The 57,671-nt window shown below is 71.0% G+C and carries 43 protein-coding genes (2 of these 43 cut by a window edge); 28 read left to right on the top strand and 15 right to left on the bottom strand.

Annotation, left to right across the window (positions count from 1 at the left end; genetic code table 11):
- From ACFT9I_RS17290 to ACFT9I_RS17300, 3 genes are all read left to right on the top strand, one after another.
- Positions 1-571, top strand: the end of a protein-coding gene (locus ACFT9I_RS17290; protein ID WP_382565029.1) for an NAD(P)/FAD-dependent oxidoreductase. Its footprint begins 845 nt before the window's first position; only the last 571 of its 1,416 coding nucleotides appear in the window; its start codon lies off the left edge, out of view; its stop codon occupies positions 569-571.
- Between the two features lie 189 nt (positions 572-760).
- On the top strand, positions 761-1,285 hold the full coding sequence (locus ACFT9I_RS17295) for a hypothetical protein (RefSeq protein ID WP_382565030.1): 525 nt from the start codon (positions 761-763) through the stop codon (positions 1,283-1,285).
- A gap of 86 nt (positions 1,286-1,371) precedes the next feature.
- Positions 1,372-3,198, top strand: coding sequence for a chitinase (locus ACFT9I_RS17300; protein ID WP_382565031.1), 1,827 nt, complete (start codon positions 1,372-1,374; stop codon positions 3,196-3,198).
- A gap of 51 nt (positions 3,199-3,249) precedes the next feature.
- Here the strand turns inward: ACFT9I_RS17300 and ACFT9I_RS17305 are convergent, their stop codons facing one another.
- Positions 3,250-3,699 carry a phosphatase PAP2 family protein gene (locus tag ACFT9I_RS17305; protein ID WP_382565032.1) on the bottom strand — a complete coding sequence of 150 codons (450 nt, stop codon included), beginning with the start codon at positions 3,697-3,699 and terminating at the stop codon, positions 3,250-3,252.
- 545 nt (positions 3,700-4,244) lie between these two features.
- A complete protein-coding gene (gabT, locus tag ACFT9I_RS17310) occupies positions 4,245-5,579 on the bottom strand; it encodes a 4-aminobutyrate--2-oxoglutarate transaminase (protein WP_382565034.1) in 1,335 nt (444 codons plus the stop codon).
- Between the two features lie 302 nt (positions 5,580-5,881).
- Here gabT and ACFT9I_RS17315 point away from each other — a divergent pair, with 302 nt between their 5' ends.
- From ACFT9I_RS17315 to ACFT9I_RS17330, 4 genes are all read left to right on the top strand, one after another.
- Positions 5,882-8,299: an ATP/GTP-binding protein gene (locus tag ACFT9I_RS17315; protein ID WP_382565036.1), complete on the top strand. Its 2,418-nt coding sequence runs from the start codon at positions 5,882-5,884 to the stop codon at positions 8,297-8,299.
- 194 nt (positions 8,300-8,493) lie between these two features.
- On the top strand, positions 8,494-10,071 hold the full coding sequence (locus ACFT9I_RS17320; RefSeq protein WP_382565127.1) for a PucR family transcriptional regulator: 1,578 nt from the start codon (positions 8,494-8,496) through the stop codon (positions 10,069-10,071).
- Between the two features lie 273 nt (positions 10,072-10,344).
- Positions 10,345-11,790: an aldehyde dehydrogenase family protein gene (locus ACFT9I_RS17325; RefSeq protein ID WP_382565129.1), complete on the top strand. Its 1,446-nt coding sequence runs from the start codon at positions 10,345-10,347 to the stop codon at positions 11,788-11,790.
- A 272-nt stretch (positions 11,791-12,062) separates the two neighbouring features.
- Positions 12,063-14,024, top strand: coding sequence for an acyl-CoA dehydrogenase family protein (locus ACFT9I_RS17330; protein WP_382565038.1), 1,962 nt, complete (start codon positions 12,063-12,065; stop codon positions 14,022-14,024).
- 119 nt (positions 14,025-14,143) lie between these two features.
- Here the strand turns inward: ACFT9I_RS17330 and ACFT9I_RS17335 are convergent, their stop codons facing one another.
- Positions 14,144-15,340 carry a glycoside hydrolase family 64 protein gene (locus tag ACFT9I_RS17335; RefSeq protein ID WP_382565039.1) on the bottom strand — a complete coding sequence of 399 codons (1,197 nt, stop codon included), beginning with the start codon at positions 15,338-15,340 and terminating at the stop codon, positions 14,144-14,146.
- A 430-nt stretch (positions 15,341-15,770) separates the two neighbouring features.
- Between ACFT9I_RS17335 and ACFT9I_RS17340 the strand changes: the two genes are divergently transcribed.
- From ACFT9I_RS17340 to ACFT9I_RS17370, 7 genes are all read left to right on the top strand, one after another.
- Positions 15,771-16,622: a hypothetical protein gene (locus tag ACFT9I_RS17340; RefSeq protein ID WP_382565040.1), complete on the top strand. Its 852-nt coding sequence runs from the start codon at positions 15,771-15,773 to the stop codon at positions 16,620-16,622.
- 96 nt (positions 16,623-16,718) lie between these two features.
- Positions 16,719-17,981: a 1-deoxy-D-xylulose-5-phosphate reductoisomerase gene (gene dxr, locus ACFT9I_RS17345; RefSeq protein ID WP_382565042.1), complete on the top strand. Its 1,263-nt coding sequence runs from the start codon at positions 16,719-16,721 to the stop codon at positions 17,979-17,981.
- Complete coding sequence (locus ACFT9I_RS17350; protein ID WP_382565043.1) at positions 17,978-19,279, top strand: M50 family metallopeptidase; 1,302 nt, start codon at positions 17,978-17,980, stop codon at positions 19,277-19,279. Before dxr ends, ACFT9I_RS17350 begins: the two co-directional genes overlap by 4 nt.
- A gap of 222 nt (positions 19,280-19,501) precedes the next feature.
- Positions 19,502-20,656 (top strand): flavodoxin-dependent (E)-4-hydroxy-3-methylbut-2-enyl-diphosphate synthase, encoded by a 1,155-nt coding sequence (ispG, locus tag ACFT9I_RS17355; protein WP_382565131.1) that lies wholly within the window; start codon positions 19,502-19,504, stop codon positions 20,654-20,656.
- Between the two features lie 263 nt (positions 20,657-20,919).
- Positions 20,920-21,762, top strand: a complete 843-nt coding sequence (locus ACFT9I_RS17360; RefSeq protein WP_354605895.1) for a GNAT family N-acetyltransferase — start codon at positions 20,920-20,922, stop codon at positions 21,760-21,762.
- A 15-nt stretch (positions 21,763-21,777) separates the two neighbouring features.
- Positions 21,778-22,353, top strand: coding sequence for a GNAT family N-acetyltransferase (locus ACFT9I_RS17365; protein WP_382565045.1), 576 nt, complete (start codon positions 21,778-21,780; stop codon positions 22,351-22,353).
- 94 nt (positions 22,354-22,447) lie between these two features.
- A complete protein-coding gene (locus ACFT9I_RS17370) occupies positions 22,448-24,145 on the top strand; it encodes a proline--tRNA ligase (RefSeq protein WP_382565046.1) in 1,698 nt (565 codons plus the stop codon).
- A 146-nt stretch (positions 24,146-24,291) separates the two neighbouring features.
- On the opposite strand, the gene ACFT9I_RS17375 is transcribed toward ACFT9I_RS17370, so the two are convergent.
- Genes ACFT9I_RS17375 through ACFT9I_RS17385 form a run of 3 tightly spaced genes read right to left on the bottom strand, consistent with a single transcriptional unit; the run spans position 24,292 to position 26,221 of the window.
- Positions 24,292-25,188 (bottom strand): aminoglycoside phosphotransferase family protein, encoded by an 897-nt coding sequence (locus ACFT9I_RS17375; RefSeq protein ID WP_382565048.1) that lies wholly within the window; start codon positions 25,186-25,188, stop codon positions 24,292-24,294.
- Between the two features lie 32 nt (positions 25,189-25,220).
- On the bottom strand, positions 25,221-25,646 hold the full coding sequence (locus tag ACFT9I_RS17380) for a ferritin-like domain-containing protein (protein WP_382565049.1): 426 nt from the start codon (positions 25,644-25,646) through the stop codon (positions 25,221-25,223).
- Positions 25,643-26,221 carry a hypothetical protein gene (locus tag ACFT9I_RS17385; RefSeq protein WP_382565051.1) on the bottom strand — a complete coding sequence of 193 codons (579 nt, stop codon included), beginning with the start codon at positions 26,219-26,221 and terminating at the stop codon, positions 25,643-25,645. Before ACFT9I_RS17385 ends, ACFT9I_RS17380 begins: the two co-directional genes overlap by 4 nt.
- Before the next feature lie 153 nt (positions 26,222-26,374).
- Here ACFT9I_RS17385 and rimP point away from each other — a divergent pair, with 153 nt between their 5' ends.
- The 9 genes from rimP (at position 26,375) to ACFT9I_RS17430 (ending at position 38,793) form a co-directional block, all read left to right on the top strand.
- Positions 26,375-26,872, top strand: coding sequence for a ribosome maturation factor RimP (gene rimP, locus ACFT9I_RS17390; RefSeq protein WP_382565053.1), 498 nt, complete (start codon positions 26,375-26,377; stop codon positions 26,870-26,872).
- A gap of 2 nt (positions 26,873-26,874) precedes the next feature.
- Positions 26,875-27,927 (top strand): transcription termination factor NusA, encoded by a 1,053-nt coding sequence (nusA, locus tag ACFT9I_RS17395; protein ID WP_382565054.1) that lies wholly within the window; start codon positions 26,875-26,877, stop codon positions 27,925-27,927.
- 416 nt (positions 27,928-28,343) lie between these two features.
- Positions 28,344-28,694, top strand: a complete 351-nt coding sequence (locus ACFT9I_RS17400) for a YlxR family protein (protein WP_382565056.1) — start codon at positions 28,344-28,346, stop codon at positions 28,692-28,694.
- 77 nt (positions 28,695-28,771) lie between these two features.
- The gene (gene infB / locus ACFT9I_RS17405) at positions 28,772-31,909 is read left to right on the top strand and encodes a translation initiation factor IF-2 (RefSeq protein WP_382565058.1); all 3,138 of its coding nucleotides are present in this window, start codon (positions 28,772-28,774) and stop codon (positions 31,907-31,909) included.
- Between the two features lie 205 nt (positions 31,910-32,114).
- On the top strand, positions 32,115-32,408 hold the full coding sequence (locus ACFT9I_RS17410) for a DUF503 domain-containing protein (protein WP_147878832.1): 294 nt from the start codon (positions 32,115-32,117) through the stop codon (positions 32,406-32,408).
- A gap of 79 nt (positions 32,409-32,487) precedes the next feature.
- Complete coding sequence (rbfA, locus tag ACFT9I_RS17415; RefSeq protein ID WP_382565061.1) at positions 32,488-33,060, top strand: 30S ribosome-binding factor RbfA; 573 nt, start codon at positions 32,488-32,490, stop codon at positions 33,058-33,060.
- On the top strand, positions 33,057-33,968 hold the full coding sequence (truB, locus tag ACFT9I_RS17420) for a tRNA pseudouridine(55) synthase TruB (RefSeq protein WP_382565062.1): 912 nt from the start codon (positions 33,057-33,059) through the stop codon (positions 33,966-33,968). Before rbfA ends, truB begins: the two co-directional genes overlap by 4 nt.
- 192 nt (positions 33,969-34,160) lie before the next feature.
- The gene (locus ACFT9I_RS17425) at positions 34,161-37,796 is read left to right on the top strand and encodes a trypsin-like peptidase domain-containing protein (RefSeq protein WP_382565063.1); all 3,636 of its coding nucleotides are present in this window, start codon (positions 34,161-34,163) and stop codon (positions 37,794-37,796) included.
- A gap of 43 nt (positions 37,797-37,839) precedes the next feature.
- A complete protein-coding gene (locus ACFT9I_RS17430; RefSeq protein WP_382565064.1) occupies positions 37,840-38,793 on the top strand; it encodes a bifunctional riboflavin kinase/FAD synthetase in 954 nt (317 codons plus the stop codon).
- A gap of 66 nt (positions 38,794-38,859) precedes the next feature.
- Here ACFT9I_RS17430 and ACFT9I_RS17435 read toward each other — a convergent pair whose 3' ends face one another.
- The 9 genes from ACFT9I_RS17435 to eccE form a co-directional block, all read right to left on the bottom strand.
- Positions 38,860-39,876 (bottom strand): ABC transporter ATP-binding protein, encoded by a 1,017-nt coding sequence (locus tag ACFT9I_RS17435; protein WP_382565065.1) that lies wholly within the window; start codon positions 39,874-39,876, stop codon positions 38,860-38,862.
- Between the two features lie 142 nt (positions 39,877-40,018).
- Entirely contained in the window at positions 40,019-41,041 is a 1,023-nt protein-coding gene (locus ACFT9I_RS17440; protein WP_382565132.1) for an ABC transporter ATP-binding protein, read from the bottom strand.
- A 47-nt stretch (positions 41,042-41,088) separates the two neighbouring features.
- Positions 41,089-42,063 (bottom strand): ABC transporter permease, encoded by a 975-nt coding sequence (locus ACFT9I_RS17445; RefSeq protein ID WP_382565066.1) that lies wholly within the window; start codon positions 42,061-42,063, stop codon positions 41,089-41,091.
- The gene (locus ACFT9I_RS17450) at positions 42,060-43,136 is read right to left on the bottom strand and encodes an ABC transporter permease (protein ID WP_382565068.1); all 1,077 of its coding nucleotides are present in this window, start codon (positions 43,134-43,136) and stop codon (positions 42,060-42,062) included. The genes ACFT9I_RS17445 and ACFT9I_RS17450 overlap by 4 nt, the downstream gene beginning before the upstream one ends.
- Positions 43,137-43,205: 69 nt before the next feature.
- Entirely contained in the window at positions 43,206-45,137 is a 1,932-nt protein-coding gene (locus ACFT9I_RS17455; RefSeq protein WP_382565070.1) for an ABC transporter substrate-binding protein, read from the bottom strand.
- Positions 45,138-45,546: 409 nt separating this feature from the next.
- On the bottom strand, positions 45,547-48,933 hold the full coding sequence (locus tag ACFT9I_RS17460) for an SCO5717 family growth-regulating ATPase (RefSeq protein WP_382565072.1): 3,387 nt from the start codon (positions 48,931-48,933) through the stop codon (positions 45,547-45,549).
- 486 nt (positions 48,934-49,419) lie between these two features.
- Positions 49,420-49,653, bottom strand: coding sequence for a DUF397 domain-containing protein (locus ACFT9I_RS17465; RefSeq protein WP_382565074.1), 234 nt, complete (start codon positions 49,651-49,653; stop codon positions 49,420-49,422).
- Between the two features lie 171 nt (positions 49,654-49,824).
- Complete coding sequence (locus ACFT9I_RS17470) at positions 49,825-50,523, bottom strand: hypothetical protein (RefSeq protein ID WP_382565075.1); 699 nt, start codon at positions 50,521-50,523, stop codon at positions 49,825-49,827.
- Complete coding sequence (eccE, locus tag ACFT9I_RS17475; RefSeq protein ID WP_382565076.1) at positions 50,520-51,884, bottom strand: type VII secretion protein EccE; 1,365 nt, start codon at positions 51,882-51,884, stop codon at positions 50,520-50,522. The genes ACFT9I_RS17470 and eccE overlap by 4 nt, the downstream gene beginning before the upstream one ends.
- A gap of 181 nt (positions 51,885-52,065) precedes the next feature.
- Here eccE and eccB point away from each other — a divergent pair, with 181 nt between their 5' ends.
- From eccB to ACFT9I_RS17500, 5 genes are all read left to right on the top strand, one after another.
- Positions 52,066-53,595, top strand: a complete 1,530-nt coding sequence (gene eccB / locus ACFT9I_RS17480; protein ID WP_382565078.1) for a type VII secretion protein EccB — start codon at positions 52,066-52,068, stop codon at positions 53,593-53,595.
- Positions 53,596-53,609: 14 nt separating this feature from the next.
- The gene (gene mycP, locus ACFT9I_RS17485; protein ID WP_382565080.1) at positions 53,610-54,896 is read left to right on the top strand and encodes a type VII secretion-associated serine protease mycosin; all 1,287 of its coding nucleotides are present in this window, start codon (positions 53,610-53,612) and stop codon (positions 54,894-54,896) included.
- Between the two features lie 226 nt (positions 54,897-55,122).
- Positions 55,123-55,563, top strand: a complete 441-nt coding sequence (locus tag ACFT9I_RS17490; RefSeq protein WP_382565081.1) for a hypothetical protein — start codon at positions 55,123-55,125, stop codon at positions 55,561-55,563.
- Between the two features lie 6 nt (positions 55,564-55,569).
- Positions 55,570-57,339: a hypothetical protein gene (locus tag ACFT9I_RS17495; protein ID WP_382565082.1), complete on the top strand. Its 1,770-nt coding sequence runs from the start codon at positions 55,570-55,572 to the stop codon at positions 57,337-57,339.
- A gap of 26 nt (positions 57,340-57,365) precedes the next feature.
- A protein-coding gene (locus ACFT9I_RS17500) for a S8 family serine peptidase (RefSeq protein WP_382565084.1) crosses the window boundary here: on the top strand, positions 57,366-57,671 show its 5' portion. Its footprint extends 987 nt past the window's final position; only the first 306 of its 1,293 coding nucleotides appear in the window; its start codon is at positions 57,366-57,368; its stop codon lies off the right edge, out of view.

A 57,671-nucleotide genomic window follows, 5' to 3' on the forward strand; every position in this document is an offset into this window, starting at 1 on the left:
ACTCGGGGCGATCGGCTGGAAGAAGCGGCAGGGACTCAGCGACGGCGCCAACCAGTTCCACTACTTCCGGATCACCGCGGACAACCGCATCCTGTGGGGCGGCTACGACGCGATCTATCCGTACGGAGGTCGGCTCGACGCCGACCTCGACCACCGTCCCGAGACCTATCTCAAGCTCGCCTCGCACTTCTTCGAGTGCTTCCCTCAGTTGGAGGGCCTGAGGTTCAGCCACGCGTGGGGCGGGGCCATCGACACCTGCTCGCGGTTCTCCGCCTTCTTCGGTACGGCGCACGGCGGGCGGGTCGCGTACGCCGCCGGGTACACCGGCCTCGGCGTCGGCGCGACTCGCTTCGGCGCCGATGTGATGCTCGACCTGCTCGCGGGGGAGCGGACGGAGCGTACGGCGCTGGAGATGGTCAGGACGAAGCCCGTGCCCTTCCCGCCGGAGCCGGCCGCCTGGGCCGGTATCGGGCTCACCAAGTGGTCGCTGGCCCGCGCGGACGCCAGGGGCGGGCGGCGCAATCTGTGGCTGAGGGCCATGGACCGGGTGGGGCTGGGCTTCGACAGCTGACCTCCGTCGACGTCCGTCGGCCTCCGTAGGAGGGCGTCTTTCCCGGCTCGTGGCCGGGGCCGTCGCCCAGGCCGGTGGTGATGTGATCCACATCACCACCGACTGGCGACCCGAACTCGCGTAATGAACCGGCGCGACCTCCCTCTCCCCCTGTGGACGCACTGTCCAACAACGTGGAGCGGAGGCCGCATGATGACTGACTCGAGGGCCTATTCGGGGGCGAGGGCCGCGCTGGAGTGGCTGGCGTCGGTGGCGCCCGATCCCGACGCCTGTCGGTGGGAATGGGAGCGGAACCCGCACGGGGTCGCTCTTCTTCCCGCCGGGAAGCGCTGGGACGTCCTGATCCTCCCTGGTGAACTGGGGTATCCGACGCTCGAAGTGCTGAACCGGCTCGTCGATCGGCCGGGCCCCGTCCTGGCCGATTTCGGCGACGCGCGCCTCGGATTCTTCGTACCGCCGGGCACCGTCGCCCGCTGGATCGGTACGGGGGTGCGAGGGGCCGGCAGCGGCACCTGGATCGTCGTCCCGTACCCGGGCCGCACCGGCGGCGGCGTCCGCTGGCTGGTCCCGCCCGACGGCTCGGGCACGCTCACCGACCCGCCGTTGCTGGAACTGGCGATGCACGAGGCGGCGGCCGGGATCGCGGGGGGTGTCCTCGGCGACGGCGCCGTCGATGGGGACGGCGGGGGCGGTGGAGGGCAGTCGGAGCCGTAAGGCGCCAGAGGTCTTGACAACAGGATTGGTCTGGACCATGTTGTGCCCGGCTCGGTCACTCAATTCCGCCATGCCCGGAGGCAGTTGTGGAACGCAACAGACGACCTTCTCGGTACGCCAGACTCGTGGCCGCTCTCGCGGCTGCCGTACTCACCGCAGGCGGCCTCGTCGTGTCCGCCGAGACGGCGCGCGCGGCCGACGCGGACATCGCCACCAACGGCGGCTTCGAATCCGGCCTCGCCGGCTGGAGCTGTACGGGCGGCAGTGGCGTGACCGTCAGCACCCCCGTGCACGGCGGCACGGCCGCACTGAAGGCCACCCCGGCGGGCAGCGACAACGCGAAGTGCGCCCAGACCGTCGCGGTCCGACCCGACTCGGCCTACACGCTGAGCGCCTGGGTCCAGGGAAGCTACGTCTACCTCGGCGCCTCCGGCACCGGCACCACCGACGTCTCAACGTGGACCCCGTCCGCGCCCAGTTGGCAGAAACTGACCACCTCCTTCCGCACCGGTCCCGCCACCACGTCCGTGACGCTCTACACCAACGGCTGGTACGGAACACCCGCCTACCACGTCGACGACCTCAGCCTCGTCGGGCCGGGCGGTGAGACGGGGCAGCCGCCCGCCGCCCCGGCAGGGCTCAGATCCTCGACGGTCACCGCGTCATCGGTCGGCCTCGCCTGGTCGCCCGTGGCGGGCGCCACCGGCTACACGGTGCACCGTGACGGCGCCCCGGACGTGAACGTCACCGGCACCTCGACCACCGTCACCGGGCTGAGCCCCGCGACCGCCTACCGTTTCCAGGTCTCCGCCACCAACGCCGCGGGCCGCTCCCCGCGCTCCACCGCCGTCACCGCCACCACCCAGGCCGGCGGCGGGGGCGGCAGCGGGGCGGACCTCCCCGCCAACGCCCTCGTCGGCTACCTCCACTCCAGCTTCGCCAACGGCTCGGGCTACACGCGCATGGCCGACGTGCCCGCCTCGTGGGACGTCATCAACCTCGCCTTCGGCGAGCCGACATCGGTCACCTCGGGCGACATCCGCTTCAGCCTGTGCCCCGTCGCCGAATGCCCGAACGTCGAATCGCCCGCCGAGTTCAAGGCCGCCATCGAGGCCAAGCAGGCGGCGGGCAAGAAGGTCCTGATCTCCATCGGCGGCCAGAACGGTCAGGTCCAACTCGCCTCGACCGCCGCGCGCGACGCCTTCGTGAGCTCCGTATCCAAGATCATCGATGAGTACGGCCTCGACGGCCTCGACATCGACTTCGAGGGCCACTCGCTCTCCCTCAACACCGGAGACACCGACTTCCGCAACCCCACGAGCCCCGTCATCGTCAACCTGATCTCCGCCGTGAAGAGCCTCAAGGCCAAGTACGGGGCGGACTTCGTGCTCACGATGGCCCCGGAGACGTTCTTCGTGCAGCTCGGCTACCAGTTCTACGGATCCGGCCCCTGGGGCGGCCAGGACCCGCGCGCCGGGGCGTATCTCCCCGTCATCCACGCCCTGCGCGACGACCTCACCCTGCTGCACGTCCAGGACTACAACTCGGGGCCGATCATGGGGCTCGACAACCAGTACCACACGATGGGCGGCGCCGATTTCCACATCGCGATGACCGACATGCTGCTCACCGGCTTCCCGGTGGCCGGCGACACCACCAAGGTCTTCCCGGCGCTGGACCCGGGCCAGGTGGCGATCGGACTCCCGGCGTCGTCGCAGGCCGGCAACGGCCACACCGCCCCGTCGGAGGTGAACAAGGCCCTGGACTGTCTGACGAAGAAGACCAACTGCGGGTCGTACCAGACGCACGGTACGTGGCCCACGCTGCGCGGGCTGATGACCTGGTCGATCAACTGGGACCGCTTCAACCAGTGGGAATTCTCCCGCAACTTCGACGGGTACTTCGGAAGCTGAGTTGAGCTGAGCTGAATCGAGCTGAGCCGAGCCGACCAGGCCCGCCTCGCGCTACGGGGCGTCCGTTCCCGAGCCGGCGGCCCTGCGGTTGTCGATCCACCGCAGGGCCGCCACCAACAGGGCCAGCAGCATGCCGCAGAGCAGCCAGCTGCCGAGAACGTCCAGCGGCCAGTGATAGCCCCGTAGTACCAGTCCGATGCCCGTCGCCGCACTGAGCACCACGGCGACGGGCATCGCCCATCCGCGCCCGGCGCGCCCCGTACAGGGCCGCAGCAGCAGCGCGGCGCCGCAGTACGCGACCATCGCCGTCGCCGTGTGGCCGGACGGGTAGTAACCGGACTCGGCCGTGAGCGGCCCGGGGCGGTCGATCCACAGCTTGAGCGGCATCACGAGCACCGGAACGGCGGCCATGGCCAGCACGACCGCCACCGCCCGCGCCCGGTACCCCCGCCACGCCGCGTAGACGACCGCGACGGCCAGGACCGGCAGGGCGACCGCCATGCCGCCGAGATCGGCCAGGAACTCCGTCAGTCCGACGGGGCCACGTCCGAAGGCCGTACGCCCCAGGCGCTCGTCGGCGTCACGGAGCGGGCCACCGGCGACGACCTGCCAGGTGACGAGCGCGAAGAGAACCGCGCAGAGAGCGAACGCCCCGAGCGGGGAGAGAGGAGCGACGGGGCCGAGGAGGCCGCCTGAGCCGAAGCGCCCGGAGAGGAATGTCGGCCGCCCCGGAACAGGGGGGGTAGTTCCGAGACGGCCGCCGGGACCGGGTCGCCGCGCGCCCCGGGGGGTTTGGGGCGGGCGGCCGTCCGATCGGTGAGGAATTCCGGAGCTGGATGCTCCAGCGCGTCCGAAGACGCGTCCAGGACGGTGCTGGGGGCGCCCCGCCGTGGGTTCGCCCGCAGTCTCCTGCGAGCGGGGTGTTTCTTTCATCTGCCGAAACCGTACGTCAGGGCCGTGAGGTCCGACAGCGGGAAGGTGAACCCGCCATCGGCCCCGCACAGCTTCTTCACAGGCCCCGCCCCGGGGACCGGCGGACCGCCCGGTCAGAGTCCGGCCAGCGCCTGCTCCAGGATGTCGAGGCCCTCTGTAAGGAGGTCCTCACCGATCACCAGCGGCGGCAGGAAACGCAGGACGTTGCTGTACGTGCCGGTGGTGAGGACCAACAGCCCTTCCACGTGGCACGCCTTGGCGAGAGCGGCCGTCGCCTCCGGGTTCGGTTCCTTGGTGTCCCGGTCCTTGACGAGTTCGAGCGCGAGCATCGCGCCACGGCCCCGTACGTCGCCGATGACGTCGAACTTCTCGGCCATCTCCTTGAGACGAGGCTTCATGATCTCCTCGATGCGCCTGGCCTTCGAGACGAGGTCCAGCTCGCGCATCGTCTCGATGGCACCGAGCGCCGCGGCGCAGGCCACCGGGTTTCCGCCGTACGTACCGCCGAGGCCGCCCGAGTGCGGGGCGTCCATGATCTCCGCGCGGCCCGTGACGGCGGCGAGCGGCAGGCCGCCCGCGATGCCCTTCGCCGTGGTGATCAGGTCGGGGACGATGCCCTCGTCCTCGCACGCGAACCACTGCCCCGTCCGGCAGAAACCGGACTGGATCTCGTCCGCCACGAAGACGATGCCGTTGTCCTTGGCGAACTTCGCGATGGCGGGCAGGAAGCCCTTCGCCGGCTCGATGAATCCGCCCTCGCCCAGCAGCGGCTCGATCACGATCGCCGCGACGTTCTCCGCGCCGACCTGCTTGCTGATCTCGTCGATGGCCTGTGCGGAGGCCTCGGCGCCCGCGTTCTCCGGGCCGGTCGGCCAGCGGTAGCCGTACGCCACGGGGACGCGGTAGATCTCCGGGGCGAACGGACCGAAGCCGTTCTTGTACGGCATGTTCTTCGAGGTCAGCGCCATCGTGAGGTTCGTACGGCCGTGATAACCGTGGTCGAACACCACGACCGCCTGCCGCTTGGTGTACGAGCGGGCGATCTTCACGGCGTTCTCGACGGCCTCGGCGCCCGAGTTGAACAGGGCGGACTTCTTGGCGTGGTCCCCCGGCGTCAGCTCGGCGAGCTGCTCACAGACCTCCACGTAACCCTCGTACGGCGTGACCATGAAGCAGGTGTGGGTGAAGTCGGCGAGCTGGGCGGTGGCGCGGCGTACGACGGCCTCGGCGGAGGAGCCGACGGACGTCACCGCGATGCCGGACCCGAAGTCGATGAAGCTGTTGCCGTCCACGTCCTCGACGACGCCGCCGCTCGCGCGGGCGGCGAAGACGGGCATCACGGACCCCACGCCGGCGGCGACCGTGGCGGTACGGCGGTTCTGCAGCTCCAGCGACTTGGGACCGGGGATGGCGGTGACGACGCGCCGCTCCTGCGGGATTGCGGTCATGAGGGGCTCCTGGGGGTGGTTCCGGACGCTACGTGTCTCGTGATGTCTCGACGTGTCTCGCGTTCTCGCATCTGTCTTCACTTCGCAGGCTAGGGGCGGAGGCGGGCGGCGGGCATGCGCCGTTCGGGAGTGTCCGCGGCGTGTCGTTGTCCGCCACGGACATAGGACCCGGCGGACCTCTCCGCGCACGCCGGGGGCGCGCGATCAACACTCCGTACGGCCGGAACGGTGAACTCCCCCTACGTGGGCACTAGATTGAGGCGTGTACAGAGCGGACCTGGCTGGTCAGGGGACAGGGGTTCATGAACACCGACGGCACGCACGACCCACGCGGCACACGAGCCAATCCCGTGCCACGTCCGGCAGGGCCACCACCCCAGCCACCCACGCCGCCGTCGGTACCACCGCCCTCCGGCCCCGCAGGATCGCCGGACGTTCCGTCCGCGGTCTCCGCCCCGTCGGGGCACCCCGCCCCGCCCGCCTCGCCGGCGCTGCCACCCTCGCCGACGCACGCGCCGGTCCCGGGCATCGGCGCGTCCGTGGCCGACTGGCTGCGGATCCCCCGCCCCCAGGCCGAACCGGGCATCTGGCGCCTCGGCCACCGCCCGCGCCCGCCGGAGGAGCCCGAGCAGGTACCCGCACGTCAGCTGTTCAGCGGCGCCCTCGTCGCGTACCTGTGCGGCTGGCTCGTCTGGTCACTGCTCTGGAACGGCTACCTCGGGGGATGGTGGATCTTCGGCGACAGGTGGTGGCTGCTGCCGATCCAGTGGCTGACCCCGGAGAGCTGGCGGTCGAAGGACAGCCCGAACGTCGAGCTGTACGTCGCGGCGAGCTATCTCTACTACGCCCTCGTCGTCGGCCTGCTCGCGGTCGGCTTCGGTCGTATCGGCAACTGGAACGAGGTCTGGCGGCGCTACGGGGTGCCACTGTGGCCGCTCTTCGTACTGCTGCCAGGTTTCTGGCGCGAGATGCCGCGCACCGTCGACTGGCTGACCTGGGTGTCGAACGTCTACTACGTGCTTCTCGTCGCCGCCGTCCTGGCGGTCGTCGGGCGCGCCGGCACCTGGCCTCCCGTACGACGGCGCCTCGGGATGACCACCCCGGACGAGCCGCCCCCGCCGCCTTCCGCCGATGCCGACCCGGCGGACTGGCCCGAACTGCGCGCCGCAGGACTGACCGAAGCCGCCGCCAAGCTCGCCGAAGCCGTACACCGCGGCACCCTCGGCGACGTCGACTACGCGCGGATCCGCCGTGCCTGGCAGGGCGTCCGCACCCGGCCCGAACGGCTGCCCGCCTTCACCGACACCGTCCGAACCCACGGGGCCGGCGCCTGCGCCCACCCTTCGGGTGTGCGCGACCTGCCGCTGCGCACCGCGAACCACGACCTCGCCACCGGCCAGGTCAGGATCGGCACCGCGGCGGACCACCCGCGCAATCCGTACGCACGGCGCACCACCGGCGTCGCCCTGGAACCGGGGCTGCTCGGCACGTCGCTGCTCGCCGTCGGCCCTGCGGGCTCCGGCAAGACGGTGAGGCTGGTCCGCCCCGTCGTCGAGTCGCTCTGCCTCCAGGCCCTCGCCAACCGCGCCGCCGTCGTCGCCGTCACCGCCTACGGGGCGGCGCTCGCCCCCGACGACTCCTTCGACCTCGTGATCGCCGTCGGCCGCCCTGGCGCGACCCACGACCTTGACCTCTACGGCAGCGCCGACGACCCCGACGAGGCCGCCAGGACGTTGTCGGAGGGCCTCGTAGGGGATCTGGCGGCCGGTCTCCCCGGCGGAGACCGGCGCAGGGCCGCGACCGCGCTCGCCCAGCTCATCGGCCCGTACCGCAGCGTCCACGGGCACTTCCCCGCCGTCCCGGAACTGCGGGAACTGATCGGCGGTTCCCCTGTGGCCGTCCAGGCACTGCGGACCGCGTTGGAGACGTCCGGCGACCCCGGTGCGGCAGCCCAGCTGCGCGAGCTCGACGCACGCGAACGGCAGTCGACACGCGGCGACGACATCGGCGTGCTCCTGGCCGAACGCCTCGCCTTCCTCGACCGGCCCGCCTTCGCCGACTTCTTCCGTACGGACGGCAGCGGGCGATCCTTCTCGCTGCGCGCCATCGAGCATCCGTTGCGGGTCAGGATCGACCTGCCCGAACGGGGCCACGCCGAGGCGTCGCGGATCATCGCCCGGCTCCTCCTCGCCCAGTTCACCGACGCCGCGCTCGCCCGGGTGGACCGCTCGCTGTTCGCCTGCCTCGTCCTGGACGACGCGACGTACACCGTGACAGGCGACTCGGTCCGCGCCATTCAGCGGCTGCGCTCGGCGAACGCCGGAGTGGTCCTCCCGCTGCGCACCTTGGAAGACGTCCCCGACCCGCTGCGGGGCCCGCTCCTCGGCGCCGTGGGCTGCCGTATGGCATTCTCCGGGCTCGGCCCGTGGGACGGCGGGCGCTTCGCGGAGAGCTGGGGCACCGAGTGGGTCCAGACCCGCGACGTCACCAACCGGCAGATCATCTCCGACGAGCCCCTCACCAAGGCCCTGCATTTCATGCGGCGGCTGGTGACCGGCAAGGCCGCCACCGCCGAGGCGGTCACGGTGCGGGAGGTCGAGCGTGAACGCTGGTCGGCGTCCGAACTGGCCCACTCCGTGCCGGCGGGCCACGCCGTGCTCTCGCTGACCACCGTCGGCGGGGAGCACGCGCCGCCCATGCTGGTGGACCTCCGTACCTGAGCGATTCGAGCACGGGACGATCTCCGTACGTAGGCGGCGTCGGCGGAGACGGCCACGGCGACGTGCGGCGTACGGCCCGCGTCGCCCGGCTCGTACCCCTGTTCTCGTACACCCTGGCAGAATTGGGGTGAGCCGTTTCTACGAGACGGCGAAAACGTCCGCCCGTCCTCTTCATGAAGGTCCTACGGTCCGCCATGCCGCCCACGCTCGCCTCGCTCATCCAGCATTCGGCGCTCAAGCTCACCGTGCGCGCTGGGGAGGACCGGCTCGATACGCCGGTGCGCTGGGCACACGTCAGTGAACTCGAGGACCCGGTGCCGTACATGGACGGCGGCGAACTGCTGCTCGTCACCGCGGTCACCCTGCACGCCGAGGACCCCGCGGCCATGCGGCGCTACGTACGGCGCCTCGTCGGCGCCGGCGTCGTCGGACTCGGCTTCGCGGTCGGCGTCAACTACGAGGACATCCCGGACGCCCTCGTCGACGCCGCACACGCGGAGGGACTGCCGCTCCTGGCGGTCCCGCGCCGTACCCCCTTCCTCGCCATCAGCAAGGCCGTCTCGGCGGCGATCGCGGCCGATCAGTACCGGGCGGTCACGGCGGGCTTCGAGGCGCAACGGGAGCTGACCCGCGCGGCGCTCTCCGAGGGCCCCGCCGCGCTGCTGGCCCGCCTCGCCGCGCACATCGACGGCTGGGCCGCGTTGTACGACGCGACGGGCGCCGTGATCGCCGCAGCGCCCGACTGGGCCGCACGCCGCGCCGCCCGCCTCACAACCGAGGTGGAACGGCTGCGGGAGCGCCCCGCGCCCGCCAGCGCCGTGGTCGGCGATCCGGACGACCGGGTCGAGCTCCAGTCGCTGGGCAGCGGCCGTCGCGTACGGGGCGCACTCGCCGTCGGCACTGGGGCGGCGTTGGGCACGGCGGAGCGGTACGCCGTGCACTCGGCCGTAGCCCTGCTGACGCTCACCACGGAGCGCTCACGCGCGCTCCAGGAGGCCGAGCAGCGGCTCGGCTCCGCGGTGCTGCGGATGCTGCTCTCGGGACAGCCCGACCACGCGCGGGCGGTGGCGGGAGATCTGTACGGAGGGCTGCTGGACGCCCCGTTCCGGTTGCTCATCGCCGAACCGGCCGAGACGGGGGCCGATCCCCGTGACCCCGCAGCCGACCATCCGCTCCAGTCGCTGACCGACTCGCTGGAGGCGTCGGCGGCGCACGGAGGGGAAGCGGTGCTGGCCGTGCCCGACGGCGAGGAACGGCTCATCGTGCTCGCGGCGGACGCCGGCGCGGTCGCCGCCGCCTGTGAGACGTACAAGGAGCAGGAGGCGGACGACGCCGGGGTCGTCATCGGCCTCTCCGCCCCGACGGGGCCGATCGCGGCCGCAGGCGCCTACAAACAGGCCGAACAGTCGCTGTCCGTCGCGCGTCGACGGGGCCGCGCGCTGGTGGAGCACGAGGAACTCGCAGCCGGCTCGCTCCTGCCGCTCCTCGCCGACGACGCCGTGCGGGCCTTCGCCGACGGAATGCTGCGCGCGCTGTACGAACACGACGCCAAGGGGCGCGGCGACCTGGTGGACTCCCTCAGAGCCTGGCTCTCGCGCCACGGCCAGTGGGACGCCGCGGCGGCCGATCTGGGCGTCCACCGGCATACGCTGCGTTACCGCATGCGCCGCGTGGAAGAGATCCTGGGTCGCACGCTGGACGACCCGGACGTCCGGATGGAACTCTGGCTGGCCCTGAAGACCACCTCGGCGACGCTGCTGCCGGGGCCCTGACGAACGCCCGCCGTCACAGCGCTGTCCGCCTCAACTGCCGCGACGTGTTCGGCATTTACCGTGCGCGCCCGCCGCGGGCCCACGCACGGGCGGTCGACACCGTCCGATGGGCCCCGGCGGCGGTGTACAGGCGTCGCGTATGCCAAAGCGTCACAGCCCGTGCCTGCCACCACTCCACCCCGGACAAATCCCGTGGACGTCCCGCGCCCCTACGGTGGGGGAGACAACTCCACCACTTCGGAAGGGCCGGGACTCGCAATGCCGAACGAAACTGTGGCAGCCACCCATGCCTTCTGGCTCGCCGGACGCCAGGCCACCGGTGAGGAGACCTTCGACGTCACGTCCCCGTGGGACGGCCGCCTCGTCGGCAAGGTCGCCGTCCCGACAGACGCTCAGGTCGAGGAGGCCGTCGCCGCCGCCCACGCCGTGCGCGACGAGTTCGCCGCGACGCCCGCGCATGTCAGGGCCGCCGCGCTCGACCATGTGTCGCGGCGTCTCGTCGAGCGCACCGAGGAGATCGCCCGCCTGATCTCCGCGGAGAACGGCAAGCCCATGAAGTGGGCACGCGGCGAGGTGGGCCGCGCCGTCTCGGTCTTCCGGTTCGCGGCCGAGGAGTCCCGCCGGTTCAACGGCGGCGAGTCCCAGCGACTCGACACCGACGCCGGCGGCACCGGCCGCCTCGCGCTGACCCGCCGCTTCCCGCGCGGCGTCGTCCTCGGCATCGCGCCGTTCAACTTCCCGCTGAACCTCTGCGCCCACAAGATCGCCCCGGCCATCGCCGTCGGGGCCCCGATCATCCTCAAGCCCGCCCCGGCGACCCCGCTCTCCGGCCTGCTCATCGGCGAACTGCTCGCCGAGACGGAGCTGCCGACCGGTGCCTGGTCGGTGCTGCCCGTCGCCAACGACCGGATGCCCACCCTCGTACAGGACGAGCGGCTGCCGGTGATCTCCTTCACCGGCTCCGACAAGGTCGGCTTCGCCATCATGGACTCGGTGCCGCGCAAGCACTGCACCCTCGAACTCGGCGGCAACGGTGCGGCAGTTGTCCTCGCCGACTACGCGAGCGAGAAGGATCTCGACTGGGCGGCGACCCGGATCGGTACCTTCTCCAACTACCAGGGCGGCCAGTCCTGCATCTCGGTGCAGCGCGTCGTCGCGGACGCGTCCCTGTACGAGCGCCTCGTACCGAAGATCGTCGCCGCCGTCGAGGCGCAGGTCACCGGAGACCCGTCCGACGACGCCACCGACGTCGGCCCCCTCGTCAGCGAGGACGCCGCCAAGCGCGTCGAGGCATGGGTGGACGAGGCCGTACGGGCGGGCGCCCGGCTCCTGGCAGGCGGAAAGCGCGACGGTGCCTCGTACGCGCCCACCGTCCTCGCCGACGTCCCGCCGGACGTCACGATCTCCTGCGAGGAGGTCTTCGGCCCCGTCCTCACCCTCAGCCAGGTCGACGGTGAGGACGCGGCGTTCGAAACGGTGAACGACTCCAAGTACGGCCTCCAGGCGGGCGTGTTCACCCACGACGTGCAGGCCGCGTTCCGCGCCCACCGGGCGCTCGAGGTCGGTGGCGTGATCGTGGGCGACGTCCCGTCGTACCGCGCCGACCAGATGCCGTACGGCGGTGCCAAGCAGTCCGGCGTCGGCCGCGAGGGCGTGAGGTACGCGATGGACGACTACACGTACGAGCGCGTGATGGTCTTCACGGGCCTCGCCCTCTGACGGAGCGGACGACGCGCCACGCGCATTCGTACCGAGGAGACACCGAGGAGACACGGCCGGGACCGCCGCGCGGCGGTCCCGGCCTTTTCCGTGTACGCCTACGGGCCCCGTCCCGCGGCCCCGACGGCGCGCGTCAGGACTGGCTACCCCCTCGGTATTCGGGTAGATACGGACGAGTAGTACCGGCCGGTACCTTTCCCACCAGGGCGACAGGACAGCGCCTTGGCCGGTCGGGCCCATCGACCCGACGTTCGCGGCGAGGTGAGTTCCCGATGTCCGCTCCATCCGATTCATTCGACACGGCCCAGGTCCCGGAGCCCAAGGTCTCCGAGCGCGAAGCACGACAGGTGGCCGAAGCCGCCCGTGAGCAGGGCTGGCGCAAGCCGAGCTTCGCCAAGGAACTGTTCCTCGGCCGTTTCCGGCTCGATCTCATCCACCCCCACCCCGCACCCCCGGCGGAGGACGTACGGCGCGGAGAGGCCTTCCTGGCCACGTTGCGCGAGTTCTGTGAGACGAGGATCGACGGGGCGCAGATCGAGCGCGAGGCGCGTATCCCCGACGAGGTGGTCAACGGCCTCAAGGAACTCGGCGCCTTCGGCATGAAGATCGACCGGAAGTACGGCGGCCTCGGCCTCACCCAGGTGTACTACAACAAGGCCCTCGCCCTGGTCGGCATGGCGAACGCGTCGATCGGCGCGCTGCTCTCCGCGCATCAGTCGATCGGCGTACCGCAGCCGCTCAAAATGTTCGGCACCCAGGAGCAGAAGGACACGTTCCTGCCGCGCCTCGCCCGCACCGACATCTCCGCCTTCCTGCTGACGGAGCCCGACGTCGGCTCCGACCCCGCGCGGCTCGCCACCACGGCGGTGCGCGACGGCGACGACTACGTCCTGGACGGCGTCAAGCTGTGGACGACCAACGGCGTCGTCGCCGACCTCCTCGTCGTGATGGCCCGCGTACCGAAGTCGGAGGGGCGCAAGGGCGGCATCACCGCGTTCGTCGTCGAGGCGGACTCGCCCGGCATCACGGTGGAGAACCGCAACGCCTTCATGGGCCTGCGCGGCCTGGAGAACGGGGTCACGCGCTTCCACCAGGTGCGCGTCCCGGCGGCGAACCGCATCGGCCCCGAGGGCGCCGGCCTCAAGATCGCCCTCACCACCCTCAACACCGGCCGTCTGTCGCTGCCCGCGATGTGCGTCGGCGCCGGCAAGTGGTGCCTCAAGATCGCTCGCGAGTGGACGGCGGCGCGCGAGCAGTGGGGCAAGCCCGTCGCGTACCACGAGGCGGTGGGGGAGAAGATCTCGTTCATCGCGGCGACGACATTCGCGCTGGAGGCCGTGGTCGACCTGTCGTCCCAGATGGCCGACGAGGACCGCAACGACATCCGTATCGAGGCGGCGTTGGCCAAGCTGTACGGCTCCGAGATGGGCTGGCTGATGGCGGACGAACTCGTCCAGATCCGCGGTGGACGGGGCTTCGAGACGGCGGACTCACTGGCGGCCCGCGGTGAACGCGCCGTCCCCGCCGAGCAGGTGCTGCGCGACATGCGGATCAACCGGATCTTCGAGGGCTCCACGGAGATCATGCATCTGCTGATCGCCCGCGAGGCGGTCGACGCGCACCTGGCGGTGGCCGGCGACATCATCGACCCCGACAAGACGCTGTCCGACAAGGCGAAGGCCGGGGCGCAGGCGGGCGTCTTCTACGCGCGCTGGCTGCCGAAGCTGGTCGCGGGCGCCGGTCAACTCCCCAACTCCTACGCGGAGTTTCACCCCAAGGGGCATCTGGATCTCTCCGCGCACCTGCGCTACGTGGAGCGGACGTCGCGCAAGCTCGCCCGTTCGACCTTCTACGCCATGTCGCGCTGGCAGGGCGGGATGGAGACCAAGCAGGGCTTCCTGGGCCGGATCGTGGACATCGGCGCCGAACTGTTCGCGATGAGCGCGGCGTGCGTACGGGCCGAGATGCTGCGCGCCGGGGGAGAGCACGGCCGTGAGGCGTACCAGCTCGCGGACGTCTTCTGCCGGCAGTCCCGGATCCGCGTCGAGGAGCTGTTCACGCGGCTGTGGTCCAACACGGACGACATCGACCGCAAGGTCGTGAACGGCGTGCTGTCCGGCACCTACACCTGGCTGGAGGAGGGCATCATCGACCCGAGCGGCGACGGCCCCTGGATCGCCGACGCCACGCCGGGCCCCTCCGAACGGGACAACGTCCACCGGCCTATCCGCTGAGCGACCGCGGGACGGGGCCGGGCCGAGTGCTTTCCGGCCGCCCCGACGCGGCGGAAGAACCACCGGGCCGCGTCCTCCTTCCGGAGGGCGCGGCCCGGTCATGTCGCGGGGGCGCTGCCTCAGTTGAACGGGTCGAGCGTGAGGTACGCCTGCCGCGGGTCGCCGTCGTGCACCAGCGACTCGTGGGCGCCGACGTCGTCGAAGGCGAAGCCGTACGCCTTGCCGTCGACCATCTGCGCGTGGATCTTCCGGGAGTAGTGGTTGGTGACGGAGTCCTTGTAGAAGTCCGCCGAACCGGCGTCGGGCTGGTTGGGGTTGGTCAGGAGCGTGGAGCGGTTGAACCCCGCGCACAGCGTGCGTGAAATCGGGCCCCGTACTTGGTCGTTGGGGGCGTCGAGCAGCTTGTAGCAGCCGAAGATGCTGTCGGCGTCGGGCTTCTGGAACGAGGTGACCACCGCGCCCGAGGTGTTGGTGAAGTTCATGACGTTGCCCGAGACCCTGCCGACGTACTTGACCGCCGGCTGATTCGCGAACGGGGTCACCGTGAGTGGGGAGTTGGCGTACTTCGCCCACACACGGTTGATGTAGTCGTCCATGACACCGGCGGGCAGGGCGCCGGACGCGATGCCGTGACCGGGCGCGAGAGCCCGCAGGACGGTGCCGTCCGACCGGGTCTGGATCAGACCGGCCCAACCGCCCGGCTGTCCCCTCAGGGCGTCGAAGAAGCCGTTGTAGCCACCCGGCTTCAGATGGCCCGTGGTCTTGGTGCTGCCGTCGGGGCCCTTGACGCCGACCGCGTACGGCGCCGAGAACATGTCGACCTGGGTGCTGTTGATCCACAGACCGGAGTCGTTGAGCGTGTACTCCGACCAGTTGAAGAGGATGTTCCTGTTCGGGTCGTTCGGATTCTGCACTGCGGGCTGCACCAGGCCGCCGGTGGCCAGCCTGAAGTCGAGCTTCTGGCCGTACGAGAAGTAGACCCGTCCGGAGAACTTCGGCAGCTGGATCGTCTTGCTCTGCCCCGGGGCCGGCCCGGCGATCGAGGCGTCGGGCGCCGGGGTCGGCGGATTGCCGCCGCCGGGCCAGGCGTGGAAGGTGCCGTTGGAGTCGGCCCAGCCCTGCCGGCCGGACGAGAGCTCCGTACCGAGGTTGTAGATGTAGACCTGTTCGCCGCGGGCGGAGTTGTTCGTGATGGTGAACGGAATGGTGTTGGGAACGGCGGCCTCGGCCGGGGCCGCGGCGGTCAAGGCCGTGAATCCGGTGGTGAAGACCACCGCGGCGGCCAGAGAAGCCAGCAGCTTGCGTATCGCAGGCACTCGCTCTTCCTCCTCGTCAGGTAGATCCCAGTGGGGACAGTGGGGGGCGGAATCTGACGTACGGACGCCGCCGGTGAGGCGGGGTGCGACTGAAGGGCCGGTGGCCGGAACCGGAAGCCGGGAGCGTGGAACCGGAAGGGATCGACTCTTCAGGTACAGACCTTTCTGAGAGCGCTCTCAGAATTACGCCGCGCGTGAGGCGTGTCAATGCGGATGCCGCAACTCGCCGAAGATGTCTCAACTCGGCGTGGCGTCGCCGCCGGGCCGGTGTGTGACCCGGGCGGCTCGCATGCAGCACAATCGAGCCTCGACGCGACCACACGGGGCGCGAGCCACGCGCCCGGCCGAGGACGCGGCCGGGCACGCGGGGACGCGCGGCCGAGGGCGCCGTCGACCGACGAGGCGCCGTCAACCGACGATTGGGGCAGGCATGTTCGGGGCGGGGAACCAAGGACGGCCCGGCGGCAGGCGCGCGCGGCTGCGCCGCGCGGCGGCACTCGGGCTCGTCGGCGCCGTACTGACCGGTGCGGCCGCCTGCGGCGCCGACGCGGAGAGCGACGGCGCCAAGGAGCCGGGAGCGGACGGCAAGGCGCCCGCGTCCACCCCCGCCGGAGACGCCGCCGACTCGGCCGGCTCGGGCGAGTCCGCCGAATCCGGTGGCTCCGCCGGCTCCGGGACCGGCGGAACCGGGGCCCTCAGCCGGCGCGACCTCACGGGTCTCGCCTTCACCGACGGCGAGAAGATCGGCAAGTACACGGCAGGAGAGTTCTCCCTCGGCGCGCCCGGCGGCGAGGACTACACCGCCGCCCCCGCCACCTGCCAGCCGCTCGTCAGCCTCGCCAAGGGCGCCACCGCCTTCGACCCGGCGTCCGAGGTGCACCGCAACGTGGACGTCGCCGAGGAGATGGTGGGCACGACCGTCGCCGTACAGCTCCGCTCCTACAACGGAGACGGGGCGGCCGGCGTCATGAAGGCCCTCGGCGCGGCAGGCAAGGCGTGCGCGGGCGGCTTCATCGAGAACCGGGCCGTCGCCAAGGCGCGGTACCTCAAGGTCGAGCCGGTCAAGACACCCGATTACGGCGACGAGGCGCAGGCGTACCGCTTCACGATCCTCGACGTGAAGGGCACGCTCAAGCTGTACGAGTACCTCACCGTCGTACGCTCCGGCACCACCACCCTCTCCTTCCGGGCCGACATCCTGGACACGAAGGACATCGGCAAGGTGCCGGAAGAGGTCATCACGGCGCAGTGGAAGAAGTTCGAGGCGGGCGCGACGGGCTGACAGCCGGGACCGGACGGGGCCGACCGGGGCCCGTCCCGCGCCCCGGTTTCGGCCCTCACTGCCCGCCCCGTGGCCGGATGCGGCAAGAATGGGGCCATGAGCGACAGTCCAGCCCCTCTCGCCGACCCCCATATCGCCTTCGACGCGTCCGAAGGCCGCCGGGACATCGTCGTCCTCGGCTCCACCGGGTCCATCGGCACCCAGGCGATCGACCTGGTCCTGCGCAACCCCGACCGCTTCCGTGTCACCGCGCTGTCCGCCGCAGGCGGGCGGGTCGGACTGCTCGCCGAGCAGGCGCGACAGCTCCGGGTCCGCACCGTCGCGGTCGCCCGCGAGGACGCCGTGCCCGCGCTGCGCGAGGCGCTGGGCGCGGAGTACGGCGCCGAGCCGCTCCCCGAGATCCTGGCCGGGACGGACGCCGCCACCGACCTCGCGACGTCCACGTGCCACACCGTCCTCAACGGCATCACCGGATCCATCGGCCTCGCGCCGACCCTCGCCGCCCTCGAAGCCGGCCGCACGCTCGCCCTGGCCAACAAGGAGTCGCTGATCGTCGGCGGCCCGCTGGTCAAGGCGCTCGCCAAGCCGGGGCAGATCATCCCGGTCGACTCCGAGCACGCCGCGCTCTTCCAGGCCCTCGCGGCGGGCACCCGCGCCGATGTGCGCAAGCTGGTCGTCACGGCCTCCGGAGGCCCCTTCCGCGGCCGTACGAGGGCCGAGCTGGCCCACGTCACCCCGGACGCCGCCCTCGCGCACCCCACGTGGGCGATGGGCCCCGTCATCACGATCAACTCGGCGACCCTCGTCAACAAGGGACTGGAGGTGATCGAGGCGCATCTCCTGTACGACATCCCGTTCGAGCGCATCGAGGTCGTCGTCCACCCCCAGTCGTATGTTCACTCCATGGTGGAATTCACGGACGGCTCGACCCTCGCGCAGGCCACGCCGCCCGACATGAGCGGTCCGATCGCCGTCGGCATCGGCTGGCCGGTACGGGTGCCGGACGCCGCGCCCGCCTTCGACTGGTCCGCGGCGTCGACCTGGGAGTTCTTCCCGCTCGACAACGAGGCCTTCCCGTCGGTCGGACTCGCCCGGCATGTCGGATCGCTGGGTGGTACCGCCCCGGCGGTGTTCAATGCCGCCAACGAGGAGTGCGTGGACGCGTTTCTGGCGGGCCGGCTGCCGTTCAACGGCATCATGGATACCGTCACCGAAGTCGTCGCCGAGCACGGACAGCCCGCCAAGGGAACCTCGCTCACCGTGGCGGACGTCCTCGAAGCGGAGACCTGGGCACGCGCCCGGGCCCGCGAAACGGCAGAGAAATTCGGCGAAGAACAGCCAGCGGAGGCTCGCGCATGACGATCCTGTTGACAGTCCTCGGCATAGTGATCTTCGCCGCCGGGCTGCTCTTCTCCATCGCGTTCCACGAGCTGGGCCACCTGTCGACGGCCAAGCTCTTCGGCATCCGCGTGCCGCAGTACATGGTCGGATTCGGCCCCACCATCTGGTCGCGCAAGAGAGGCGACACGGAGTACGGGCTCAAGGCGATTCCGCTCGGTGGCTACATCCGCATGATCGGGATGTTCCCGCCGGGCGCCGACGGACGCATCGAGGCGCGGTCCACCTCGCCCTGGCGCGGCATGATCGAGGACGCCCGCTCGGCCGCCTTCGAGGAGCTGAAGGAGGGCGACGAGACCCGGCTCTTCTACACGCGTAAGCCCTGGAAACGCGTGATCGTGATGTTCGCGGGACCGTTCATGAACCTGGTCCTCGCCGTCGTGATCTTCATGGGCGTCGCGATGAGCTTCGGATTCCAGACCCAGACCACCGAGGTCGCCGGCGTTCAGAAGTGCGTCATCTCTCAGGACGTGGCCCGCGAGAAGTGCACGGCGGACGACCCCGTGTCGCCCGCCCGCGCCGCCGGTCTCAAGGAGGGCGACAAGATCGTCGCCTTCAACGGGCAGCGGGTCGAGGACTGGTCCACGCTGTCCAACCTCATCCGCGAGACGATCGGCCCCGCCACCATCACGGTCGAACGTGACGGCAAGCAGCAGGAGCTCCGGGCGACGCTCGCGAAGAACATGGTGGCGCAGAAGAACTCGGACGGGGAGGTCGTCCCGGACAAGTTCGTTCCCGCCGGCTACCTGGGCTTCGCCGCCGCCACCGAGATCGTGCCGCTCTCCTTCGGTGACTCCGTCGACCGCATGGGCGACATGATCGTGACCGGTGTCGAGTCGATCATCGCGCTGCCCTCCAAGATCCCCGATCTGTGGAACGCCGCGTTCTCCGACGGAGACCGCAAGGACGACTCGCCGGTGGGCGTCGTCGGTGCCGCGCGGATCGGCGGCGAGGTGATGACTCTGGACGTGCCGGCGCAGAACCAGATGGCGATGATGCTGTTCCTGCTGGCCGGATTCAATCTCTCGCTGTTCCTCTTCAACATGCTGCCGCTGCTGCCGCTCGACGGCGGGCACATGGCCGGGGCGCTGTGGGAGTCCGCGCGCAGGAAACTCGCCCGCGTCTTCAAGAGGCCGGACCCGGGGCCGTTCGATGTCGCGAAGCTCATGCCCGTCGCGTACGTCGTGGCAGGGATCTTCATCTGCTTCACGCTGCTGGTGCTGATCGCCGACGTGGTGAATCCGGTCAAGATCTCGTAGTCGGCCGGGAGCCGGGCGCGCGGAGCGCTCCGCGCGATGGAAACAGTTCAGGCCGTCGAAGCGGCTTCAGGTTTACGGCCGGGTGTCTCGCTGCTCCCGGCCGTAGGCCTTTGGCGGTTTTGGCGGAGAGATGTGCTCGTTCGGTGGGCCGGTGCCGTAATCTCGATGGTCGGAGCCCGCCGAACTCGGGACCACGATCCACACCTTGGGGTTGTACAGCAGATGACTGCGATTTCTCTCGGAATGCCGGATGTTCCGACGAAGCTCGCCGACCGGAGGGTCAGTCGTAAGATCCAGGTCGGTTCGGTGGCTGTCGGTGGGGATGCGCCGGTGTCGGTGCAGTCGATGACGACGACGCGTACGTCGGACATCGGGGCGACGTTGCAGCAGATCGCTGAGCTGACGGCGTCGGGGTGCCAGATCGTGCGGGTGGCGTGTCCGACGCAGGATGATGCGGACGCGTTGGCGACGATCGCGCGGAAGTCGCAGATCCCGGTGATCGCGGATATTCATTTCCAGCCGAAGTATGTGTTCGCGGCGATCGACGCGGGGTGTGCGGCGGTGCGGGTGAATCCGGGGAACATCAAGCAGTTCGACGACAAGGTGAAGGAGATCGCGAGGGCGGCCTCGGCGTCGGGGACGCCGATCCGTATCGGGGTGAACGCGGGTTCGCTCGATGCGCGGCTGCTGAAGAAGTACGGCAGGGCGACTCCGGAGGCGTTGGTGGAGTCGGCGTTGTGGGAGGCGTCGCTGTTCGAGGAGCACGGGTTCCGGGACATCAAGATCTCGGTGAAGCACAACGATCCGGTGGTGATGGTCAACGCCTACCGGCAGCTCGCCGCGCAGAGCGATTATCCCCTCCACCTGGGTGTGACGGAGGCGGGTCCGGCGTTCCAGGGGACGATCAAGTCCGCCGTCGCGTTCGGTGCGCTGCTGAGTGAGGGGATCGGGGACACGATCCGGGTGTCGTTGTCGGCGCCTCCGGCGGAGGAGGTCAAGGTCGGTATCCAGATTCTGGAGTCGTTGAATCTGAAGCAGCGGCGGCTGGAGATCGTGTCGTGTCCGTCGTGCGGGCGGGCGCAGGTGGATGTGTACAAGCTGGCGGACCAGGTGAGTGCGGGGCTGGACGGTCTGGAGGTGCCGTTGCGGGTGGCGGTGATGGGCTGTGTGGTGAACGGTCCGGGTGAGGCCCGTGAGGCGGATCTGGGTGTGGCGTCGGGCAACGGCAAGGGTCAGATCTTCGTGAAGGGCGAGGTCATCAAGACGGTGCCCGAATCGAAGATCGTCGAGACCCTCATCGAAGAAGCCATGAAGATCGCCGAACAGATGGAACGCGACGGCATCGCCTCGGGCGAGCCCGAGGTCTCCATCAGCTGAGGATCGGCCGGCTGAGGATCGGTTGCCCGGTGACCGGCCGTCCGGTGGTCGGTCGTCCCGTGGTCGGTCCGTGGTCGGCCCGTGGCTCCTCGGAGCCGTACGCCGACCGCCCTCCGCGCCGTCCGTGCCTTGTCGCCGTACGGGCCCCGTACCCCACGCCTCCGGGCGTCCGGGGAACGGGGCCTTACGTGTGCGCGGCGGGCCACAGAAGTGGCGGGTACAGTGCGGAGAATCAGCAGACGTATGGTGAGGCCCCTCTCGTGTTGACGCAGACCACCACTCGGGTCCTCGACCCAGGCGAACTCGGCGCCGCGCTCGCCATTCTTGAGAGTGAGCCCGTCGCCAACGCGTTCGTGGCTTCGCGGGTCCAGGCGGCGGGACTCGACCCCTGGCGCCTCGGCGGCGAGATGTGGGGCTGGTACGCGGACGGGCGACTGCGCTCGCTCTGCTACTCCGGCGCCAACCTGGTGCCGATCTGCGCTTCCCCCGAGGCCGTACGCGCCTTCGCGGACCGCGCCCGCCGGACGGGGCGCCGCTGCTCGTCGATCGTCGGCCCCGCCGAGCCCACGGCCCTCCTCTGGCGGCTCCTGGAGCCCAACTGGGGCCCCGCCCGCGAGGTACGCGCGAACCAGCCCCTCATGGTCACCGAGCAGGTGCCCGAGACGGTGCGGCCCGACCCCCTCGTACGCCGCATCCGTAAGGAGGAGCTGGAGACGATCATGCCGGCGTGCGTGGCGATGTTCACCGAGGAGGTCGGTGTCTCGCCGCTGGCCGGCGACGGCGGGCTGCTCTACCAGGCGCGGGTGGCCGAACTCGTAGGAGCGGGGCGGTCGTTCGCCCGTATCGACGACGGCAAGGTGATCTTCAAGGCGGAGATCGGCGCGGCCACGTCGCACGCCTGTCAGATCCAGGGCGTCTGGGTCGCCCCCGAGTTCCGCGGCCAGGGCCTCTCGGAGAGCGGCATGGCAGCCGTCGTACGGTACGCGCTCGCCGACGTCGCCCCCGTCGTCAGCCTCTACGTGAACGACTACAACACCCCGGCCAGGGCCTCCTACCGACGGGTCGGCTTCCGCGAGGTGGGCGCCTTCATGAGCGTCCTCTTCTGAAAGTAGGGTTCGGCCATGTCGAGCGTGCCGAGCTTCCCCGGGAGCGACTCCCGGATCCCCGACGTACGCGTCGGGCCGATCGACCTCGCCGCGCGCGTGGACGAGGCGCTGGCCGTACAGGCGCTCGCCTTCGGGCTGAGCGAGGGCGAGATCGGCGTACGGCGCCAGATCGTGCTGCGGCACCTCCTCGCGCCGGACGCGCGCGCGTACGGGGCGGTCACGGCGGAGGGGCGGCTGGCGGGGTTCGTCTACGGCATGCCGAACGACCGCGCCCACTGGTGGTCCACGGTGGTCGAGCCGTATCTGCGCTCCGCCGGTTCCGACAACTGGCTCGACGACTCCTTCGTGATCACCGAACTCCACGTCCACCCCGCGTTCCAGGGCCGTGGCATCGGGCGCACCCTGATCACCACCATCACGGACCTCGCGCGGCAGCCCCGCTCGATCCTTTCCGCGATCGACACCGAGAGCCCCGCCCGCGGTCTCTACCGCACGCTCGGATACCAGGACCTGGCGCGCCAGGTCCTCTTCCCCAGCGCCGCCAAGCCGTACGCCGTGATGGGCGCCCCGCTCCCGCTGCGGCGGCGCTGAGCGCCGTACGGCGCGGGATTACTGATTTCCGCCTGCCGGTGTGCCCCGGCTAACCTCCTGCCAACACCCGAGAAGAAACGCAGGAGTGCTCCCCATGTCCCAGGTCCAGCGCATGTCCCGTTTGATGGCCAAGACACTGCGCGACGACCCGGCGGACGCGGAGACCCTCAGCCACAAGCTTCTGGTCCGCGCCGGGTACGTACGCCGCACCTCCGCCGGCCTCTGGAGCTGGCTGCCCCTCGGTAAGAAGGTCCTCGACAACATCTCGCGCGTCGTGCGCGAGGAGATGGACGCCATCGGGGCACAGGAAGTACTGCTGCCGGCGCTGCTTCCCAAGGAGCCCTACGAGGCGAGCGGCCGCTGGGACGAGTACGGCGACCTCCTCTTCCGTCTCAAGGACCGCAAGGGCGGCGACTACCTGCTCGGCCCGACGCACGAGGAGATCTTCACCCTGGTCGTCAAGGACCAGTGCACGTCCTACAAGGACCTGCCGGTGATGCTCTACCAGATCCAGACGAAGTACCGGGACGAGGCCCGCCCCCGCTCCGGTGTGCTGCGCGGCCGTGAGTTCCAGATGAAGGACTCGTACTCCTTCGACACCACGGACGAGGGACTCGCCGAGTCGTACGCGCTCCACCGCGCGGCGTACCAGAAGATCTTCGCGCGCCTCGGGCTCGACTACCGCATCGTCTCCGCCATCTCCGGCGCCATGGGCGGCTCCGCGTCCGAGGAGTTCCTGGCCCCGGCCGCCGCGGGCGAGGACACCTTCGTCGACTGCCCCAACGGCGACTACGCCGCCAACACCGAGGCCGTCACCTTCACCACCGACCCCGTCGACGGATCGGCGCACGGGGCGCTGGAGGAGCTGGACACCCCCGACACCCCGACCATCGAGACGCTGGCCATGTTCCTGGGCGTACCGGCCTCGGCGACGCTGAAGAACCTGCTGGTGAAGGTCGACGGCGAGATCACCGCCGTCGGCGTCCCCGGCGACCGCGAGGTGGACCTCGGCAAGCTCGGTGAGCACCTGGCGCCCGCCGTGGTGGAACTGGTGACGGCCGAGGACTTCGAGGGCCGGCCCGAGCTGGTACGCGGCTACGTCGGCCCGCAGGGACTGAAGGTCCGCTACATCGCCGACCCCCGCGTGGCGCCCGGCACGGCCTGGGTCACCGGCGCGAACAAGGCCGACACCCACGCGCGCAACGTCGTCTGCGGGCGCGACTTCGAGGTGGACGACTACCTCGACGTCGTGGTCGTCGAGGAGGGCGACCCCTGCCCCGTGTGCGGCGCCGGTTTGAAGCTGGGGCGCGCCATCGAGATCGGTCACATCTTCCAGCTGGGCCGCAAGTACGCCGACACCTTCCAGCTCGACGTGCTCGGGCAGCAGGGCAAGCCGGTCCGGGTGACCATGGGCTCGTACGGCATCGGCGTCTCCCGCGCCGTCGCCGCGCTCGCGGAGCAGACCGCCGACGAGAAGGGCCTGTGCTGGCCCCGTGAGATCGCTCCGGCGGACGTGCACGTCGTCGCGGCGGGCAAGGCCCTCCAGACGGAGCTGGCGGTCGACGTGGCGGAGCAGCTGGGCGCGGCGGGGCTGCGCGTGCTGGTCGACGAGCGTCCCGGCGTCTCGCCGGGTGTGAAGTTCACGGACTCGGAGCTGATCGGCGTTCCGAAGATCCTGGTCGCGGGGCGCCGTTCGGCCGAAGGCGTGCTGGAGCTGAAGGACCGCCGTACCGGGGAGCGCGAGGAACTCACCGTCGCCGAGGCGATCGCGCGTCTGACGGCGACGGTCTGACGGCCACCGTCTTGACGGCCGGCGCCGCCCTTCGGGGACGCGGCGTCGGACCGAGTACGGCGGGGTGCGGGGGAGTACGACACGGTACGGGGCGGGTGGGCCGGTCCAGGTGACGGGCCCGGCCGCCCCGTGGCCGCTCCCGCCCGCTACAGCCAGTCCGCGAACTCCAGCAACAGTTCCGCGTCTTGGCGGCGTCCGGCCTCCAGCGCGCGGACGCCCGACTCCACCGCGCGGAAGAGTGTCCAGCCACGCAGTCGCTCGCGGTCGATGTCCAGCGAGTCCGCCAGCTTGTTCACGCGCCGCCGCGTCGCCGACGCGCCGGACGCCGCCGCGACGAGGTCCTCCACCCGGTCGCGTACCAGCCGCGCCAGGTCGTACGCGCGCTCACCCACCACGGGCACGGGGCCGACCGCGAGCCACGGCGCCCGCTCGCCGGACAGCACCTTGCCCTGGCGGAACGCACCGTGGAGCAGCATCAGCTCCGCCGGCCCGGCCGCGAGCAGTTCCTCACGCGCGTCCAGCGCCGCCGCGACGAGCGGAACGACCTGCGGGTCCGTCGCGGCCCGCATCGCTTCCGCCTGCCCCGCCGTCCGTTCGGCGACCGTTTCGAAGCCATGGTCGGCGACCGGCTCGACCCACAACTTCCGCACCGTTCCGGCCGCTTCGAGCAGTGCCTTGGCCTCGGGCAGGGACCGCAGCGACGTCTCGGTATGGAGCCGTTCCAGAAGCAGCGCACCGTCGGAGCCCGAGATGAGCTCCACCGAGCCCCAGCCCTTCCAGTGCGTCAGCGCCGCCCGCTCCGGCCCCGGGGCCGCGAACGGCGGCACCACCTTGAGCGCGGCCGGGGCGCCGTCGGGGCGCCGTACGAGCACCACGAGACTGCTCCCGCCGCCCGGCGCCACCACCCGCTCGACCGTCAACTCCCGCCGCTCCACCGCCTCCTGGGCGATCCCGGGCAGCTGCCCGAGCCACTCTCCGGCCACGGACTCCCCGTACGTCTCGCTCAGGGTGCGCACCAGCCGCTGCGGCGGTTCGAAAGCCATACGTGCCTAGATCCCTTTCGGAGCGAGCGGGCTCACAGCCTCTCGGCGAGCCCAGGAAAGGCTACGCCGCTGCCTCGCCAGCGCACCGCCCGCACCGCCGCCTCGCGCAGCGCCCCCGCGGCGTCCTGGCGCAGCGGCCCCTCGGCGGCCCGTACGAGGTCCGAGTAGACCCCCGCGATCCGGTCCTCCAGGTCGGCGGCGAGCCGTACGGCGGCGGCCGAGTCGGGCACCTCGAAGGGCAGGGTGTACGCGGCGGCCGCCGCGACCGGCTTCCCGCCGAGATCGCGCACCGTACGCGCGAGACTGTCGCGCCGCGCACGGTGCGCGTCGTAGGCGTTCGTCGCCTCCGGGCGGCGTTCGTCGCCCACGCGGCCGCCGACGACTCCGTACCCGTACACCGCGGCGTGCTCAGCGGCGAGGGCGGCCTGGGCGGCGTCCAGCGCACGGTCGCTGCTCACGAGGGGGATCCTTCCGTCAGCAGGAACGCGTGGGCGGCGCCGGCCGCCGCGAGGGAGGCCAGCAGCCGGGCGAGCTCCGGCGGGGCGTGGACCAGCGCCTCGGCGTGCGCGTCGGCGGCACGGCGCTCGGCGGCGGCCAACTCCCTGACAGCGGTGCCGGCATCGGCGGGGACCGACGGCGTGGGACCGGTGTCGCCGACGGCCGTCCCGGGGGACGCGGACGCCGATGAGGACGCCGATGCTGATACGGATGGCGACGGCTTCGCCGACTCGCCCTTCTTAGGAGGAGGCGGCGACAGAGCGGTCACATGCCGCGCGACGGCGCCCCGCAGCGGCGTCAGCCGCGTCGCCTGATCCGGATGCCGGTCGAGCACCGCGTCGTACTGCCGCAGGAGTTCACGGCTCGTGCGGGTGGACTTCGCCCGTAGCGCCTTCGCGGCCCTGACGGCCGCCGCGCTCGCCGAGCCCTCTGATTCGTCGCCGTCGTCCCCACCTGAGCAGGCGGTCAGCAGACCCCCCGCCGCGGCCCCCGCCGCCAAGAGCGCACCCCTGCGTGTCGTCCCCGTGCGCCCCACGCGTGTCTCCCTCGGGCCTCGCAGTGATCACCGCAGGCGAGCGTACCTGCGGGTCAGCCCCGGGTGGACGGCAACACCCCCCGCGACCGGATACCCTTTGCCTGACACGCGACGATCCCACAACAGCACACACGCGGCCGAGGAGTCACCCGGATGAGCACCACCCACAGCGAGAGGCTGCGCGGACTGCTGGAGCCGCTCGTCGGCGCGAAGGGCCTGGATCTCGAAGAGATCGAGGTGTCCCGGGCGGGCAGGCGTCGTGTGCTGAGGATCGTGGTCGACTCCGACGACGGCGTGGACCTGGACGCGTGTGCCGAGCTGAGCCGCACCATCTCCACGACTCTCGACGAGACGGACGCGATGGGCGAGGACGAGTACCAGCTCGAAGTGACCTCCCCAGGAGCCGACCGCCCGCTGACCGAGCGCCGTCACTACGTACGCGCCGTCGGCCGTCTGGCGAAGATCCAGCTTCACGAGGGCGACGAATTCGTGGCCCGCGTTCTCGCGGTGGACGAGGAAGGGCTCGACCTCGAAGTACCGGGCGTGAAGGGGCGTAAGCCGACCGCCCGCCGTGTCGAGTTCGCGTCGATCGCCAAGGCGCGCGTGGAGCTCGAGTTCAACCGCAAGGACAAGAAGGAAGAGGAGGCGTAGCCATGGACATCGACGTAAAGCTCCTGAAGGGCTTGGCACAAGAGAAGGAGATCCCCTTCGACCTGTTGGTCGAGGCGATCGAATCCGCCCTCCTCATCGCCTACCACCGCACCGAGGGAAGCCGCCGTCTCGCCCGCGTCGTCCTCAGCCGTGACAACGGTCATGTAACGGTGTGGGCCAAGGAGGACCCGTCGGAGCTGGAGGAGGGGCAGGAGCCGAAGGAGTTCGACGACACCCCGTCGGACTTCGGCCGTATCGCCGCCACCACGGCGCGGCAGGTCATCCAGCAGCGGCTGCGGGACGCCGAGAACGACGTCACCTTCGGTGAGTACGCGCGCCGTGAGGGCGATGTCGTCGCCGGCCAGGTCCAGCAGGGCAAGGACCCCAGGAACGTCCTCGTACGGCTGGACGACAAGCTGGAGGCCATCCTCCCGGTGCAGGAGCAGGTGCCGGGCGAGGAGTACACGCACGGTCTGCGACTGCGTACGTTCGTGGTCCGCGTCGCCAAGGGCGTACGGGGCCCGTCGGTGACCCTGTCGCGCACCCACCCCAACCTCGTGAAGAAGCTCTTCGAGCTGGAGGTCCCGGAGATCGCGGACGGCTCCGTGGAGATCTGCGCGATCGCCCGTGAGGCGGGGCACCGTACGAAGATCGCCGTACGGTCCACCCGCTCCGGCCTCAACCCCAAGGGCGCCTGCATCGGCCCCATGGGGTCGCGGGTGCGCAACGTGATGGCGGAGCTGCACGGCGAGAAGATCGACATCGTCGACTGGTCGGACGACCCGGCCGAGATGGTCGCCAACGCACTGTCGCCGGCCCGGGTCAGCAAGGTCGAGGTCGTCGACCTCGGCGCCCGTTCCGCGCGGGTGACGGTGCCGGACTACCAGCTGTCGCTGGCGATCGGCAAGGAAGGGCAGAACGCCCGTCTCGCCGCCCGCCTCACCGGCTGGCGCATCGACATCCGGCCCGACACGGAGCAGACCGACGGGGCGGACGAGGCGGAGGACAACGGGGCCGCCGCGGGAGGCCGGTCGTCCCGCGGCGACCGGGGCTGATCCGGCGGCGCGGTACGGGGCCACGGTCCGGCGGCACCGTACGGGGCGAGCCCGGCGGCGTACGGCACGGTGCGGCGGCACGAGCCCGTTCACGTACGGCGCGGCGGCGACCCTCACGACCCTCAGGATTGCCACGGTCGCCCGCCGCAGCCGACCCGCCACCGACCCGCCACCGGTCCGCGGCCGACCCGGCACCGTCACCGTCACCGTCGGCGAACCGTATCCGGCCATCGACCGTCACCCGTCGGCCACCGCCGGTCGCGGCCGACCGCCGTCGATCAACTCCGCCCGGGGCCCGCGACGTGCGGCGACGTGGGACGACGGACGGTACGGAGATCAACCGAATCTTTTTGGCCAGCAAGCGTTCGACCATTGCCCCAAAGGGGTGAGGGCAGCGCGGGGAGGTAGACTTAGACATGTCTGGCCGGACGCACGCCCGCGCCTGCCCTGAGCGAACCTGCGTGGGATGCCGGGAGCGAGCGGCCAAGAGCGATCTGCTGCGCATCGTGGTGGTCGAGGGTGCTTGCCTCCCTGATCCACGCGGTACGCTGCCCGGCCGGGGCGCGTATGTACACCCCGCCTCGTTCTGTCTCGATCAGGCGGTCCGCCGCCGGGCGTTTCCCCGGGCCTTCAAGGTCAAGGGACCGCTCGACAGCACGGAACTGCTGCTCCATGTCGAGCAGGCAGCAATGCACGAAGACGTACGGCACGGAACCCCGTGCGGTTCAGGTACCTCGCGAGTTGGAAGTAGGTCGAGATTGCGATGAGCACTCGATGAGTACGCGATGAGTACGCCCATGAAGTAGCGACGGTCCGGCGGTAACCCGGACCTAAAAGGAGCGAAGTGGCTAAGGTCCGGGTATACGAACTCGCCAAGGAGTTCGGCGTGGAGAGCAAGGTCGTCATGGCCAAGCTCCAAGAACTCGGTGAATTCGTCCGTTCGGCGTCGTCGACGATCGAGGCGCCGGTTGTACGCAAATTGACTGATGCTTTGCAGGGCCCCGGCGGCAACGCCGCGAAGCCCGCAGCGAAGCCCGGGGCGCCCCGTAAGGCGAGCCCCGCCAAGCCCGCCGCGCCCTCCCCGGCGCAGGCGGCACGTCCGGCTGCTCCCAAGCCCGGTGTCACGGCTCCCAAGCCGGCCGCCGCCGAGGCCCCGCCGAGCAGCACCCCTTCCTCTCCGGCTCCGGCCGCGACGTCCGCCTCCGGCCCGCGTCCCGGTCCGAAGCCCGCAGTGTCGAAGCCCGCCCCGGCTCCGGTGCCCGCGGTCGAGTTCTCGGCCCCGGCTCCGGCCCAGCCGGCGCCTCCGCAGGCGCCCCAGGCCCCGCAGTCCCCGGCGGCCCCGCGCTCCGGTTCGGCCACCCCGGGGCCCCGCCCCGCCGGTGGTCCCGCCGCCCGTCCGGCTCCGGCCGGCGGTCAGCGCGACGGCGGCCGTGACGGTGGCCGCGGCGGCGAGCGCCCCGCGCGTCCCGCGGGTCAGGGCGCCCGTCCGGGTGCTCGTCCGGCGGGTCCCCGTCCGGGCAACAACCCCTTCACCTCAGGTGGTTCCACCGGAATGGCGCGCCCGCAGGCGCCCCGTCCGGGTGGCGCCCCGCGTCCCGGCGGTGCCGGTGCGCCCGGTGGTCCGCGTCCGCAGGGCGCCGGTCAGGGCGGTCCCCGTCCGCAGGCCGGTGCCGGTGGCCAGGGCGGTCGCCCGAGCCCCGGTGGTATGCCGCGTCCGCAGTCCCCGCGTCCCGGCGGCGCTCCCGCCGGTAACCGTCCGAACCCGGGCATGATGCCGCAGCGTCCCGCCGCGGGTCCGCGTCCCGGCGGTGGCCCCGGCGGAGGCCGTGGTCCCGGTGGGGCCGGTCGGCCCGCCGGTGGTGGCGGTGGCGGCGGTCGTCCCGGTGGCGGCGGCGGTTTCGCCGGTCGTCCCGGTGGCGGTGGCGGCGGTGGCTTCGCAGGTCGCCCGGGTGGCGGCGGCGGTGCCCCGGGTCGTCCCGGTGGTGGCGGTTTCGGTGGCGGCGGTGGCCGTCCCGGTTTCGGCGGACGTCCGGGTGGTCCCGGCGGCCGTGGTGGAACACAGGGCGCGTTCGGCCGCCCCGGTGGACCGGCCCGTCGTGGCCGTAAGTCGAAGCGGCAGAGGCGCCAGGAGTACGAGGCCATGCAGGCCCCGTCGGTAGGCGGCGTGATGCTGCCGCGTGGCCAGGGACAGGTTGTCCGGCTGTCGCGCGGTGCGTCGCTCACCGACTTCGCGGAGAAGATCAACGCCAACCCGGCGTCGCTCGTCGCCGTGATGATGAACCTCGGCGAGATGGTCACTGCCACGCAGTCCGTCTCCGACGAGACCCTGCACGTGCTCGCCGGCGAGATGAACTACGTCGTCGAGATCGTCAGCCCGGAGGAGGAGGACCGCGAGCTTCTCGAGTCCTTCGACATCGAGTTCGGCGAGGACGAGGGCGGCGAGGAGTTCCTCGTCGCGCGTCCGCCGGTCGTGACCGTCATGGGTCACGTCGACCACGGTAAGACCCGGCTGCTCGACGCCATCCGTAAGACGAATGTCGTCGCGGGCGAGGCCGGCGGTATCACGCAGCACATCGGCGCGTACCAGGTCGCCACCGAGGTCAACGACGAAGAGCGCAGGATCACCTTCATCGACACCCCGGGCCACGAGGCGTTCACCGCCATGCGTGCCCGTGGTGCCAAGTCCACCGACATCGCGATCCTCGTGGTGGCGGCGAACGACGGTGTGATGCCCCAGACGATCGAGGCGCTGAACCACGCCAAGGCGGCCGACGTGCCGATCGTGGTCGCGGTCAACAAGATCGACGTCGAGGGCGCGGACCCGACCAAGGTGCGCGGTCAGCTGACCGAGTACGGCCTCGTGGCCGAGGAGTACGGCGGCGACACCATGTTCGTCGACATCTCCGCCAAGCAGGGTCTGAACATCGACAGCCTGCTGGAGGCCGTGGTCCTCACGGCGGACGCCTCGCTCGACCTCCGGGCCAACCCGGAACAGGACGCGCAGGGTATCGCCATCGAGGCGCACCTCGACCGCGGTCGCGGCGCCGTCGCCACCGTGCTCGTCCAGCGCGGCACGCTGCGCGTCGGCGACACGATGGTCGCCGGTGACGCGTACGGCCGTGTCCGGGCGATGCTCGACGACAACGGCAACAACGTCGAGGAAGCGGGTCCCGCGACCCCCGTCCTGGTCCTGGGACTCACCAACGTCCCCGGCGCCGGCGACAACTTCCTCGTCGTCGACGAGGACCGCACCGCGCGGCAGATCGCCGAGAAGCGTGCCGCTCGTGAGCGGAACGCGGCGTTCGCCCGCAAGGGCGTCCGGTTCTCCCTGGAGAACCTGGACGAGGCCCTCAAGGCCGGCCTGGTGCAGGAACTCAACCTCATCATCAAGGGCGACGCGTCCGGTTCGGTGGAGGCTCTCGAGTCCTCGCTGCTCCAGCTCGACGTCGGTGAAGAGGTCGACATCCGGGTTCTGCACCGCGGCGTCGGTGCGGTCACGGAGTCCGACATCGACCTGGCGATGGGCTCCGACGCCATCGTCATCGGCTTCAACGTGCGCGCCGCCGGGCGTGCCTCGCAGATGGCCGACCGCGAGGGTGTCGACGTCCGCTACTACTCGGTGATCTACCAGGCCATCGAGGAGATCGAAGCGGCCCTCAAGGGCATGCTCAAGCCGGAGTACGAGGAGATCGAGCTCGGTACGGCGGAGATCCGCGAGGTCTTCCGCTCGTCCAAGCTCGGCAACATCGCGGGTGTTCTCATCCGGTCCGGCGAGGTCAAGCGCAACACCAAGGCCCGGCTCGTCCGCGACGGCAAGGTCATCGCGGAGGACCTCAACATCCAGGGTCTGCGCCGCTTCAAGGACGATGTCACCGAGATCCGCGAAGGCTTCGAGGGCGGTATCAACCTCGGAAACTTCAACGACATCAAGATCGACGACGTCATCGCGACGTACGAGATGCGCGAGAAGCCGCGCGGCTGACGTACGCCGGTGGTGTCCACCACCGCGTGACTGACGTGACGCGGTGCCGATGCCGCCCGGGTCCTGCTCGGGCGGCGTCGGCGGTCCGGGGCCGGTCGACGGTGCTTAATCCGTCGATCGGCCCCGGCCGTTCCGTGTACGGTTTGTGTGCCCCTGCCAAGCGCTGGCGGGCCCGAACCCGTACCGGCGGGACATCCGGATACACATGTATGTGGGGACACTGTCCTTCGACCTGCTCCTTGGCGACGTACGGTCGCTGAAGGAGAAACGCTCCATCGTCCGGCCGATCGTCGCCGAACTCCAGCGGAAGTTCGCGGTGAGTGTGGCGGAGACCGGCGACCAGGATCTTCATCGCAGGGCCGAGATCGGTCTGGCGGTGGTGTCCGGGGACACGGTGCATCTGAGGGACGTTCTGGACCGGTGCGAGCGCATGGTCGCCGGCCGTCCGGAGGTGGAGCTGCTGTCGGTACGACGGCGGCTGCACGGAGACGACGACTGAGCCGCCCGGACCCGGGCAGGCGACGGTCGCGGCAGCAAGAGCAGCAGACAAGAAACCCAGAAGGAAGAGTGACGGACCGGTGACCGACAACGCGCGGGCCCGCAAGCTGGCCGACCGCATCCAGGTCGTGGTCGCGGAGACCCTGGACCGGCGTATCAAGGATCCGCGGCTGGGCTTCGTGACCATCACGGACGCCCGGGTCACCGGCGACCTGCGGGAGGCCACGGTCTTCTACACGGTCTACGGCGACGACGAGGAGCGCGCGGCGTCCGCCGCCGCCCTGGAGAGCGCCAAGGGCGTGCTCCGCTCCGAGGTGGGACGTCAGACCGGCGTCCGGTTCACGCCGACGCTGGCGTTCGTCCCGGACGCCCTGCCCGACAACGCCCGCACCATAGAGGATCTTCTCGACAAGGCTCGCGCCAAGGACGCCGAGGTGCGTGAGGTGTCGACCGGTAAGACCTACGCGGGCGAGGCCGACCCTTACCGCAAGCCCGGTGACGAGGGCTACGAGGAGGACGCCGAGCCGGACACGGAGTCGGACGTCGAGGGTGAGGCGGGGGCGGAGGCTTCGGCCGACGGGCCTGCGGCGGCCGCATCCGGTGAGGCCGACCGCGGCGACGACGACGACACGGACGGCGCCGCCGCTAAATGACACAGCAACTCCCCACGCCCGACGGCCTTGTCATCGTGGACAAGCCGTCGGGCTTCACTTCGCACGACGTCGTGGCCAAGATGCGCGGCATCGCCAAGACCCGCCGTGTCGGCCACGCCGGCACGCTCGACCCCATGGCGACGGGTGTGCTCGTCCTCGGCGTGGAGCGGGCCACCAAGCTGCTGGGGCACCTCGCTCTGACCGAGAAGGAGTATCTCGGCACCATCCGGCTGGGGCAGGACACCGTCACCGACGACGCGGAGGGCGAGACCACCTCGTCCACCGACGCGTCCGGCGTCACCCGCGAGGGCATCGACGCCGGGGTGGCCGCCCTCAGCGGCGCGATCATGCAGGTGCCGTCCAAGGTCAGCGCCATCAAGATCGACGGGAAGCGGTCGTACGCGCGCGTACGGGGCGGTGAGGAATTCGAGATCCCGGCCCGGCCGGTGACCGTCTCGTCGTTCCAGGTGTACGACGTCCGCGCCGACGTCGCCGAGGACGGTACGCCCGTGGTCGACCTGGTCGTGTCGGTCGTCTGCTCCTCCGGTACGTACATCCGCGCCCTCGCACGCGACCTCGGCGCGGGACTCGGTGTCGGGGGGCATCTCACGGCGCTGCGCAGGACGAGGGTCGGTCCGTACGGTCTCGACGAGGCCAGGACGCTCGACCAGCACCAGGAGCGGCTGACGGTCATGCCGGTCGCCGACGCCGCCGCGACGGCGTTTCCGCGCTGGGACGTGGACGAGAAGCGGGCGAAGCTGCTGCTCAACGGCGTACGGCTGGACATGCCCGCGCGCCGGGACGGGGCGGTGGCCGGCCCCGTGGCCGCGTTCGGGCCCGACGGGCGGTTCCTGGCACTGGTGGAGGAGCAGGGCGGCAAGGCTAAGAGTCTGGCCGTCTTCGGCTGATCGGATACTGATCGGTCAGCTGTCCGGTGGTTCCCGATGGTCGCTGTGCGGCCCGAGGCTTGAGTACGGGCCGCCCTCGCGCCGTGGATTCACCCCATCGGGCGGGCGCTCGGCGTGAACAGAGGGTGCACTGGGGGCGCCTTCGGCTCGCGTCCTTCTCCGGCTGATCAACATCCGCCTACGGTCTGAGCCATGGGTAGCGGGGACCGGGCGACGCTGGTGCGGATCTGTGATCTGGCGGGCAGGCCCCGCGGGACCGGCTTCGTCGCCGACGCCGTGGGGACGGTCGTCACCAGCCACGAGGCCGTGGACGGCCTCGTACGGCTGGTCCTGCACGCGCCGGGGGAGCGGACCTGTCTGGCCGACGCCGACGCGATCGTTCCGCTGCCGGAGGTGGGGCTGGCGCTCGTGCGCACCGAGGGTCTCGACGTGCGACCGCTGCCGATCTCGCGCAGGGACAGCCCGGAGGCCGGGACATACGTACGGATCGCCGCCCACGGGTGGCGTCAGGCGCGCGTGCTGGGGGCCGTTCCGGCGACGTACACGGCGACCGATCGCTTCCATCTCCTGGACACGGTGCTGGAGTTGGCGATCGGCACGGGTGGCAGCGACGCCTTGCGGCTGGGCGGCGGGGCCGCGGGCGGGCCGGTGCTGGACGCCGCGACGGGCGCCGTACTGGGCGTCATCGGTACGGCGCTGCACACGGAGCACCGTGCCGCCGGACTCGCACTCCCACTGGGGGCGGCCGCCGCGGCGGATCCGGCGGGACCGCTGGCGGCGCTGCTCCGTCTGAACGACGCCACCGTCCCCGGCTACGGACACGACCTCAACCTCGCCGGCGTGCTGCGACTCACGGCGTCGGCCGGGGGCAGGGAAGGGGGCGGGGACGGTGGGGCGGCCGGCGGGCCGGGGGTCGTTCAACGGGCGGACACGTCGCGCGAGTTGAGCCCCTTCACCGAAGCGCCGGCCGACCGTGCCACAGCTTCCGGCGCGCTCGTCCTGGGCCTGGTCGGCGACCCGGGCACCGGCCGTACGACGGAACTCGCCGCCCTCGCCGACCGCCGCGCCCACGGGGCGGCGCCCGCCCCCACCGTCCGGCTGCGCGGCGCCGATCTGCGCGCCGACGACACGTCCCTCGCCGATGCCCTGGGGCGCGTGCTGCGCGCGGCAGGCCGCACCGCCATCGCCTCCGGGGCGCCGGGGGACGCGGCGTCGGCGACGCCCGAACAGGCGGCGAGGCTCGCACGGGGCGCGGGGCGACCGCTGCTCGTCCTGCTCGACGGACCGGAGGAGATGCCGCTCCAGTTGGCCCACGCGCTGCCCGACTGGACGGCGCGCACCGTCGGCTGGCTCCGTGACGAGGGCGTCAAGCTGGTCGTCGCCTGCCGCCCCGAGTTCTGGGAGCGGGCGGGGGCGCTCTGCCCGCCGGACGTACTGCACCGTCCGGCCCGCGCCGCGCGCCGGTTGCCGCCCGCCATACGCCTCGGCGACCTGCGGCCGGCGGAGGCGGAACGTGCTCGCGAGCTGTACGGGATCCCCGACGGGGCCCTCGCCGGCACCGAGGCCGTCCACCCCCTGTCGCTCCGACTGATGGGGGAGCTGCGAGAGGCGCTGGGTGGTGACGTACCGGGGCGGCCCGACCGGGCGGACATCTTCAGCGCGCATCTGGACCTGACGTGTCTGCGGATCGCGGAACGGCTCGCCGCGGCGACCGCGACCGGGCGCAACGGCGCGGCCGTCGGGAGGCTGGCCGCGAGAGTGGCGCGGCAGGCGCACGAGGCGGCGCGGCACTGTCTCGGCCCCGGACGGGGCGAGTTGGATCGCGACGCGTTCGACGCGATCTTCCCGCAGAGCACGGGCTGGGCCGCTGCCGTGCTCGCCGAGGGCCTGCTGGTCCCGGCCGGCCACGGATACCGCTTCGCCCACGAGGAACTCGGTGACTGGCTCCAGGGCACACACCTCGATGTCGACGGCGCCTTGCACGTCCTGGTCCACCAAGCCTGCCCGGCGGACGGTCCGACCGTCCCCGCACAGCGCACCCCGGCGTCGGCGGCGCGTCACAACGGCACACGGCAGGACGGACCACGCGGCCCCGTACGGCGCGCCGCCCCGTCGGTCCCGACACACCGCATCGGCCCCGTCGTGCACGCTCTGCTGCTCCTCGGCCGCGATTCCGGCCCCGTCGCGCTGGGACTCCGACTGGACGGCCTGATCGACGCCTTGGACCGCCTCGGCGACGGACGGGCCGACGGACCCGGCGGCGCACGGGCGGTCGACGCCCGTTGGTGGGGCGCGCACCTTCTCGGGGAGGTGCTGCTGAGGGTGCCCGACACGGAGCCGTATCTCCCGGTGCTGAGGCGCCTCGCCGTACAGATCACGCGGCGCTCCGTGCGGGAGGGAGGGCCGCACCGTCTCGGTGGGCTCGCCGAGTTCGGCCCCTGGTTCTGGACACAACTGCGCGTGGACGAGGCCGCGCGTACCGATCTCCTGAGGCTCCTGCTGCCCGCCGACGGGGCGCCCGAGGCGCCGGGTGCACGCCCGCGTTACCTGGACGCCGCGGCCGACCTGCTGGACGCCGACCCCAGGGCCGTACAGCCACTGCTGTGCCGCTGGTTCACCGACGAACGCCCGCTGCCCACGGGGCCCGACGCGGCCGTACGCCCCACCGTCGCCACCGCGGCGCAGGCTCTGCTGCACTCGCGGCGGTACCTCGCCGTCGACGACCTCACCGAGGCGCTCGCCGCCGCAGTCCATCCCCGCGCCGACGAATTGCTCACCGCCCTCGCCGAGGACGAGCCGTCGGCGCTTAGCCGCGCCGTCGACCGCTGGGCGCACGACGGGCGCCCCGAGCGCCGCGCGGCAGCCGCCGTCCACGCACCGGTGACCGCCCGCCACGCCACCGGCACCGCCGACCGCGAACTGCTGCGCCGTACCGCCTTGGCCCTGCTCGCCGACCCCCTTACGCACGGTGCGGCGCTCGGCCTTCTCGTACGGGACCCGGCGACCCGCCCACGCCATCTGGACCAGGCCGTCGCCGCCTTCGTACGGGGCGACGCCGGGCCGCCGGCGAGCGCACTCGCCGCAGCGCTCGGCACGCACCCCGAGCCCGTCCTCGCGGCCTTCCGTACGCGACTGCACAACCCCGCGGCCGACCCCACCGGCCCGCTGACCGCCCTCGCCGAACTCCGGGAGCCCCAACTCACCCACCACGCCGCGGCACTTGTGAGCGAATACGTCGCCCGAAGGCCGGGAGCGGCCGAACACGCCGCCCGGTTCGTCGACCGTCGACTGGAGCACGGACCGGCCGCCAGGGCGGCGCTCCTGCCGCTGGTGACGGGGCTGATCCTGCACCGCTCCGTCGAGGTGCGTGCGGCGCTGGCACCGGTGCTCGCGGCGTCCGACACCGGTGCCTCGTGCCTGCTGCGGGCCGAGCTGCTCGACGTACTCCTGGCGTACGAACGCCGCCACGGCCCCGACCCGCGCGGCCACGGGGCGCGGCAGGAGACGCCGGTGCTGGACGCCTTGCTACGGGCTGCCGCCGCCGGGGCGGCCGACCGCGCCGAGGCCGCCACCCGCGACCTCGTCCACCGCACCGGACTCCTGTCCGTCCGGACCCCCGACGGGGCCACGCGCTTCGACCGGCGCTTGGTGGGTCTCGCCCGTGAGATGCCGGGATTCGCGGCACTCGTCGCCGCATGGCTGACCGAGGACCCGCGACAGTGGGCGACGGTCGTCGGGCCGAGCGCCCGCAAGTCCGTCATGTCGCTCGGTACCCCGATGCCGATGCGGGTCAAAAGCCACGGGCATGGCAGTCTTAGACCTGCGTAAGAGGCATTCACGTACACGGGTTCGGGCGAGGAGAGCGGTCACAGTGCAGCGCTGGCGCGGCTTGGAGGACATCCCCCAGGACTGGGGACGCAGCGTCGTCACCATCGGCTCCTACGACGGCGTGCACCGCGGACACCAGCTGATCATCGGGCGCACCGTGGAGCGGGCGCGGGAGCTGGGAGTTCCCTCGGTGGTCGTGACGTTCGACCCGCACCCGAGCGAGGTCGTCAGGCCGGGCACCCACCCGCCGCTGCTCGCGCCGCACCACCGTCGGGGCGAGCTGATGGAGGGGCTGGGTGTGGACGCGGTGCTCGTCCTGCCGTTCACGGCGGAGTTCTCGAAGCTGTCGCCCGCCGACTTCATCGTGAAGGTGCTGGTCGACAAGTTGCACGCGAGCGCCGTCATCGAGGGGCCGAACTTCCGCTTCGGCCATCGGGCGGCCGGCAACGTCGGCTTCCTGGCCGAACTGGGCGCGACGTACGACTACGAGGTCGAGGTCATCGACCTGTATGTGACCGGTGCGGCGGGCGGCGGCGAGCCCTTCTCGTCGACCCTGACCCGGCGGCTGATCGCCGAGGGCGACGTCGCGGGCGCGGCCGAGATCCTGGGCAGGCCGCACCGGGTCGAGGGAGTGGTGGTGCGCGGCGCGCAGCGCGGGCGTGAGCTCGGTTATCCGACGGCCAACGTGGAGACCCTGCCGCACACGGCGATCCCGGCGGACGGTGTGTACGCGGGCTGGCTGACCGCCGACGGCGAGCGGATGCCGGCGGCGATCTCGGTCGGTACGAACCCACAGTTCAACGGGACCGAGCAGACCGTCGAGGCGTACGCCATCGACCGTGTGGGGCTCGACCTGTACGGGCTCCACGTCGCCGTGGACTTCCTGTCCTACGTACGGCCCCAGCGGACGTTCGACTCCATCGAGTCCCTGCTCGAAGCCATCGCCGACGACGTGAAGCGGTCGAGCGACCTCATCGCCGCGTACGACGCGCGCTGACAAGACCGGCCGAAGCCCCAACTACGGGCACCTTATGCCCGAGTTGGGGACTCGAACCGCGCGGCTTCAGAGCACCTTTTCGCCCTCCGTGCCGGCCGTGGCGGCAGCCGCGGCCCAGTGGCAGGCGACCTGGGTGGTGTCGCCGCCCGTCAGTATCGGCAGGGCCTCCGTGCGGCACTTGGTGGCGACACCGGAGCGTTCCGCCTCGCCCGAGGCGAGGATCTGGCACCTTGCGTGGAAGCGGCAGCCGCCCGGGACGCGCGACGGGTCCGGCGGCTCGCCCGCCAGGACGACCGGTTCGGCTCCCGACTCCGGCAGGACGGACAACAGCGCCTGCGTATATGGGTGTTGAGGGGACGTCAGCACCCGCTCGACCGGCCCCGTCTCGACGATCCGGCCCAGATACATCACGGCCACCCGGTCGGCGATGTTCCAGGCGAGCCCGAGGTCGTGCGTCACGACCAGGGCGGACAGGCCGAGTTCGTCGCGGAGCGACAGCAGAAGCGCCAGGATCTCGCCCCGTACGGAGGCGTCCAGCGACGCCACGGGCTCGTCGGCGACGATGAGTTCGGGCTTCAGGACCAGTGCCCCCGCGATGACGACGCGCTGACGCTGGCCGCCCGACAGCTCGTGCGGATAGCGCAGGAAGAACCGCTCCGGAGGCCGCAGCCCGGCACGGGACAGCGCCTCGGCGACGGCTTCACGTTCGTTGCCCTTGTACCGGTGGATGCGCAGGCCCTCGGCCACCGCGTCGTACACCGTGTGCCGTGGATTCAGCGAACCGCTCGGGTCCTGGAGCACCAACTGGACGCGCTTGCGGTACGCCTTGAGGGCGGCGGACTGGTAACCGAGAGGCACGCCGCCGAAGGTGATGCCGCCCGTCGTCGGCGGCACCAGGCCGAGCAGCGTCCGCGCGAGCGTGGTCTTGCCGCACCCCGATTCGCCGACCAGGGCGACGATCTCGCCGCCGCCGATGTCCAGATCGACACCGTCGACGGCCCGCGCCGCCGGGGCGCCGCGCCGCCCGGGGAACGTGACGTGCAGCCCCGTGGCCGAGAGCAGAGGCGTGGGCGTGGTGGTCATGACTGGCTCCTGAGGGATGGCCGCCCGGCGGCCGTAAGAGCGGGACGGTGCGGGCACGGCGCCGACTGTGACGTCGGCCGTGCCGTCCGCGGGCGCCTGGCGCCGCCGCCCCGTACGATGCGGCCGTCGGGGCGTGAGGACGTCATGGGAGTTGCTCCGCGGGCGTCGCCGACAGCTGCGCCGGTACCGCCGCGCCGACGTGCACGCACGCCGCGCGTCGGCCCGGCCCCGCGTCCCGCAGCGGCTGGTCCTCCCGCGCGCACTCGTCCACCGCGACGGTGCAGCGCGGATGGAACGTACAGCCCGACGGCAGCGCCGAAGGATCTGGCGGGTCGCCCGGCAGACCGCGCGGGGCACGCCGCGAGGCGAGGTCCCCGACCCGGGGGAACGCCGCGGAGAGCGCGCGGCTGTACGGGTGCTCGGCGGCGTCGTACACCGACTTCGCCGGCCCCTCCTCGACGATCCGGCCCGCGTACATCACGGCGAGCCGGTCGCAGGTGTCGGAGAGCACCGCCAGGTCGTGGCTGATCATCAGCAGGCTGATGTCCTGCTCGGCGACCAACTGCTCGATAAGTCGCAGGATTTGGGCCTGGATCATCACGTCGAGCGCCGTCGTCGGCTCGTCCGCGACGATGAGCCGGGGATCACAGGCCAGCGCCATCGCGATCATCACGCGCTGCCGCTGCCCGCCGGACAGTTCGTGCGGATAGGCGTCGGCGCGAGAGGCCGGCAGCCCGACCTGTTCCAGTAGTTCCACGGTGCGCCTGCGTGCGGCGGCGGGCGTCGCGCCGCGGTGCAGCAGCACCGGTTCGGCGATCTGGTCGCCGATCCGGTGCACGGCGTTGAGCGAGTGCATGGCGCCTTGGAACACGATCGAGGCCCCCGCCCACCGCACGGCGCGCAGCCTGCCCCATTTCATGGTGAGTACGTCCTCACCGTCGAGCAGCACCTGCCCCGTCAGCTTCGCGGAGGCGGGCAGCAGCCGGAGCAGGGCGAGCGCCAGGGTGGACTTGCCGCAGCCGGACTCGCCCGCGATGCCGAGCTTGCGGCCCGATTCGAGGACGAGGTCGACGCCCCGTACGGCGGGGACGGCGGAGGGCCCCGTACCGTACGTGACCCGCAGGTCCTTGATCTCCAGCAGACTCGACGCCGGCTTCGAGGTCACCGCGTTCTCGGTCCCTGCCTTCGAGGTCTCTTCCTTCGATGTATCGGTCAACGGGACACCCCAAGCTTCGGGTTGAGCACGGCCTCGATCGCACGGCCGCAGAGCGTGAAAGCAAGCGCGACAAGCGCGATCGCGATACCGGGCGGTGCCAGATACCACCAGTGCCCCGACGAGACGGCGCCCGCCTCCCGGGCGTCCTGGAGCATGCCGCCCCAGGAGACGACGGACGGGTCGCCGAGCCCGAGGAACGCGAGCGTCGCCTCCGTCAGGATCGCCGTGGAGATTCCGAGCGTCGTCTGGGCGAGAACCAGCGGCATCACGTTGGGCAGCACATGGCGGGTCATGATGTGGCTGTGTCCGCCGCCGAGCGCCCGGGCCCGTTCGATGTACGGCCGCGACTCGACGGCGATGGTCTGCGCGCGCACCAGGCGCGCCGTCGTCGGCCACGAGGTCACCCCGATGGCCAGGATCACCGTCCAGATACTGCGCGACATCACCGTCGCCAGCACGATCGCCAGTACGAGCGCGGGCATCACCAGGAACCAGTCGGTGATCCGCATGACCACCGTCGCGAACCAGCCGCCGAAGTGTCCGGCCACGATGCCCACGAGGGTGCCGATCGCCACCGACAGCGCGGCGGCGAGCAGCCCGACGACCAGGGAGATCCGGGCGCCCCAGATCAGCAGGCCGAGCAGTGACCGGCCGAACTGGTCCGTGCCGAGCGGGAATTCACCGCTCGGGCTCTCCAGTGCCGTCCCCGGCGCGTCGGTGACGCTCTGCACGTCGCCGCCGATGAACAGCGGCGACGTCATCGCGATCAGGGCGATGACCGCGAGGCCGGCGAGACCGACGAGGCCGGCTCGGTGCGTACGGTACTGGCGCCAGAAGCGGGACACGGAGCCGCGGCGGCGCGCCCACGCGAGCGACGAGGCGGACCGCGCCGCAGCCTCGGTCGTCTCCGCCGCAGGCTTCGAGGGCTCCGCGGGCTCCGAGGGGTTCGGCGGCGTCTTGTCGATAGTCATCGGCCCACCCGGGGATCGAGCAGCGGATAGAGCAGGTCGGCCAGGAGGTTCATCAGGATCATCGCTCCCGCGAAGACCACGAACAGCCCCTGCACGACCGGCAGATCGGGCACGCTCAGGGCTTGGTAGAACAGCCCGCCGAGGCCCGGCCACGAGAAGACCGTCTCGACGAGGATCGAACCGGCGGCAACGTGGCCCAAGTTGATGAAAACCATCGTGACCGTCGGCAGCATCGCGTTCGGCACGGCATGCCTGCGCCGTACGAGATCGTCCCGCAGCCCCTTCGCCCGCGCCGTCGTCAGATAGTCGCTGCCCATCTCGTCCAGCAGCGAGGACCGCATCACCAGCAGCGTCTGCGCGTAGCCGACCGCCACCAGCGTCACCACCGGCAGCACCATGTGGTGCGCCACGTCGAGCACGTACGCGAAGCCGGTCTCGTTGCCCGACTCCATCCCGCCGCTGGGGAACATCCCGGGAATCGGACCGATGCCCACCGAGAACACGATGATCAGCAGCAGCCCCAGCCAGAACGACGGCACGGACCAGAGCGTCAGCGCCACACCGGTGTTGATCCGGTCGCCGAGGCCACCGTGGTGCCACGCGGAGCGCGTACCGAGCCACAGCCCGAGCGTCGAGTAGATCAGCACGGCGACGCCCGTCAGCAGCAGCGTCGCGGGCAGTTTCTCGGTGATCAGCTCGCCGACCGGGGCGTGGAACTGGTACGAGGTCCCCAGGTCACCCGTCAACGCCTTCGCGCAGTACTCGGTGAACTGCTGCCACATCGGCAGATCGAGGCCGAACTGCCTGCGCAGCGTGGCCATCTGCTCCACCGACGTCGGCTTGCCATGGGTCATGGCCTTCACCGGGTCGCCGGGAATGATCCGGAAGAGGAAGAAACTGGTGACGAGGACGGCGAACAGCGAGACGGCGGCGCCGCCCAACTTGCCCGCCACGTACAGCAGATAGTCGGTCCTGTGTCCCGTGACGCGGGTGCGGGGGCCGCCGGACGGCCCGGTCTTCACCGGGTCGTCGGCGGCGTCCCGCATCACACCGGGGGTGCTTGCGGTGCTCATACGGTGTCTTTCCGGGGAAGCCTCCCGGACCCCCTGCTCGCGGTCGTGCTCACAGCCTTGCCCACAGCCCTACTCACGGTCCTCGGCGGTGGAGCGGCGCCGCATCATGAAGAAGAGCCCGAGTGCCACCACGACCACCACGGCCGCGCCGATCCCGATCATCGTGCCGGTGGACGAGCCGCTGTCCGAACTCGCCTCGGCGGTCCCGTCGGCCGGTACGGCGGACCACCAGCTCCAGTAGCCGTCCTGGCCCCAGATGTTGCCCGCGGCCTCAGGCATGGTCGTGATGGATTTGATCTGGTCCGTACGGTACGCCTCGACGGCGTTCGGGTAGGCCATGACGTTCATGTACCCGGTGTCGTACAGACGCGACTGGATCTGCTTGACGAGATCGGTGCGCTTGGCGGTGTCGTACTCGACCGACTGCTTCGCATACAGGTCGTCGTACTTCTTGTCGCAGATGAAGTTGTCCGTCGCGCCGGAGGCCTCGGCCGTGGCGGGGAGGGCGGCGCAGGTGTGGATCGACAGCACGAAGTCCGGGTCCGGGTTGACCGACCAGCCGTCGAAGGCGAGGTCGTAGTTGCCCGCGAGCCACGGGTCGGAGACGTTGTCCAGGCACTCGACCTTGAGACCGATGCCGAGGTCGCCCCACCACTCCTGGAGGTACTTGCCGACGGCCTTGTCGTTCGGGTCGGTGGCGTGGCAGAGGATACGGAAGTTGAGCGGCTTGCCGTCCTCGCCGACGCGCTTGCCGCTGCCGTTCTTCTTGTAGCCCGCCTTGTCGAGGAGCGCCGCGGCCTTCGCCGGGTCGTAGCCGATCGTCTGGCTCCCCGAGGGCTGCCAGAAGTACGAATCGAAGCGCGGCGGGATGTAGCCCTGCCCCTCCACCGCGTGGCCCTGGAAGACCTTGTCGACGATCGTCTTGCGGTCGACGGCGTGGAACAGCGCCTTGCGGACGTCCGGGTCGAGCAGCGCCTTGTGGCCGTTGCCGAAGGTCTTGCCGTCCTTCGCCTTCGCGCCCGGGTTGGTGGCGAGCGCGAAGAAGCGGCGTCCGGGGGCGTCGTTGACCTTGATGTTGTCGGCGTTGCCGAGTGCGGTGGCCTGGGCCGGCGTCAGGCCGGAGACGAACGAGACCTCGCCCTTCTGGAGGGCGGCGACCGCGGCGTCCTTGTCCTTGTAGTACCTGAAGACCAGCTCGTCGAACTTCGGGGCGCCGCGCCAGAAGTCCTTGTTCGGCTTCAGCCGGATGTACTGGTCGACCTTGAAGTCCTCAATGACGTAGGGGCCGTTGCCCACGATCGGGAACTTCTTGTCGTTGTTGAACTTGGAGAAGTCGTCGACCTTCTCCCAGACGTGCTTGGGCACGATCGGCACGTCGAGCGACGTCATCGTGGCCTGCGGCTTCTTGAGCTCGATGACGAGCTTCGTGGCGTCGGGGGCGGTGACCTTCTTGAAGTTCGATGTGAAGCTGCCGTTCGCCGTGGCGGCGTTCGGGTCCGTCATCATCTTGTTGAAGGTCCAGGCCGCGTCCTCGGCGGTGGCCTGCTTGCCGTCGGACCACTTGGAGTCGCCGCGGATGGTGAAGGTCCACGTCAACTTGTCCGGCGAGGATGCCCACTTGGTGGCGAAGCCCGGGATGGTGCGGGCGTCCTTGGCGTCGTAGTTGGTCAGGTACTCGTACGTCAGCCGGTGGACGCTGGTCGCGACGAGGGTCTGCGCCAGGAACGGGCTCAGCGAGTCGATGCTCTGGTCGACGGCGACCGTGAGGACCTTCTTGCCGTCGGCCGCCGCGACCGCCGCCGGGGCCTTGGGGGCCTTGGGCGCGTTCAGGGCGTTCGGCGCCGCCTGGGCCTGCGGGGCCGCGGGCAGCAGCGGACTCAGCGGGATCACGGAACCGGCCACCATCGCAGTGGCAGCGGCGCCGGAGGCCAGGAAGAGACGGAATCGGGGGCGTTGCCGGGTGGGCTGCCGCGTCGTACGCGGCGGAATCCTTGTGACCATGGGTCGTGACCTCGCGTCATCACTCGCACGGAGAAACAGAGAGACAGAGAAACAGGATCAGAAACAGAGAAGCATGGAAGCGGAGATTGAGAACTGAGAAGAACAACAGACAAGCAGACAGGCAATCAGGCGACACGGAGAAGAGAGAAGCGGGGCGGCAGGGGGCGGGTGGTCGGGATCGTCGCCGGTTCGAGCGGTCACTCGAAGCGGCGGCGTGAATCGGTTGCTCGCGTCGTCCGACAGCGGCAGCTGGGTTGACTCCAGCTCACCAACTGGTGAAGCGAAGGTTTATCAGCGCTGGTCGGGCCACGTCAACGGGCGTCGAAACCCCATCTGGGCTGCGGGAATGCGATGAGGGTCCGTACCGTGAAGACGGTGCGGACCCTCATTGGTCTAAACCTCTGTCGCCTTACTGCTGAGGCGCTGACGGAGCCTGCGGAGGCTCCTGCGGCGGCCAGCCGGCGGGCGGAACCGGACCCTGCAACTCCGGCTGTCCCGGCTGGCCTGGTTGTCCCGGCTGACCGGGTTGTCCGGGCTGGCCCGGCTGTGAAGGCTGCTGGTGCGGCGGCTGCGGTTGGTGCTGCGGCTGTGCGCCGGGGTGCCCGCCCGACTGCTGGCCGGGGTACTGGCCCGGCGGCAGCCCGGCCGGGCTGCCGGACGACTGTGCCTGGGAGGGCAACGACTGCTGCCAGCCCTGCTGTTGCGGATAGGGCTGCTGCGGGTAGTACGGCTGGCCCGGAGTCTGCGGTTGCCCCGGGGCCCCGCCCGGCGTCTGTCCGGGGGGCTGGCCGTGGCCGTACTGTCCCGGCATCTGCGGCTGTCCGTACGGAGGCTGGCCCGGCGCCTGCTGGCCAGGCTGTCCGTACGGCGGCTGCGCCTGAGGCTGTCCTGGCTGGTGACCCTGCTGCTGGCCCTGGTGCCCCGGCATCGGCGGCGCGAGGTGCGGCGGCGGATTGCCGTCCGCCGTCCACAGCCCCTGCTGCTGCTGGGCGCGCGAGAAGTCCTCGGCGATCAGCGCGGAGAGGTTGAAGTACGCGTCACGGGTCTTCGGCCGCATCATGTCGAGGTCGACCTCGGCGCCCGCCGACAGGTGCTCGTCGAAGGGCACCACGACGACGCCGCGGCAGCGCGTCTGGAAATGCTGCACGATGTCGTCGACCTTGATCATCTTGCCGGTCTCGCGTACGCCGGAGATGACCGTGATGGAGCGCTGCACCAGATCCGCGTATCCATGGGCCGACAGCCAGTCCAGCGTCGTCGACGCGCTGCTCGCACCGTCGACCGACGGGGTCGAGATGATGATCAACTGGTCGGCCAGGTCCAGCACTCCACGCATCGCGCTGTAGAGGAGGCCGGTGCCCGAGTCGGTGAGGATGATCGGGTACTGCTTGCCGAGTACCTCGATCGCGCGCCGGTAGTCCTCGTCGTTGAACGTCGTGGAGACCGCCGGATCGACGTCGTTGGCGATGATCTCCAGCCCGGACGGCGCCTGCGAGGTGAACCGGCGGATGTCCATGTACGAGTTGAGGTACGGGATCGCCTGCACCAGGTCCCGGATCGTTGCCCCGGTCTCACGGCGCACCCGGCGGCCGAGCGTGCCGGCGTCGGGGTTGGCGTCGATCGCGAGGATCTTGTCCTGCCGCTCCGTGGCCAGCGTGGAGCCGAGGGCGGTGGTGGTGGTCGTCTTGCCGACGCCGCCCTTGAGGCTGATGACCGCGATGCGGTAGCAGGAGAGCACCGGCGTACGGATCAGTTCGAGCTTGCGCTGCCGCTCCGCCTCCTCCTTCTTCGCCCCGATCTTGAAGCGGGAGGCGCCGGAGGGGTTGCGGCTGCTCTTGGCCTTCGGCTTGTTGTTGCGCAGGAGGCGGTCCGAGGACAGCTCGACGGCGGCGGTGTAGCCGAGCGGCGCGCCCGGTACCGAACGCTCGCGTTGGTCGTGCGCCATCGCCGTCGGCCAGCCCGCGCCGGAGCGCGGGTCCGCCGGCGGCGCACCGGGTACACCGCCGGGCGCGGCACCTTGCGCGTGTTGCTGCTGCTGGTACGGCTGTTGCTGCTGGGCGGGCAGATTGGGCGTCGGCGATGCCGGTGCCGGCAGGTTCGGCGGCTGGTGCTGCTGCGCCTGCGCGGGCGGCGTCTGCGGGGCGTGGGGCGCCTGCGGCGACTGCTGTACGGGCGCGTACGGGGCGGGCTGGGCGGAGTGCCCCGGCTGCCCCGGCTGCCCCGGATGGCCGGGCTGGCCCGGCTGGGGGAACCCGTAACCCTGCTGTGGGCCCTGGTGCCCCGGCTGCCCTGGCTGTCCCTGCTGTCCGGGATGGCCGGGCTGCGGGAAGCCGTAACCGCTCTGCGCGTACGGGGCGTTGGGACCGGCGTTCAGCGGCGCGGGTCCGCCCGGCTGTCCCTGGTGCCCCGGCTGTCCGGGCTGCGGGAATCCGTACCCACTCTGCTGCGCCGTCGCGGCGGGCGTGGCCGGTGCGGCGGGCGTCGCCCAGGGGGCGGGCTGCACCGGCGCGGCCGGGGGCAACTGGTGCTGCTGCTGCGCGGGCGCGTGGGACGGCGAGATCGCGGGCGGCTGCGACTGCTGCTGGGCCTGCGACACGGACGGCGACTGAGGCGTCGAGGAGCGCTCGGCGGGCCACTGCGGCGCGGGCGCCGGTGCGGCCGGCTGGAAGGCGGGCGGCAGCGGGGGCAGTCCGGAGTCCGGACCGGCGGGGGACGGGGACCACGGCGGCGCGGGCGCGGGCGGGGTCGCCGGAGCGTTCAGCGGGGGAGCGGCGTCGGAGGGCTCGTCCGTGGGCGGAGCGTCGGCCGATTCGTCGACCGCGTCCGTCGGCTCGGCGGGGCGGCCCCGGAAGTCGTCCGGAAGATCCGTGATGTCCGCGCCGGCTACGGCGGGTTCCCCGGAGTCGGCCTCGCCCAGGGAGTCGGCGCTGGAGTCGGAGTCGGAGTGGGTCGACGAGGCCAGGCCCCCCAGAGGCTCGTCGACATCGGACTCGGCAGACCCGGCCAGGTGGCTCCCGGCCCCGTCTCCGTCCGCGTCGTCGCCGCCCCGGGCCTCGCCCTTGTCGTCCGCGTCATCTCCCTCACCGCGACCGCGACCGGGACCGAGATCGCGGTCGTAGTCGAGGTCACGGTCACGGTCGAGATCAGCACCAGCACCCGCCCCGTCCCGCTCGCCCTCAGCCGCGGACCCGGCAGAAGCACCATCGGCAGCCCCGCCGGCTCCGGCAGCCGCGCCGGCCCCGTCGACATCGGTATCGGCATCGGCATCGGAGTTGTTCTCAGCGGCCTCCGCCGCCTGCTTGGCGGCGTCGATCTCCGCCATCTCGCGCTTCAGCGCGGCGGGGGAGAAGCGCATGGTCGCCCCGCTCTCCAGATCACCGGCACCGAAAGGCTGCGCGAACGGCTCCGACGCGGCGGCGTCGGCAGTCGGAGAGACGGCGGGAGAGGGCGCCACCGGCGGCGCCGAAGGCAGTACCGGATCGATGGACGGCGACAGGGGCGCGCTCTGCGCGGGGATCGGCGGCGGAGGCTGCCGGTGCGGCCAGTTCGGCTCGTACCCACTTCCCGCGGGCAGCCCCGGTACGGCCACCGGAGCCCCGTTCGGAGGCGGCGGCGGAGGGGTGGAACTCTGTCCCGCGCCGTCGGAGGCGTCCCCGGCGGCGTTCTGCGTGTACCAGGCCGGCGGGGTGTAGTCGATGGTGAACTCACCCGTCATCTCGGCGGGCTCCGCGTCGGACTGATCATCGACGGGAGTGTTGTTCCAATCCCCACGGATCTCGTCCCGATCGCCGTTCACTTTGCCTCCTGGTGTGGTCGAGCACCCTTGTGCCGTGTTGGGTGGGGGCGACCGCTGTCAGTCGATCAGCCCGGCTCTACCCCTTGGGACGCTCCCGACGTGCTTACGGGTTCTCGCGCGCCCTGACCCACCCTAATCGTCCACAAGCCCACTCCGGCAGGCCCGCCCGCCCGTCATCCGCCGCCACGTACGCCACCCCTTGCCGCCGGGTGATTCGGGCACGGCACACGGCCGGGAAGAGGGTGGGGTGAATCATGACAACAACGCATGAATGCCCGCCCGTTCGCTCCGCCTCCGGGCACGACCCAACAATCCGGTATCGGCGTCCGGAAGGTGGTCCGGTCCGGGCGGTCATGTCCGTGGAGCGCCCGGACCGGGAAGGTTCCGCCGCTTCCGCCGCTTCCGCCGTCTCCGTCGGGTCTCTTCCTAAGGAGGCGGCGTAGTCCTCCGGTCCAGGCTTACGCACCAGGTCTGTGGCGCGCACCTCTACCGAATGTCGAATTCCCCGTCGCGCGCGCCCAGTACGAACGCCTGCCACTCCGCCTCGGTGTACCGCAGCACGGTGTCGGGATCCACGGACGACCGCATCGCCACCGCCCCGCCGGGCAGATGCGCGATCTCGACCCGCTCCTCGTCCTCGCTCGTGCCCGGGGCGCTGAGCCACTCGACACCAGAGATGTCGAGGGCGTACAGCTCGTCCTTCTCCTGTGCGGTCCCCATCGGTCAGGCCTTCCCTTCCACAGCGGCTGAGTTGAACGATCTCCACGCACGAGCGGACACAAACAACCCACCGGCGTGCGCTCCCACGGATCCTAGATCCGCCCGGCACGTCCGGTCCGGCGATTCCCGTCCTGTCACTCCTGCCGGGGACCCCGCCCCGTACGGGGCGGCTCAGTCCATCCTGCGGGCCGTGCCCAGCAGTCCCGACTCCGCGTCCGTGGGGCTCGTCATCACCCAGTGACGCTCGCGCCCGGCACACCAGAGGGTGACGCCGTCAGCCAGCGTCGGCAGCGCTCCACTCTCGGCGGACGACAGCCCGAGGATCCGGCCGATCTGCTCCGCCTCGCGCGGCGACACCCGCTGAATGCCCACCAATGTCGAATTCCGCATCAACCGGGGCGCCACGGGGCTCAGATACGGCAGCAACGTCAGCACCGACTGCCACGGTCCCGACACCACACGGCCACGGGGCGGTCGCATGCCCGCGTCCCGTACGACCACCACGGGGCTGCCCACCGTCGCTCCCTGCGGCGGCACCCGCCCCACGTCGTGGAGGGTGATGCACTCCAGCCCCGCGCCGGCGGCCTGCGCCAGCAGCGTCCACGCCTGGGCGCGCCCCGTCTCGACCACCACACGTGCTCCGGTGCCCGCCGCGCGCAGCGCGATCACCTGCGCCGTCCAGAGGCCGCCGATCAGCAGGACGTCGTACGGCGCCGAGCGGTGGAACCCCACCATCTGGGGGTGCCCCTCCGCGTCGTCACCGATGACCACGCCGTCGTCGCCGACCGGCAGGGAGAGCGCGCCGAGTTCGTCGGCGGGCATGGTGTGACCCGCGTGCCGCGGGCTGAGCAGCGTACGCAGCCCGTTCATCGGGCGCCTCCCAAAGGAAGTGTGGCCAGGGCTCCGGGCAGCTGTTCACGGTCGAGGCGTACGAGTCCCACCTTGGCCGACCGCGCGGCCTGCTCCAACAGCCGCCGCACGCCGACCAGTTCGGTGTCGCTGCCACCGGTGATCCGTACATGGCCGTTCACCGTCATGGCGCCCAGGTGCGCGCCGCGCCGCAGGGTGAGGCTGAAGGTCGTCGCGTACGCCGGGGTGGCGGTGAGCAGCGACACCAGTTTGGGCAACGGGGCGGCCCCGCGCCCCAACTCGGGCCAGCGGCCCACCGCGTACGTCGTGTGCCACCGGTCGTCGCACCGCCAGACGCGCGGCGTCTCGGCCGTGCGCCGCGTCGGGGCGACGTCGGGGCGGGCGGCGAGGGCGGCCTGTGCGGGGCTGGCGCAGGCCGACGTCGCGATGGTGGAGTTCAGCTCCTCCTGGTCCAGGACGACGGCGCGGAAGCCCGCTCCGGTGATGCGGCTCGCCACGTGGTCCGCCACCCGTACGAGGCAACGCTGGGCGCCCTCGACGCCGCCCCCGCGCGCGTCCACCGCCTCCTTGCACAGCTCGGGATCGAGCTTTACCGCCACCCACGTCAGCCGCAGCGCCGGGGCGCCGGTCTTCTCCTGAAGAGGGATGTACGAGAGCCGGGCCACCGACTGCGGGGGCAGATGCGGCGCGGGCGCCGAACGCACCTGCTGCACCAACTGAACCGATTCCAGCTTGATGTCGTCGACCTCCAGCGCGCCGCCCAGGAGCGAGAGCGGCAGCGCCCGCGCGCCGAAGGCGGGCCGCAGGGCGGACCCGCTCGCCTCGACCCGTACGACCGCGGTGAGGAAGCTTCCGTCGCCGAGCATCCCGACCGTGCGGCGGTCCCGGTCGACGTACGTGTACGGGCGCAACGCCGGGACGCTCTCCGTGACCGGGGCCAGCGAAGGATCGGTGTCCACGGAGGCGGGCTCGGCGGCCCGCTCGCGCGCACGGAGGGAGAGGACGGTCGAGAGCCAGTCCTGGACGGCGTGGCCGCGGCGCCGCAGGACGGCGAAGACGACCAGCACACAGGCGACGGCGATCGTGGGGACCAGCCACAACCCGCCGAGCACGGCACCGACGGCGGCCAGCGCGAGCGCCAGCTCGACGAGCACCAACTGCCTTAGCTGGAAAGGGCCGACGTGGCTGGTGCGGGAGAGTGCCCGCAGGGTGGTCGTGGCCGGGGCACGTGGCGCCGTGGTGGCCGGTGGGGGCACGGGCCCGGTGCCGGGGGCGTTGCGGCGTTGCCGCCGGGAAGATCGGGAAGGGCCGGGGGCCTGTCCGGAAGTCCGCCCATCGCGTGCGCGCGTCGCCGTACCCATCCCCGCGTTGCCCCCTCTGTCCGTAATGGCCGTTTCCCCGTGGGCCGTTGACCGGGCGATCACCCTACCTGAGCAGTGAGGCGTGATCGCCAGCATGCATAGTAGGGGGCCGGAACGACGGTAGCCCTCTCCGAGAGGAGAGGGAGCCGACCGCGCAGTGGGGGAGAGGGACAGCGGACAGATGGCATCACGACGGGACGAACTCAACGCCTACACCTTCGCGAAGCGAAGGCTCATCGCGCAGTTCGTGCAGCCGAACTCGACCGGCTCCGAGGAAGGCGCGCCCCGCCCGCTGCGCGGGGTGGTGCCCGGGATGATCGTCGCCGTGGTCATCCTGGCGATCTTCGGCGCCTGGGGGATGTTCAAGCCGGTGGCGCCCAAGCAGTGGAACACGCCTGGTGAGAACGTCATCATCGCCAGCAAGTCCACCACCCGTTACGTGGTGTTGAAGACCGGCAAGAAGATCCAGCTCCACCCCGTCCTGAACATGTCGTCGGCCAAGCTCCTGCTGAACCCGGACAAGGGCAAGGTCATCAACGTCGACGAGTCCGTGCTGGACAACGGCAAGATCCCGCACGGCGCCACCCTCGGCATCCCCTACGCCCCTGACCGGCTGCCCGACGCCAAGGAGGCCGGCGCCGCCAAGCGCTGGGCGGTCTGCGAGCGCCCCGGCGAGGGCGGCCAGGCCATCGAGAAGGCGGCGTTCGTCTTCGCGGAGCGCGAGCAGAAGAAGACCGAGGGCGCGAACCAGCTCACCGGCGGCGAGCTGATGTACGTGGAGGGGCCCGACGAGACCCGCTACATCGTGGACCGGACCGGCAAGGCGTACGCCGTCGACGCGGAGGACAAGGTGTTGCTCCAGGTCCTCGTCGGGGACACGCGTGAACCCCAGCGCGTCTCCGCCGCGTGGCTGGAGACGCTGCACGAGGGCGACCCCGTCGACTTCCCTGAGATCGACGGAACTCCCGGCGTCGACGCGGGCGTCGGGGGCGATCTGAAACCCGCGCTCGACAAGATCGGCACCATTCTCACCGCGGCGGACGGGACGAAGGACCAGCTGTACGTCGTACTCGAAGGACGGGTCGCCCCGATCTCCGACTTCACCGCGAAACTCCTGCTCAACGGCCCCGATCTGATCGACGTGGGCCAGAACGGCGAGGCCACGTCCGTGAGCGCCGCGACCTTCCGGCCCGGCGAGCCGTTCGGGCAGGACAAGGACTGGCCGGAGGACAGCCCCGACGCCGTCAACTCCGCGAGCACGTCGGAGGGAAGCCGTAACACCGTCTGCAACGTGCTCGGCGAGGTGGACCCGGACAGCGGTGACACCACGCTCACCACCTGGGCCGGCACCGGCTTCCCGGCGACGCTGGCGACGGGGGCAACGAGCGCGTACGTCACCCCCGGATCGGGCCAGCTGTTCCGTCAGTTCACGGGCGGTACGACCAAGTCCGGCTTTCTCTTCCTGGTGACGGACACCGGGCTGCGGTACGCGATGCAGTCCAACGGCGACAACGCGACGGAGGACTCGGGAATCGGCGAGTCCGGCTCGGAGAAGGACAAGCAGGACAGCCAGAACGAGGTGCAGAAGGCGCAGAACAGGCTCGGCTACCAGAACGTGGACGCGGCGCCCGTGCCCGCGGCCTGGTCCTCGTTCCTGCCGACGGGGCCGCGACTGTCGACCAGCGCCGCGGGCCAGCCGCAGGGTTCGTGAGGGGCGGGGCAGCCATGACGTACACCCACATTCACACGCGTACACGCACGCCCAACTCCCCATCCACGTACCGCAGGTTGGCCGCCGCGACGACGGTCCTGGCCACCGCCGCGCTCTCGCTCGTGACTCTGTCGGCGCCCACCGCGACGGCGGACACGGGCCAGTGCGACTTCCCCGGGGAGAAGTACGCAGGCCGGCCGTGGTCCTTGCAGCGCGTGCTGATGGACGAACTGTGGAAGCAGTCGACCGGCAAGAACGTGCGGGTCGCCGTCATCGACACCGGCGTCGACATCGAGAACCCTCAACTGACCAAGGCGGTGGACGTCGGCAGCGGCCGTAATCTGATTCCCGCGAACGCCAAGGACGACAACGGGAACAAGCTCGACCGCGGCAAGACGAACGGCACCACCGACGTCGTCGGCCACGGCACCAAGGTCGCCGGCATCATCGCCGCGCGCCCCGGCGACGGGACCGGCTTCGTCGGTCTCGCGCCCGACGCCGTGATCATTCCGATCCAGCAGAACGACGCGTACGGCAACGGCACCGCCGAGACGCTCGCCACCGCCATCGACCACGCGGTCCGCGAGAAGGCCGACGTCATCAACATCTCCCAGGACACGGCGAACGCAGTAGAGCCCACGGCGGTGTTGAAGCAGGCCGTGGACGCCGCCCTCGCGGCGGACGTCGTGGTCGTCGCCTCGGCGGGCAACGACGGCCTGGACGGCAAGGACAAGAAGACGTACCCCGCCTCGTACGAGGGAGTCCTCGCCGTGGCGGCGTCCGACCGCAACAACGAACGGGCCTCGTTCTCCCAGCCGGGCGACTTCGTGGGCATCGCGGCGCCGGGGGTCGACATGGTCACCACCGTCCCCGGGGGCGGCCACTGCGCCGACAACGGCACCAGCTTCTCCGCCCCGTACGTCGCCGGAATCGCCGCTCTGATCAAGAGCAAGCACGAGAAGTGGACACAGGAGCAGATCGTCGCCCAGATCCAGCAGACGGCGGAGCGCTCGACCTCGGGCCGCGACCGCCTCGTCGGCTGGGGCGTGGTGGACCCCGTCCGCGCGCTGACCGAGGATGACAAGCCCGTCGAGAAGCCGGTGGCACACGAAGGAGTGACCCGGGCCGAAGCGCCGACCCCGGCCGAGGTCCACCTCGGCGAAACCGCCGAGGAACGGAACTCCCGCCTCGCGACGTACGTCCTTGTCGGGGGCGCCGTCCTGGTGGCGGCGATCACGGGCGGTTCGGTCGCTCTGCGCGACTCACGTCGCCGGGCGCGGCGGGTTGGGGCGAGTCGGTGAAGAACGGTGGCGGTTGAGGGTGCTGTTGCCACAGTCAAGTCACGTGACGGGTAACCCACTTAGAGGTGTACGACCGAGTAGTTAGAGTGGTTACGAGCGATCACCGATTGAACGGGGAAGACCGGTCCGCTGTGATCGTGACGTGTGATCGTGACGTAGGACAGAAGCAAACGGGGAGGAACGGGCATCGTGCCTGAGTCGGTGGGTGGCGTGAGCGGGGGCTCCGATGGCGAGTGATCTTGAGCGCGGTGTAGGCGCGTTGAAGAAGTTCCAGAGTCAGATCAACTCTCTGCTCTCGGAGTTCGAGGGCGGCGCGGCCGGCAAGGGAGAGATCGCGGCGCAGAGCGTGCCGCGGTCGTCGTTCAGCGGCCCCGGCAAGTTCGACGAGGCCGAGGGCTTCTCGAAGCAGTACGACCGGGTTCACACGTCGCTCATCTCCCTGTCGAAGTCCCTCGGGGAGCAGATAGAGCTGCTGAGCATCGGAGTTCACGCCGCCGACATCGGCTACAACAACCTTGAGGACGACCTGCGGTACCGCTTCCACACCATCCAGACACGCCTGGACGAGCAGCGCGCCGATCAGAAGCAGCAGCAGGTGCAGGACAAGAGCGGGGTGCCCGAGGCGCCGCGTCAGGACGCCACCGGCGGCACGAAGGACTTGGGGTGATGAGACATGAGTGACGAAAAGAAACCGCCGCTTCCCCCCCAAGAGCAGCAACAGAACGAAGAGGCTGCCGAGATCCAGGCGGAGTTCGGCGTGACCGATGCCGTGGAGCGCGCGGCGTCGCAACTGGACCGGATCGGCTTCGGCAATTTCGGAGGGTTCTTCTCCAGGACGAGCTTCGAAGAGCGAGACCTCAACGACATGCTCGACCTGCTGGACGGTGCGAAACCCTCGGATCTGGAGAACGCCGGTCGCAACCTCGCCAAGGCCAAGGAGAGCCTCAACGCCGCCGCGCAGGAGTTGAGTGCCTTCGTGAAGGGCACGGTGTGGCACGGAGACGCAGCCACCGAGTTCGAGCGGTACGGCACCGCATTGGCGGGGTACGCGTGGGATCTGGGCACGTTCGCGAACGTCGTCGGCACCCAGATGACCGTCGCGGCAACCGGTCTCACATCGGTCCGCAGCGCCAAACCGCCCCGCGACAACCGGGCGGACCGCAGGCGTCCCAAGGACTTCCCGGTCTCGGAACAGCAGGACGACAACCCGGAGTACAAGCGGGCTGTGCAGGCGGAGGAGAACCGCCAGGAGGGCATCAACCAGATGAACCGCCTGGCGTCGTTCTACGCGGTGTCGGAGCAGTCGCTGGCCGGGGTGAAGGAGCCGGTGCTGCCGAAGATGCTGGGGACGGCGGTGCCGGAGCCGAGACAGGGCGAGTGGGACAACGGATTCGGTTCGAGAGACTCCGGCAGCACGGACGCGCTGGGCTCGTCGCCACAGCAGTCGAGCGCTGTACGCACAGACGCCGGCGGCACGGGCGGCGTCGCCCGTACTGGTACCGACGGTTTGGTCACACAGGATCCGACCCCGAACACGTCGATGGAGATCGACAGCGTCAAGACGCTGCCCCCCACCCCGACGAGTCCCGGTCCCGCGCAGCCTCCCACGGTGACTACCGGACCAAGCTCAGGAAACAGCCATGTCCCGCCGTTGGGGCCCAATTTCAGCCCTCCCGTACGCGGCGGCGGTCCCCGTTCCGGCCCGCCGCTCACGCCGAGGGGCGGAGGCCCAGGGCCGGTCTCCAACGCGAGAACGGGTACGGGCGGCGGCGGCCGTCCCGGCCCCGTAGGACGCCCGACCCCGATGAACGGCGGCACTAGCTCGGGTTCCCAGTCGGGCAGGGGTCCGGTCGGCAGGCCGACGACACCCATGGGTCCCGGCGCGGGACGTGGCGGTGGCACGAATGCCACCCGGAGTCCCATGGCCGGCCGACCGAACACCGGGGGGCAGCCGATGGGTGGGCGGTCCGGTTCGGGCTCCTCCTCCGGGCCGCGTACGGGCCGTACCAACGGCATCGTAGGAGGCACGCCACAGCGCACTTCCGGCGGCGGCACCGGATCCTCCGGGTCACGTATTCCCCGGGGGAATGTCATCGGTGGCGCGGGTAGTACGACGCCGGGCCGATCGTCGTCGGCCGCGCGACCCAGCCAGTCCGGTGTCGTGGGAAACAAGCCCGCACAGGGTGCTGCACGGCCCACGGGGCGGGGTATGCCCAGCTCCAACGGTGTTGTAGGCACTCCACGGAACGGTGGTACGTCCTCCCGGGGCGGCGCCGGCGGGTTCACAACCGGCGGCTCAGGACTGACCGGTGGCCGACGTGGTCGTCAGTCCGACGACGAGGAGCAGGAGCGTCCCGGACAGCCACGTCCGGAGAACCGGACGGACGAGGAAGAAACGCGGACGGTGCGGCGCCGTGGTGCCGTACCGCCAGTCATCGACTAGGCACAGCGGAAGGTACGGAAGTCGGGATGACCGCAGGAATGAGCCAGGTCCGGAAGCGCTCCGGGGCGGACGGCTTTCGGCGCGGCCCGCTGTTCACAGTGGCCGTGCTCGGGGCCTCGGCGATGGTCATGGTCGGTGCCGCTCCGGCGGCGGTCGCTGAGGATATGCAGTCGAAGCAGTGGTACCTGGATGCCATGCGTGCCGAGGAGATCTGGAAGTCCACCACGGGCGAGGGGGTCACGATCGCCCTGATTGACACTGGCGTCAACGCGTCGATCCCGTCGCTCAAGGGACAGTTGCTGAAGGGCCTGGATGCCACTGAGACGGATGGG

Source organism: Streptomyces sp. NPDC057137, assembly GCF_042670825.1.
Lineage (GTDB): Bacteria > Actinomycetota > Actinomycetes > Streptomycetales > Streptomycetaceae > Streptomyces.

Coding starts and splice junctions, on each gene's coding strand:
- ACFT9I_RS17455 (WP_382565070.1), bottom strand. CDS start 45,137: ATGGTCACAAGGATTCCGCCGCGTACGACGCGGCAGCCCACCCGGCAA.
- ACFT9I_RS17365 (WP_382565045.1), top strand. CDS start 21,778: ATGTCGAGCGTGCCGAGCTTCCCCGGGAGCGACTCCCGGATCCCCGAC.
- ACFT9I_RS17425 (WP_382565063.1), top strand. CDS start 34,161: ATGGGTAGCGGGGACCGGGCGACGCTGGTGCGGATCTGTGATCTGGCG.
- ACFT9I_RS17350 (WP_382565043.1), top strand. CDS start 17,978: ATGACGATCCTGTTGACAGTCCTCGGCATAGTGATCTTCGCCGCCGGG.
- ACFT9I_RS17465 (WP_382565074.1), bottom strand. CDS start 49,653: ATGGGGACCGCACAGGAGAAGGACGAGCTGTACGCCCTCGACATCTCT.
- ACFT9I_RS17445 (WP_382565066.1), bottom strand. CDS start 42,063: ATGACTATCGACAAGACGCCGCCGAACCCCTCGGAGCCCGCGGAGCCC.
- ispG (WP_382565131.1), top strand. CDS start 19,502: ATGACTGCGATTTCTCTCGGAATGCCGGATGTTCCGACGAAGCTCGCC.
- ACFT9I_RS17410 (WP_147878832.1), top strand. CDS start 32,115: ATGTATGTGGGGACACTGTCCTTCGACCTGCTCCTTGGCGACGTACGG.
- ACFT9I_RS17435 (WP_382565065.1), bottom strand. CDS start 39,876: ATGACCACCACGCCCACGCCTCTGCTCTCGGCCACGGGGCTGCACGTC.
- ACFT9I_RS17330 (WP_382565038.1), top strand. CDS start 12,063: ATGTCCGCTCCATCCGATTCATTCGACACGGCCCAGGTCCCGGAGCCC.
- mycP (WP_382565080.1), top strand. CDS start 53,610: ATGACGTACACCCACATTCACACGCGTACACGCACGCCCAACTCCCCA.
- truB (WP_382565062.1), top strand. CDS start 33,057: ATGACACAGCAACTCCCCACGCCCGACGGCCTTGTCATCGTGGACAAG.
- ACFT9I_RS17315 (WP_382565036.1), top strand. CDS start 5,882: ATGAACACCGACGGCACGCACGACCCACGCGGCACACGAGCCAATCCC.
- ACFT9I_RS17295 (WP_382565030.1), top strand. CDS start 761: ATGATGACTGACTCGAGGGCCTATTCGGGGGCGAGGGCCGCGCTGGAG.
- ACFT9I_RS17470 (WP_382565075.1), bottom strand. CDS start 50,523: ATGAACGGGCTGCGTACGCTGCTCAGCCCGCGGCACGCGGGTCACACC.
- eccB (WP_382565078.1), top strand. CDS start 52,066: ATGGCATCACGACGGGACGAACTCAACGCCTACACCTTCGCGAAGCGA.
- ACFT9I_RS17370 (WP_382565046.1), top strand. CDS start 22,448: ATGTCCCAGGTCCAGCGCATGTCCCGTTTGATGGCCAAGACACTGCGC.
- ACFT9I_RS17495 (WP_382565082.1), top strand. CDS start 55,570: ATGAGTGACGAAAAGAAACCGCCGCTTCCCCCCCAAGAGCAGCAACAG.
- eccE (WP_382565076.1), bottom strand. CDS start 51,884: ATGGGTACGGCGACGCGCGCACGCGATGGGCGGACTTCCGGACAGGCC.
- ACFT9I_RS17400 (WP_382565056.1), top strand. CDS start 28,344: ATGTCTGGCCGGACGCACGCCCGCGCCTGCCCTGAGCGAACCTGCGTG.
- ACFT9I_RS17320 (WP_382565127.1), top strand. CDS start 8,494: ATGCCGCCCACGCTCGCCTCGCTCATCCAGCATTCGGCGCTCAAGCTC.
- gabT (WP_382565034.1), bottom strand. CDS start 5,579: ATGACCGCAATCCCGCAGGAGCGGCGCGTCGTCACCGCCATCCCCGGT.
- rimP (WP_382565053.1), top strand. CDS start 26,375: ATGAGCACCACCCACAGCGAGAGGCTGCGCGGACTGCTGGAGCCGCTC.
- ACFT9I_RS17375 (WP_382565048.1), bottom strand. CDS start 25,188: ATGGCTTTCGAACCGCCGCAGCGGCTGGTGCGCACCCTGAGCGAGACG.
- dxr (WP_382565042.1), top strand. CDS start 16,719: ATGAGCGACAGTCCAGCCCCTCTCGCCGACCCCCATATCGCCTTCGAC.
- ACFT9I_RS17305 (WP_382565032.1), bottom strand. CDS start 3,699: ATGGCGGTCGCCCTGCCGGTCCTGGCCGTCGCGGTCGTCTACGCGGCG.
- nusA (WP_382565054.1), top strand. CDS start 26,875: ATGGACATCGACGTAAAGCTCCTGAAGGGCTTGGCACAAGAGAAGGAG.
- ACFT9I_RS17340 (WP_382565040.1), top strand. CDS start 15,771: ATGTTCGGGGCGGGGAACCAAGGACGGCCCGGCGGCAGGCGCGCGCGG.
- ACFT9I_RS17450 (WP_382565068.1), bottom strand. CDS start 43,136: ATGAGCACCGCAAGCACCCCCGGTGTGATGCGGGACGCCGCCGACGAC.
- ACFT9I_RS17490 (WP_382565081.1), top strand. CDS start 55,123: ATGGCGAGTGATCTTGAGCGCGGTGTAGGCGCGTTGAAGAAGTTCCAG.